The 41780-nt window shown below is 43.3% G+C and carries 36 protein-coding genes and 1 other annotated feature; of the genes, 28 read left to right on the top strand and 8 right to left on the bottom strand.

Translation table 11 applies throughout. From position 1 onward, the window contains the following. Positions 1-368: 368 nt before the first annotated feature. A complete protein-coding gene (locus IQ209_RS09065; RefSeq protein WP_193850995.1) occupies positions 369-1097 on the top strand; it encodes an ATP-binding cassette domain-containing protein in 729 nt (242 codons plus the stop codon). A gap of 65 nt (positions 1098-1162) precedes the next feature. On the opposite strand, the gene ettA is transcribed toward IQ209_RS09065, so the two are convergent. Beyond that, entirely contained in the window at positions 1163-2830 is a 1668-nt protein-coding gene (gene ettA / locus IQ209_RS09060; RefSeq protein ID WP_193850994.1) for an energy-dependent translational throttle protein EttA, read from the bottom strand. A 180-nt stretch (positions 2831-3010) separates the two neighbouring features. Here ettA and IQ209_RS09055 point away from each other — a divergent pair, with 180 nt between their 5' ends. From IQ209_RS09055 to trpR, 4 genes are all read left to right on the top strand, one after another. Next, positions 3011-3256 (top strand): AbrB/MazE/SpoVT family DNA-binding domain-containing protein, encoded by a 246-nt coding sequence (locus tag IQ209_RS09055; protein ID WP_193850993.1) that lies wholly within the window; start codon positions 3011-3013, stop codon positions 3254-3256. After that, positions 3256-3606 carry a type II toxin-antitoxin system PemK/MazF family toxin gene (locus IQ209_RS09050; protein WP_193850992.1) on the top strand — a complete coding sequence of 117 codons (351 nt, stop codon included), beginning with the start codon at positions 3256-3258 and terminating at the stop codon, positions 3604-3606. The genes IQ209_RS09055 and IQ209_RS09050 overlap by 1 nt, the downstream gene beginning before the upstream one ends. Before the next feature lie 365 nt (positions 3607-3971). After that, the gene (gene sltY, locus IQ209_RS09045; RefSeq protein WP_193850991.1) at positions 3972-5891 is read left to right on the top strand and encodes a murein transglycosylase; all 1920 of its coding nucleotides are present in this window, start codon (positions 3972-3974) and stop codon (positions 5889-5891) included. A gap of 54 nt (positions 5892-5945) precedes the next feature. Beyond that, entirely contained in the window at positions 5946-6269 is a 324-nt protein-coding gene (gene trpR / locus IQ209_RS09040; RefSeq protein ID WP_193850990.1) for a trp operon repressor, read from the top strand. Between the two features lie 83 nt (positions 6270-6352). On the opposite strand, the gene yjjX is transcribed toward trpR, so the two are convergent. Further along, positions 6353-6880 carry an inosine/xanthosine triphosphatase gene (yjjX, locus tag IQ209_RS09035; RefSeq protein ID WP_193850989.1) on the bottom strand — a complete coding sequence of 176 codons (528 nt, stop codon included), beginning with the start codon at positions 6878-6880 and terminating at the stop codon, positions 6353-6355. Positions 6881-6934: 54 nt separating this feature from the next. Here yjjX and gpmB point away from each other — a divergent pair, with 54 nt between their 5' ends. After that, on the top strand, positions 6935-7582 hold the full coding sequence (gene gpmB / locus IQ209_RS09030) for a 2,3-diphosphoglycerate-dependent phosphoglycerate mutase GpmB (RefSeq protein ID WP_193850988.1): 648 nt from the start codon (positions 6935-6937) through the stop codon (positions 7580-7582). Here the strand turns inward: gpmB and robA are convergent. Next, positions 7579-8460 carry an MDR efflux pump AcrAB transcriptional activator RobA gene (robA, locus tag IQ209_RS09025; RefSeq protein ID WP_193850987.1) on the bottom strand — a complete coding sequence of 294 codons (882 nt, stop codon included), beginning with the start codon at positions 8458-8460 and terminating at the stop codon, positions 7579-7581. The genes gpmB and robA overlap by 4 nt on opposite strands. A gap of 630 nt (positions 8461-9090) precedes the next feature. On the opposite strand from robA, the gene creA reads away from it, so the two are divergent. After that, positions 9091-9567, top strand: a complete 477-nt coding sequence (gene creA / locus IQ209_RS09020; RefSeq protein WP_193850986.1) for a protein CreA — start codon at positions 9091-9093, stop codon at positions 9565-9567. A gap of 112 nt (positions 9568-9679) precedes the next feature. On the opposite strand, the gene arcA is transcribed toward creA, so the two are convergent. Then, a complete protein-coding gene (gene arcA, locus IQ209_RS09015) occupies positions 9680-10396 on the bottom strand; it encodes a two-component system response regulator ArcA (protein WP_047766739.1) in 717 nt (238 codons plus the stop codon). Between the two features lie 690 nt (positions 10397-11086). Next, positions 11087-11206: a sequence feature (Thr leader region), on the top strand. A 25-nt stretch (positions 11207-11231) separates the two neighbouring features. Here arcA and thrA point away from each other — a divergent pair. The 3 genes from thrA to thrC are packed head-to-tail and all read left to right on the top strand — an operon-like array spanning position 11232 to position 15933. Further along, on the top strand, positions 11232-13706 hold the full coding sequence (gene thrA / locus IQ209_RS09010) for a bifunctional aspartate kinase/homoserine dehydrogenase I (RefSeq protein WP_193850985.1): 2475 nt from the start codon (positions 11232-11234) through the stop codon (positions 13704-13706). Beyond that, positions 13688-14638, top strand: a complete 951-nt coding sequence (thrB, locus tag IQ209_RS09005; RefSeq protein ID WP_193850984.1) for a homoserine kinase — start codon at positions 13688-13690, stop codon at positions 14636-14638. Before thrA ends, thrB begins: the two co-directional genes overlap by 19 nt. 2 nt (positions 14639-14640) lie before the next feature. Further along, complete coding sequence (thrC, locus tag IQ209_RS09000) at positions 14641-15933, top strand: threonine synthase (protein ID WP_193850983.1); 1293 nt, start codon at positions 14641-14643, stop codon at positions 15931-15933. 167 nt (positions 15934-16100) lie between these two features. Here the strand turns inward: thrC and yaaA are convergent, their stop codons facing one another. Further along, on the bottom strand, positions 16101-16877 hold the full coding sequence (yaaA, locus tag IQ209_RS08995) for a peroxide stress protein YaaA (protein WP_193850982.1): 777 nt from the start codon (positions 16875-16877) through the stop codon (positions 16101-16103). A gap of 170 nt (positions 16878-17047) precedes the next feature. Between yaaA and tal the strand changes: the two genes are divergently transcribed. Further along, positions 17048-18001, top strand: coding sequence for a transaldolase (gene tal, locus IQ209_RS08990; protein ID WP_193850981.1), 954 nt, complete (start codon positions 17048-17050; stop codon positions 17999-18001). A 122-nt stretch (positions 18002-18123) separates the two neighbouring features. Next, positions 18124-18699 (top strand): molybdopterin adenylyltransferase, encoded by a 576-nt coding sequence (mog, locus tag IQ209_RS08985; RefSeq protein WP_193850980.1) that lies wholly within the window; start codon positions 18124-18126, stop codon positions 18697-18699. Between the two features lie 300 nt (positions 18700-18999). Here the strand turns inward: mog and IQ209_RS08980 are convergent, their stop codons facing one another. Next, positions 19000-19641, bottom strand: a complete 642-nt coding sequence (locus tag IQ209_RS08980; RefSeq protein ID WP_193850979.1) for a metalloregulator ArsR/SmtB family transcription factor — start codon at positions 19639-19641, stop codon at positions 19000-19002. A gap of 135 nt (positions 19642-19776) precedes the next feature. Between IQ209_RS08980 and IQ209_RS08975 the strand changes: the two genes are divergently transcribed. Beyond that, positions 19777-20274, top strand: coding sequence for a DUF2938 domain-containing protein (locus IQ209_RS08975; RefSeq protein WP_193850978.1), 498 nt, complete (start codon positions 19777-19779; stop codon positions 20272-20274). Positions 20275-20703: 429 nt separating this feature from the next. Continuing rightward, positions 20704-21390 (top strand): IS982 family transposase, encoded by a 687-nt coding sequence (locus tag IQ209_RS08970; RefSeq protein WP_228005795.1) that lies wholly within the window; start codon positions 20704-20706, stop codon positions 21388-21390. A 93-nt stretch (positions 21391-21483) separates the two neighbouring features. Here the strand turns inward: IQ209_RS08970 and trxA are convergent, their stop codons facing one another. Further along, on the bottom strand, positions 21484-21804 hold the full coding sequence (trxA, locus tag IQ209_RS08965; protein ID WP_193850977.1) for a thioredoxin: 321 nt from the start codon (positions 21802-21804) through the stop codon (positions 21484-21486). A 733-nt stretch (positions 21805-22537) separates the two neighbouring features. On the opposite strand from trxA, the gene IQ209_RS08960 reads away from it, so the two are divergent. The 12 genes from IQ209_RS08960 (at position 22538) to IQ209_RS08905 (ending at position 37375) form a co-directional block, all read left to right on the top strand. Continuing rightward, complete coding sequence (locus IQ209_RS08960; protein ID WP_193850976.1) at positions 22538-25957, top strand: non-ribosomal peptide synthetase; 3420 nt, start codon at positions 22538-22540, stop codon at positions 25955-25957. After that, the gene (locus IQ209_RS08955; RefSeq protein ID WP_193850975.1) at positions 25954-27603 is read left to right on the top strand and encodes a GMC family oxidoreductase; all 1650 of its coding nucleotides are present in this window, start codon (positions 25954-25956) and stop codon (positions 27601-27603) included. Before IQ209_RS08960 ends, IQ209_RS08955 begins: the two co-directional genes overlap by 4 nt. Further along, positions 27593-28321, top strand: coding sequence for a thioesterase II family protein (locus IQ209_RS08950; RefSeq protein ID WP_193850974.1), 729 nt, complete (start codon positions 27593-27595; stop codon positions 28319-28321). The genes IQ209_RS08955 and IQ209_RS08950 overlap by 11 nt, the downstream gene beginning before the upstream one ends. Positions 28322-28357: 36 nt before the next feature. Next, entirely contained in the window at positions 28358-29494 is a 1137-nt protein-coding gene (locus IQ209_RS08945; RefSeq protein ID WP_193850973.1) for an acyl-CoA dehydrogenase family protein, read from the top strand. 37 nt (positions 29495-29531) lie between these two features. Continuing rightward, positions 29532-30401 carry a GNAT family N-acetyltransferase gene (locus IQ209_RS08940; protein ID WP_193850972.1) on the top strand — a complete coding sequence of 290 codons (870 nt, stop codon included), beginning with the start codon at positions 29532-29534 and terminating at the stop codon, positions 30399-30401. Positions 30402-30469: 68 nt separating this feature from the next. Next, the gene (locus IQ209_RS08935; protein ID WP_193850971.1) at positions 30470-30934 is read left to right on the top strand and encodes a group II truncated hemoglobin; all 465 of its coding nucleotides are present in this window, start codon (positions 30470-30472) and stop codon (positions 30932-30934) included. Positions 30935-30975: 41 nt separating this feature from the next. Beyond that, positions 30976-31821, top strand: a complete 846-nt coding sequence (locus IQ209_RS08930) for a metallophosphoesterase (RefSeq protein ID WP_193850970.1) — start codon at positions 30976-30978, stop codon at positions 31819-31821. Between the two features lie 34 nt (positions 31822-31855). After that, the gene (locus IQ209_RS08925; protein ID WP_193850969.1) at positions 31856-32431 is read left to right on the top strand and encodes a flavoprotein; all 576 of its coding nucleotides are present in this window, start codon (positions 31856-31858) and stop codon (positions 32429-32431) included. 306 nt (positions 32432-32737) lie between these two features. Then, positions 32738-34009, top strand: a complete 1272-nt coding sequence (locus IQ209_RS08920) for an MFS transporter (protein ID WP_193850968.1) — start codon at positions 32738-32740, stop codon at positions 34007-34009. A 334-nt stretch (positions 34010-34343) separates the two neighbouring features. Then, entirely contained in the window at positions 34344-34700 is a 357-nt protein-coding gene (locus IQ209_RS08915) for a type VI secretion system baseplate subunit TssF (RefSeq protein WP_193850967.1), read from the top strand. A 21-nt stretch (positions 34701-34721) separates the two neighbouring features. Further along, on the top strand, positions 34722-36668 hold the full coding sequence (locus IQ209_RS08910) for a DUF2235 domain-containing protein (protein ID WP_193850966.1): 1947 nt from the start codon (positions 34722-34724) through the stop codon (positions 36666-36668). Continuing rightward, positions 36668-37375, top strand: a complete 708-nt coding sequence (locus IQ209_RS08905; protein WP_228005794.1) for a DUF2931 family protein — start codon at positions 36668-36670, stop codon at positions 37373-37375. Before IQ209_RS08910 ends, IQ209_RS08905 begins: the two co-directional genes overlap by 1 nt. A gap of 94 nt (positions 37376-37469) precedes the next feature. Here IQ209_RS08905 and satP read toward each other — a convergent pair whose 3' ends face one another. Further along, on the bottom strand, positions 37470-38042 hold the full coding sequence (gene satP / locus IQ209_RS08900) for an acetate uptake transporter (protein ID WP_193850965.1): 573 nt from the start codon (positions 38040-38042) through the stop codon (positions 37470-37472). A 349-nt stretch (positions 38043-38391) separates the two neighbouring features. On the opposite strand from satP, the gene dnaK reads away from it, so the two are divergent. Further along, on the top strand, positions 38392-40302 hold the full coding sequence (gene dnaK / locus IQ209_RS08895) for a molecular chaperone DnaK (protein WP_193850964.1): 1911 nt from the start codon (positions 38392-38394) through the stop codon (positions 40300-40302). A 104-nt stretch (positions 40303-40406) separates the two neighbouring features. Continuing rightward, a complete protein-coding gene (gene dnaJ, locus IQ209_RS08890; RefSeq protein WP_193850963.1) occupies positions 40407-41543 on the top strand; it encodes a molecular chaperone DnaJ in 1137 nt (378 codons plus the stop codon). Positions 41544-41780 lie beyond the last annotated feature (237 nt).

The following is a 41780-nucleotide window of genomic DNA, read 5'->3' as shown; positions in this document are numbered from 1 at the left end:
CAATAACGGAGGTAATAATAAGTAACATTAAAATATTAACAAAATATAAAATGACTTTTCCCTTATTATAAAAGTGGAATAAAAATAGAAGAATTTATGCTATTTTTATTTTTTCATTGTTGCCTTAAGCATAATTCATTAATATTTTTGATTTTTTATTCCAAGACTAAGAAACATCTCATTTATTAGATAGTCATTGTAAATAATAATTGACATAAGATGAGTATATCCTTGGTGAAGATGTTTCGCATATAGACTATTTTTATTCGCATAATACCATAAGGATATCAAGTGTTATTACGAATGAATTTAGACAGCATATGTTTAAGGAAAAAGCTTTAATCTTTTAACCTAATTGTGTTGAGAATATGAACTTGAATCAATTTAAATCGATTGAGGTTATCAATATTTCATATGGTTTAACTGATGCTACAGTTAATCATGAAATGATTTCAAATATCACATTTTCTATTATACCAGGTGAAATTACTTTGATAACAGGGCCGAAGGCATCGACTAACTGTACAGTATTGTCGATTGCATCGGGTATGTTACAACCAGATCAAGGAGATGTATTAATTAATAATAACAAGTTGAAACTAATGAATGATGTGGAATTAGGAAAGTTTCATCATGAAAATAGTGGGTTTATTTTCCAAGATTTCAATTTATTTAGTGAACTCACTCTCTTAGATAACTTGTTATTATCAACGTCTTATGGATTGTCACTTGCTCGCGAGCAAGCCGAAAAAATCGCGCAAAAATCGCTGGAGATTGTGAAATTAGGCGATAAAAGCCGTTATTATCCAGGGGAACTGTCTGAAAACGAAAAACAATTGGCAGCAATGGCGAAAGCCATAGTCAGAAGACCTGAATATTTATTTGCAGATGACCCAACACGCAATTTAGATCATCAGGCATTTCAGACGTTCATTAATATCTTTAAATTTATTGCCCATGAGCAGAAAGGTACGGTTGTCATTGCCTCCCAGGATAGACGCCTGATGCAACATGTAGATAGCGTTATCACTTTAGCAAGTGGAAAGGCAACTAAGACTTATGAATCCATACTGGAACAACGAGTTTTAGTGTCGTAATAACAACAAGTTAGTTACTATCAACAAAAAAACGGCCTGATATCAGGCCGTTTTTTCTGCCAGACTTACTTGCTTATCTTTTTATATTTAATGCGGTGAGGCTCCAGTGCTTCCGCCCCCATAGTCCGCTTCTTGAACTCTTCGTATTCGCTGAAGTTTCCTTCAAAGAAGGTGACTTTACCTTCATCCTGATAATCAATGATGTGTGTTGCGATACGATCAAGGAACCAACGGTCATGGGAAATAACCATCGCACAGCCTGGGAATTCCAGCAGGGCGTTTTCCAATGCACGCAAAGTTTCGACGTCTAAATCGTTGGTTGGTTCGTCAAGCAGTAACATGTTGCCGCCAACTTGCAGCAGTTTAGCTAAATGCAGACGACCACGTTCACCACCAGACAATTCACCAACACGCTTGCCTTGATCTACGCCTTTAAAGTTAAAACGCCCAACATAGGCACGGCTCGGAATTTCAAAGTTGCCGATACGCATAATATCTTGACCACCAGAAACTTCTTCCCAAACGGTTTTGCTATCATCCATGCTATCGCGGAACTGCTCAACAGAAGCTAATTTAACCGTTTCACCCAGTGTAATTGAACCAGAATCTGGCTGCTCCTGACCGGACAACATACGGAACAGCGTTGATTTACCTGCACCGTTCGGGCCGATGATCCCAACAATAGCCCCTTTTGGCAAAGAGAAATTCAAGTTGTCGATCAGTACGCGATCACCATAAGACTTGGTTAGATTAGTGACTTCCAGCACCTTGTCCCCCAAACGTGGGCCAGGCGGAATAAACAATTCGCTGGTTTCATTACGTTTCTGGTAATCAACACTATTCAGTTCTTCAAAGCGCGCTAAACGTGCTTTGCCTTTTGCCTGACGTCCTTTCGGATTTTGGCGGATCCACTCAAGTTCTTTCTCAATGGATTTACGACGAGCCGCTTCTGACGCCGCTTCCTGTGCCAGACGTGCATCTTTTTGTTCCAGCCATGAAGAGTAGTTACCTTCCCACGGAATACCTTCACCACGGTCAAGCTCCAAGATCCAACCAGCAACGTTATCAAGGAAGTAACGGTCGTGGGTGATCGCAACCACTGTGCCTTCATAATCGTGCAGGAAGCGCTCCAGCCATGCGACAGATTCAGCATCAAGGTGGTTAGTGGGTTCGTCAAGCAGCAGCATGTCTGGTTTTTCCAACAACAGCTGGCAAATTGCTACACGACGGCGTTCACCACCAGACAGCTGTTCAATCTTCGCCTCCCATGCAGGCAGACGCAGAGCATCAGCCGCTCGCTCAAGCTGATTATCCAAATTGTGGCCGTCATGGGATTGGATAATCGCTTCCAGCTCACCTTGCTCTTTTGCCAGCTTATCGAAATCCGCATCTGGATCAGCATAAGCAGCATAAACTTCATCCAGGCGAGTCAGTGCATTTTTAACTTCGCTAACAGCTTCTTCCACAGCTTCACGAACCGTATGTTCAGGATTAAGCTTAGGTTCTTGCGGCAGATAGCCGATTTTAATACCCGGTTGTGGGCGTGCTTCTCCCTCAATTTCTTTATCAATACCCGCCATGATGCGCAGTAAAGTAGATTTACCAGCACCATTGAGGCCGAGAACACCAATTTTTGCTCCAGGGAAAAAACTCAGAGAAATATTTTTCAGAATATGCTTTTTAGGAGGAACAACTTTTCCCACACGATGCATACTATAAACAAATTGAGCCAATGTCGTTTACCTTTTGATTATCTGCTTAATGGATCTGGTATTGTACGACTTCTTTTTAACTTGCCAACTGAGGAAGTTGGATCTTTCTCACTGTAATCGCTGTTCTGCCTTTTTTATCACCTTGTCATTCTCACAGATAGAAGTATATACTATGTATAAACATTCACTATGGAGGTTTGTATGTCTACTGCCATTAAAAAATGGGGGAATAGTCAAGGAATTATTATACCTACCCATATCCTCAATCAGGTTGGTCTGAAAACCGGTGAAGCGCTGGATATGCAGGTTGATTCTGGAAAAATTATTTTAACTCCAAAGAGAAAAAGGAAAATCTTCTCTGAGAGTGCGTTGCTTGCAGATATTAATGAGCATAATTCTCATGTGGATGAATTAGCAATCACGACCAGCACGGAGTTAGGTTCATAATGTCACCTTACTTACCTAAAAGAAATGATATAATTTTCCTTGATTTTGAACCCGTTAAAGGAAAAGAGATCGGTAAGTACCGACCGGCACTTGTTCTTTCAAGTGAGGAATACAATAAAAAAACTGGGTTAGTCATTATATGTCCAATTAGTACAAGTATCCGTGGCGGAATGACTGAAGTGCCAGTAAATAATCTGGAAAAAGCAAGCGTTGTTGCTGCAAGCTTGATTCAAACATTGTCATGGAAAGACAGAAAATCTCAGTTTGTCACTGAAGCTGAATCCGATGTGATGGACGAGGTTTTGGCTCGATTGATTTCATTGATTGGCGCAAATCATTTTTTCGAATAACCCAACCCACCTCGTACGGATTTCTCTTTTCTAGTGCCGCTTAACTGCGGCTTTATTACGTCTCAATTTTAATATGCCGCAGTTCCTGCTGAGATTCCGCACGCCTGGAGCAAATAAATGTTGCCTTTTGATTCAAAAATCATTTGTGTTTATCGAGCTTGGATGGCGTATTTTACCTATCCTATTATCAAATAACACTTTTTCAGTGTTTTCCATTTGGTATGACAATTGTAATAACTCATATCAATAATATGATTATAATTACATAACATCTTAACAATTCACTTGGACAACGCACCTGAGCAAAGCATTTAGACACAGGGTAATTGGACACTGATAGTAGTCTTCCGAAGGGGTATGTGGCAATGAGTAAGTGGCAGCATTTCATAATGGCTGTGAGTATGGTTTCTGTTGTTGCTGGAGCGGCACATGCCGATTCTCTGGATGCCCAACGTCAACGATATCAAGCAATAAAGCAGGCATGGGATGCAAAAAATAGCGCGGAAGTGGCACGTCTGATGCCAACGCTGAAAAATTATCCCCTGTATCCCTATCTCGAATATCGTCAATTATCCCAGGATCTGGCAACGTCCACGCCTCAGCAAGTTCAGCACTTTATTAATATTCACCCTACCTTGCCACCAGCACGTTCGCTGGCATCACGATTTATCCATGTACTGGCAAACAATGGTGATTGGAGCAGCATCCTGGTATTCAGTCCTAATCCGCCAAATACAGTTGCAGAACGCTGTGATTATTACTTTTCGCAATGGGCTACGGGACACCAACAAGTCGCCTGGCAAGGTGCTCAAGAAATTTGGCTCAATGGCAACTCATTACCTGATAGTTGTGATAAACTACTTGCTGCTTGGGATCAGGCTGGATACCTGTCTACAAATTTAATTTTGCAACGTATCGAATTGGCGATGAAAGCCAATAACACCCCTCTTGTTACCTATCTTGCCAAACGCTTGCCATTGCGTCATCAAAGCTTGAGTACGAATTTACTGAAGCTGCAACATGATCCAGTATTCATTGAACAATTTGCCACAACTGCCACACCAACCGACTTCACCCGCTCAGTTATCATAACGAACTTTTCCCGATTTGCCCGCACAAATGCTGAACTTGCCAGAGTAAGCATCCCTACACTTGTTCGCGCACAAAAGATGAATGACGCCGAACGACAGCAATTAAAAGATATTGTCGCATGGCAATTGATGGGAGACATTACACCAGAGCAGGCAAAATGGCGGGATGATACTATTCGTGATTCACACTCTATAAAATTAATTGAGAGACGTGCTCGCTTAGCATTGAGGGATGGCGATCATTCTGGGCTTGAAAGATGGATTTCGTTGTTGCCGCAAAAAACGTTGCAACGAGATGAGTGGCGATATTGGCGTGCTATTATTCTGCTCAATCAAAGGAAAAGCGCAGAAGGTAACGCGATATTACGTAAACTGACCGAACATCGTGGTTTTTATCCCATGGTGGCAGCCCAGAAATTACATATTTCTTATCCTCTGACCATCAATAAATCAGAGAGACCCGATCGTTCCATTGCCAATATGCCAGCAATTAAACGCATCCGGGAGCTGCTGTATTGGAATATGGATAATTTGGCACGATCAGAATGGCTCCTCCTGGTTGCTTCGCAAGATCGCGTGAAACAAGAACAGTTGGCTCGTTATGCATTTGAGCAGCACTGGCCCGCATTCAGTGTACAAGCTACCATTGCGGGAAAAATGTGGGATCACCTTGAAGAGCGTTTCCCGATGGCGTGGCAAAACGAATTTGCAAACTTCACGTCAGATAAAAATATTTCACAAAGTTATGCTATGGCAATTGCCCGTCAGGAAAGTGCCTGGGATCCACAGGCCCGTTCTTCCAAAGGAGCCAGTGGATTAATGCAGATCATGCCCAAAACCGCCGAACATACCGTGAAGAGTGGGAAAATTCAGGGTTATGTCAGCAGCAATCAATTAATGAACCCGATTACGAATATTAAAATTGGCACCGCTTATCTGGAATCAGTCTACCAGCGTTTTGACAGTAACCGTATTCTTGCCAGTGCCGCTTATAATGCCGGCCCTGCAAATGTTGAGCGTTGGTTAGCTAACACCGCTGGGAACATCGATCCCATCGCCTTTATTGAGAGCATTCCTTTTGCGGAAACGCGCTCTTATGTCAAAAATGTTCTTGCCTACGACATGTTCTACCATAATTTTATGGGGAAAATGCCAAATGTGCTGACAAATGCGGAATGGCAAAGACGTTATTAATTTAAAATAAATATGGTATGCTACCGTACTAGTTCAATAGTATGGTAGTGAATTATGGCACAAAATCATTTGATTGATCCGGCGCTTTCTCCGGAAGATAGTGATGACTGGCTCACTTTTGTTGAGTTGTTAAAAATAGCATTTGAACAAAATTTGCAACATTCTATTTTGCAGCTATTATTGACTCCCGATGAACGTACCGCTTTATCAACTCGGGTTCGGATTATTCAGGAATTGATGCGTGGGCAAATGAACCAGCGCGAACTGAAAAATGGGCTAGGCGTTGGCATTGCGACAATTACACGTGGTTCTAATAGCTTAAAGAACGCACCGGCTCATGTTAAAAAATGGCTGGAAAATCAGTTGCTAACTGATTGACAATAACCACGATAAAATAACAAATTAAATAATGCAGCGGGGGCCGTCTAATCGCGCCCCCAAACAACGACATACCGTTAAGATTAATTATTCGACTCTTTGTAAATTTCATGATGGATAGGCACCAGAGCCAGTATCAGAGCTTGATGATAAACGCTGGTACGCGTCAGAATACCATGGGTAAAAAAGCCAATCGCACCACCTTTCTGCTTAATATTATCGACGCCAGTAACATCCGCCATTTCATGGCCAAGTTCGCGTCCTTGACGAATGCCTTCCAGGACTTTTTCTGGCAACATCAAACTAGCAGAACGCGATTCTCCCCGAATTTGTTTATGCTCAACAACCATCCAGGCAAACGTCATATCATCTTCAATTCCTGCTTCAACGCCAACCCAAAAATCAGCCTCTGGCCGGACCTGGCGAGCAGCCATAACCCGATGACGGGCACCTGTGCGGGTTTCAGTATTACCCATGGGTTGTTGAGGTACACTACTGTCTACATTAACATCTTCGATATGGTAAGTGCCTGGGCCAAAAACATCATCGAATGCAAGGCTAATCGCTTTTATCTTCGCAGGGTTAGTTGTTGCTGCAATAACGTGGTACATATAAATAAATTATCCTTTGAATTATTTCATGATGCAGTATAACGGAAAATAACTATGTTACAGGTCTATCTTGTTCGTCATGGCGAAACCGAATGGAATGTGGCTCGTCGTATTCAGGGGCAATCTGACAGTCCTTTGACTGAAACTGGTCGGCGCCAAGCTCACTTGGTCGCGCAGAGAGTTAAATCAGAAAACATTACCCATGTTATCACCAGTGACCTTGGTCGGACACGCCAAACAGCAGAAATCATCGCGAAAGCCTGTGGCTGCGACGTCATACTGGAACCACGCCTGCGAGAGTTAAATATGGGCGTTCTGGAAAATCGAGAACTAACGTCTCTCACATCAGAAGAAGAATCCTGGCGTAAAAGTCTTGTTGATGGTACACCAAATGGACGGATCCCAGAAGGTGAATCGATGCATGAAGTGTCTACCCGTATGCGGGCCGCACTGGAAAATTGCCTTAACCTGCCTGCGGGTAGTCGTCCACTGTTGGTCAGTCATGGAATAGCACTCGTCGGTTTGATCTGCTCTATTCTGGGCCTTCCCGCTAACTCAGAACGCCGTCTACGGTTGAGAAACTGTTCCATCTCACGGGTGGATTATCAGGATAGCCCGTGGCTGGCCCCAGGTTGGATAGTTGAAACAACGGGCGATATCACTCATCTGGATATGCCCGCCTTGGATGAATTACAAGGTTAACGTTCAATTGGGATGAGATACTCAAATTCCACAATATGATTTTGTGTCTCATCCCCAAGATTTTTCCATTCAAGGTTGGTGAGGTAATATCGCTCGACATCGTATCCCTTTCTGCGAGTTATGTTTAGTGTAGGCAGACAGACGCCATAAACTGTAAAGAGAAACTCTTGTAACTGCTCTTTATCACCAAAATAACTGAATGAAATATAATCTCCACTCGGCAAGACGACGGGACGGCTATCTTTGGTATCAAAGGTAGCATATTCTGGTTCTATAGCTGTGGTATAGAACACTGTCTGTTCATCTTCACTCTCCGTACAAAGGGTCGTATGGTGTAATCCATAAAGTCTCGGTGGTAATACTTCTGCATCCTGTAGATAGTTAATCCAAAACTCATGACGCATATTCTTGCAATCTTCTGACCACTGCTCAAGCGTGTAACTGCACGTGTGCTCAGTGCCGATAAGTGACTTCTCTTCCAATGTGACAAATTTGTGTTCTGGCAGAGGTTTGTTATCCAGCAAGATAGGAGGATGTATTCCTTTTGCGCACCACTCTTCGCTACGACGATAGGCTGCTGGTGTTCGGTCAAACTGTTTTTTAAAAGCTCTTGTGAAAGTTTGTTGAGAATCGAAGCGATATTGCAAGGCAATGTCCAAGATAGGACGGCTGGTTAAACGTAATGCGACGGCGGCTCTGGATAATCTTCTCGCACGGATATAAGAACCTATTGCTTGGCCTGTTACCTCCTTGAACATGCGCTGCAAGTGCCATTTGGAGTAACCTGCTTTTGCTGCAACGTTATCAAGAGATAATGGCCGATCCAGATTATTATCCACCCAATGCAGCAAGTCTCGAATGATGTTGGTTTGATCCATACATCTCCCTCAGTCATTAAGACAAAAAGAAAATCATATAAATGTAAAACAACTTATTAGTTTGAAAACTAAAAGTTTTTTCCTAAAAACAGATATTGTGTAGTTTGATCAATAATCAACACCTATACTTTTCCCAAAATAAACCTAGATTATAATTTCCCTGAGTGTTGTTGCCGTATACCTATTCCAGCAATTGATTGTTAATGTTTACTATAACTATTGGTTAGTTATTCTTTAGGTACAATATGCCAAGATAATTCTATTAGGCATATTGATTGTTGCATTAATGTTATCAACAAACCCTCAATGAATTAAACAAGCTTTTGCTTGGAATAAATTAATAGCAGAATCGGTAATATGTCAAGCCTTGTCTTGATAAATAAGCCAATAATATGAATTATAAGAGTAAATATATTTACTACTGACGTGCGGGATGTTGACCTAACGCCAATGGCATAACTTTTTAAAGACCATTACTTACTCGTCTTGGGTGTATATTCAGCTATAATGCCCTGATTTTCCATCACAGATACATTCACATTGGAAATGATTTAATTAAATTTATTGCGTTACATTATATGTGAATGAGAGATCTTTTCACTGTATTTATTTAATTCAATTGGACTATATATGGTAACAATGAAGAAATTGGTGATAGCGGCTACCTTACTCTTTTCTCCTGCGGCTTTGCATGCTGAAGAGATCGGCTCTGTTGACACAGTGTTCAAACTTTTTGGCCCTGATAACAAGATAGTGATAGAAGCCTTTGATGATCCTGACGTTAAAAATGTCACCTGTTATCTGAGCAGAGCCAAAACTGGAGGACTTAAGGGAGGATTGGGATTGGCAGAAGATACCTCTGATGCAGCCATATCTTGCCAGCAAATTGGCCCGATTGAATTGGCAGATAAGATAAAGAAATCGCCTAAGAAAGGGCAAGTTGTCTTCCAGAAACGCACTTCTTTGGTATTTAAAAAATTGCAGGTTGTACGCTTCTACGATCCAAATCGTAATTCGCTAATTTATTTAACTTATTCTGACAAAGTGATCGATGGTTCCCCTAAAAATGCAATCAGTGCTGTACCGATTATGCCGTGGAAAGAGTGAATAACTCACCACTGAGGCAAGCACCGACTAAAAGAAAAGCCCTGATGCCATAAGACATTCGGGGCTTTTTAAGATACGCCATTTAGAAGATATACCTATAAAAAGGTATCAATCATTCTTCTAAATCACCACAGAAACGGTAACCTTCACCGTGGATGGTCGCAATAATTTCTGGAGTATCTGGTGTCGATTCGAAGTGTTTACGAATACGGCGAATAGTCACATCAACAGTACGATCGTGAGGTTTCAATTCGCGGCCCGTCATTTTTTTCAACAATTCTGCACGGGTTTGGATTTTTCCTGGATTCTCACAGAAATGAAGCATCGCACGGAATTCGCTACGCGGCAGTTTGTAATGATCTCCCATCGGGCTAACCAAAGAGCGGCTATTGATATCCAGCTCCCATCCATTGAATTTATAACTTTCAACTTGGCGACGCTCTTCTCCTGGAGGACTCAGGTTCATTGTCCGCGAAAGTAAATTACGTGCACGGATGGTTAATTCGCGTGGGTTAAATGGCTTAGTTATATAATCATCAGCACCGATTTCGAGACCAAGAATTTTGTCCACTTCATTATCACGGCCGGTTAAGAACATCAACGCAACATTTGCCTGCTCACGTAATTCACGGGCAAGCAGTAAGCCATTTTTACCTGGCAGATTGATATCCATAATGACTAAATTGATATCGTTATCTGACAGAATGTTGTGCATTTCTGAACCATCATTGGCTTCATAAACAACATACCCTTCAGCCTCAAAAATACTCTTAAGGGTATTGCGTGTGACAATTTCGTCTTCAACAATCAAAATGTGCGGGGTTTGCATGGTTGCTACCTAAAATCGCTAAAAAACAGAATCTGTATGACACAAGCTGTTATTATTAAAAGAAAATATGCTGATCTTGTTCTGAATGACAGAAAACCAGCTTATGCCCGAAATAAACGTTTTGATATGTTTTACGCTAAAGCTTGCGTCGCTTTCCTAGAGGGTACATACCCGATTTAAACGAGGCTTCTATATTAGTCTATTAACAGCAATATAACAGCTAGTAATGCATTTGCCTTCTAAAAAAACTAACTTTTGTTGATACATATCAAAATCAATTGTAGCACGTTAACATTAATTGTAATTGTTAATTTTAATTTGGGTCATTTGTTATTAATTTGAATAAATTATGTTAATGGATGTTGAAATGTCGTGAATACTTGAAGAGATTCGCTCGACACTGAAATATCCAGATGACACGTTTTTATCATAAAGACAAAATAATTACAAAATATGTTTTTTGTAAAATTAAATGCTATTAAATAAGCTGACTAACCAAATAATGATTTGTCATTTGGGTTATATTTTGAATAATTTCGATACGGAAAATGACGTTTTTTCCTTCTTTCACTACAAAAAATATTTGACATTGACCACAATTTAATTTAACCAATAGGGGGTCAAGCGAATTAAAAAGACAGACAGGAAACTATGCACCACATCAGCTCGAAAAAAATGGTTCTTGCAAACACCATGACAACCATTACTACAACCACGATTACCACCGGAACCACGAGTTGCGGTGCGGGCTGACGCATACACATAAAACAACAATAAGCCCGTATCCTACAAGATACGGGCTTTTTTTTGGACAGAAATCAGGAGAAGAACATTAATGCGAGTATTGAAATTTGGCGGAACCTCAGTTGCGAATCACCAGCGTGTACTGAGTGTTGCAGATATCGCCGAGAATGCGTTATCCCTTGGGCAAGTTGCTTTAGTACTCTCTGCACCGGCAAAAATCACAAACCATCTGGTGGCGATGATCGAAAAAACGGTTGCAGGGCAAGATATTGTTTCTAATATGAGCGATGCTACCCAAATCTTTGCGGATTTGCTGTCAGGATTGAAAGAGCAACAACCCAGGTTTGATCATGAACGTCTGAAAGGGCTAGTAGAACGTGAGCTCGCCAGCCTTAAACAGACGCTGCACGGCATTTCCTTGTTAAAACAATGCCCAGATAGCATTAATGCCTCCCTGATCTGTCGTGGCGAAAAACTGTCGATTGCCATCATGGGATCCGTGCTACAGGCTCGTGGTCATAAAGTAACTGTTATTGATCCGGTCAAGAACCTTTTGGCACATGGACATTGTCTCGAATCCACCGTTGATATCCCTGAATCTTCCAAACGCATTGCGGCACTTAACATTCCTGCTGACCACATCATCCTGATGGCGGGTTTCACTGCGGGCAATGAAAATGGTGAATTGGTCGTGTTGGGACGCAACGGCTCTGACTATTCAGCCGCAGTATTGGCGGCATGCCTGCGGGCAAATTGTTGTGAAATCTGGACGGATGTAGATGGTGTTTACACGTGTGATCCAAGGGCGGTGAAAGATGCGCGCTTGCTGAAAAGCCTGTCATATCAAGAAGCGATGGAATTGTCTTATTTCGGTGCGAAAGTCCTTCATCCTCGTACTATCGCCCCGATTGCCCAGTTTCAAATTCCTTGCCTGATAAAAAACACGTCCAATCCCGATGCACCAGGTACTTTTATTGGCGATGCGCTCATTGATGATGGACAAAAAGACCAGAACATGCCGATTAAGGGCATTACCAATCTGGATCATATGGCAATGTTCAACGTTTCCGGCCCTGGCATGAAAGGTATGGTCGGGATGGCGGCACGGATCTTTTCCGTCATGTCACGCAAAGGTATTTCCGTTGTGCTAATCACGCAGTCCTCGTCAGAATACAGCATCAGCTTCTGTGTACCACAAAAAGAATTGGTAAAAGCACAAAAGGCACTGACAGAAGAATTTTATCTGGAGCTGAAAGATGGTGTGCTTGATCCCATCGACGTGATCGACAATCTTGCCATTATTTCTGTCGTTGGCGATGGTATGCGTACTCAACCAGGAACTTCTGCCCGCTTTTTCTCCGCATTAACACGCGCCAATATCAACATCATTGCCATCGCGCAAGGCTCTTCTGAACGTTCTATTTCCGCCGTCATTGAAAATGATGCCGCGACTACGGCTGTTCGTCTCTGCCATCAAATGCTATTTAACACTGCTCAGGTTGTTGAAGTCTTTGTTGTCGGTGTGGGTGGTGTAGGCAGTGCATTGATCGAGCAAATACGTCGCCAGCAAACCTGGCTCAAACAGAAACATATCGATTTGCGCGTCTGTGGTATTGCCAATTCCCGCGCTTTATTGACTGATGTGCAAGGCATCTGCCTGAATAACTGGCAGCAGGCACTGTCAGAAGCCACTGAACCTTTTAGCTTGAGTCGTCTGATCCGCCTTGAAAAAGAGTACCATCTCCTGAATCCAGTCATTGTGGACTGTACTTCCAATCAGTCGATTGCGGAACAATATGCGAGCTTCCTCAGCGATGGCTTTAACGTTGTCACGCCCAATAAAAAAGCTAATACCTTATCAATGGCTTATTATCGCCAAATCCGTCAGGCCGCAGAAAAATCGAAACGTAAGTTCCTGTATGACACCAACGTAGGGGCTGGATTGCCGGTTATCGAAAACTTACAAAATCTGCTTAATGCCGGTGATGAATTAGTGCAGTTCAGTGGCATCCTGTCAGGTTCTCTATCCTATATTTTCGGTATGCTGGATGAAGGTATGACGCTGTCACAAGCGACCCTACTGGCCAAAGAGAAAGGCTTTACTGAACCCGATCCACGCGATGACCTCTCCGGCATGGATGTTGCGCGAAAGCTGCTGATTCTGGCACGTGAGGCAGGTTATGAACTGGAACTGGAAGATATTCATGTTGACCCCGTTTTACCCATATCGTTCGACGCCAGTGGCGAGGTTGACAGTTTCCTGCAACGTTTGCCACAACTGGATCAGGAATTTAGCCAACGTGCGGAACAAGCCGCAGAACAAGGAAAAGTCTTACGTTATGTTGGCTTAATTGAGCAAGGCCGTTGTACAGTGAAAATTGTTTCCGTTGATGGCAACGATCCACTTTATAAAGTCAAAAATGGCGAAAACGCGCTGGCTTTCTACACCCGTTATTATCAACCCATTCCGCTGGTATTACGTGGTTATGGCGCAGGAAATGATGTCACGGCAGCCGGCGTTTTTGCTGATATATTACGCACTCTGTCATGGAAATTGGGGGTTTAATGGTTATCAGGGTTTATGCGCCTGCCTCTATCGGGAACGTTGGCGTCGGATTTGATGTGCTTGGCGCAGCAGTTTCTCCCATTGATGGTTCGTTACTTGGAGATTGTGTCTCCGTAAGTGAAGCTGATAGTTTCAGTTTGAATAATAAAGGACGATTTGTTAGTAAATTACCTGCCGATCCCAAACAAAATATTGTCTACCAATGCTGGCAGCTTTTTTGTCAACGACTGGGAAAAGACCTGCCCGTTACCATGACATTAGAGAAAAATATGCCGATCGGTTCGGGATTAGGCTCCAGTGCCTGCTCTGTCGTCGCCGGTTTAGTGGCATTGAATGAATATGCTGGCCGCCCATTTAACCCACACCAGTTGCTGGAGATGATGGGAGAATTAGAAGGACGCATTTCCGGTGGTGTTCATTATGATAATGTCGCTCCCTGCTATTTAGGCGGATTGCAATTGATATTATCTCAGGAAGATACTACCTGTCTGCCTGTTCCCTCGTTTGATGATTGGCTGTGGGTTATGGCTTACCCTGGCATCAAAGTATCGACAGCAGAAGCCCGTGCAATCCTGCCTAATCACTATGCCCGTAAGGACATCATTGAGCATGGACGTTATTTTGCTGGTTTTATCCATGCCTGCCATACCCAGCAATCAGCATTGGCTGCCAAATTAATGCAAGATGTTGTGGCAGAACCTTATCGCACACAACTTTTACCCGGCTTTGCTAATGCACGTAATGCAGTCAAAACATTGGGGGCGCTGGCATGCGGCATTTCCGGCTCCGGCCCGACACTTTTTGCAATTTGTCATGAAATGGCTGTAGCAGAAGAGGTTGCACACTGGCTGCAACAACATTACGTACAGAATGACGAAGGCTTTGTACACATTTGCCGTCTGGATCTCGCAGGCGCACGACAGGTAAAGTAACCATGAAATTATATAACTTAAAAGACAACAGTGAGCAGGTCAGTTTTTCACAGGCGGTAAAACAAGGGTTAGGTAAACAGCAGGGCCTCTTTTTTCCGCAGGATTTGCCAGAATTCAGCCGTAATGAAATTGACGATTTATTGAAATTGGATTTTGTCAGCCGCAGCCAACGCATTCTCTCTGCTTTTATTGGCGATGAAATTCCCACAGAACAATTGGCAGGCCGCGTAAAAAACGCGTTTGCCTTCCCTGCCCCTGTAGCGGCTGTCGAAGATGACATCGCTTCACTGGAGCTTTATCACGGCCCGACACTGGCTTTCAAAGACTTTGGCGGCCGTTTTATGGCGCAAGTTCTTGCCCAGATTGCAGGAGAACAGCCCGTCACGATTCTAACTGCAACATCCGGTGATACCGGCGCCGCAGTGGCCCATGCTTTCTATGGTTTGAATAACGTACAGGTTGTGATCCTTTATCCCGAAGGCAAGATCAGTCCGTTGCAGGAAAAACTCTTCTGCACTCTGGGTGGTAATATCCATACGGTTGCTATTAAGGGGGATTTCGATGCTTGCCAGGCATTGGTCAAACAGGCTTTTGATGACGAAGGACTGAAACAGGCTTTACATCTCAACTCAGCTAATTCAATTAACATCAGCCGCCTACTGGCACAAATCTGTTATTACTTTGAAGCCGTTGCGCAGATCCCCGCAGAAAAACGTGAGCAATTGGTCATTTCCGTCCCAAGCGGCAATTTTGGTAATTTAACCGCCGGGCTGCTGGCAAAATCATTAGGACTACCGGTAAAACGTTTTATCGCGGCAACCAATGTCAATGACACCGTTCCTCGTTATTTAGCGGCAGGTCAGTGGCTGCCATATCAGACCATTCCGACGCTGTCCAATGCTATGGATGTCAGCCAGCCCAATAACTGGCCGCGCATTGAAGAACTGTTCAAACGCAAAGGTTGGGCACTGCATGAACTGGCAAACGGGGTTGTGGATGACGCGACCACTCAAAGCACCATGCGCGAACTGGCGGCAAAAGGCTATATTTCCGAACCACATGCTGCCATCGCTTATCGTATTTTGCGGGATCAATTACAAGAAGGGGAATATGGCTTGTTCCTGGGGACTGCCCATCCAGCCAAATTTAAGGAAAGCGTCGAAGCCACTCTCAGCCAGCAATTACTCTTACCCCAAGCGTTAGCTGAGCGCGCAGATCTGGACTTGTTATCCCACTTTATGCCCGCTGATTTCTCAACATTGCGTGAATTTTTGATGGAAAAAACATCGAAATAACATGGCACTTATCACTCCACCGATAAATAGGTGGAGTGATATCATGCTGAGTTCTATACGCATTAAACTTCAATTTACAACACTATGAAACCTGATTTCTCCCCCGCTTCGCGGGGAGAAATCTCACGCATCTTGAAGTTAGATGGGTATATATATTGAAAACTAAATTAATTCTGCTCAGAACGCTTAAATACCAACTCATCTCTCTTGGAGAGAGATTCATCAAAAGTGTATCCTTCCAGATTGAACGCCACCAGCTGCGCGGGATCAGTCAATTGGTTCTGAATAATAAAACGGCTCATTAGGCCACGGGCTTTTTTAGCATAGAAACTAATGACCTTGTATTTGCCATTTTTTTCATCCAGAAAAACAGGTTTGATAACTCTGGCTGCCAGCTTTTTGCTATTTACTGATTTAAAATACTCATCTGATGCCAGATTGACCAGAACATCATCACCTTGCTGTTCCAGTGCTGCATGTAAATTTTCAGTGATGCAATCACTCCAAAACTGATACAGATCTTTACCACGTGGATTTTCTAACTTAATACCCATTTCCAAACGATAAGGTTGCATCAAGTCGAGAGGACGCAAAACGCCATACAAGCCAGATAGAATTCTTAAATGTGTTTGAGCAAAATCAAAATCATCATCAGAGAAAGTTTCAGCCTGCATACCGGTATAAACATCGCCTTTAAATGCCAAAATCGCCTGACGGGCATTTTTTGGTGTGAAATGGGGCTGCCATTCACCAAAACGAGCAGTATTCAATCCCGCCAACTTATCACTAATACTCATCAAACTGCCGATTTGCGCAGGCGTTAAAATCCGGCAAATCTCGATCAGTTGTTGGGACTCTTCCAATAACAGCGGTTGGCTGAACTTTTCTGTTACGAGCGGACTTTCATAATCGAGTGTTTTTGCCGGTGAAATGGTAATAAGCATTATTTTTTCCTAATAATCCAGATTTTCCTCACTTTAGCAAAAAAGAACAAAAAGAGGCGAATCTCACAATAGAATTTTCCTACCTTACAGCCGTGCCTGACCATGTTATTATCACAAGATGGCGAGGCAACGTTGCCAAAGATTTTACGTATAACGATGAGATATTAAACATGACCGATAAACTGACTTCCCTGCGTAAACTGACAACAGTAGTAGCAGATACCGGGGATATTGAGGCGATGAAACTGTATCAGCCGCAAGATGCGACCACCAATCCTTCCCTGATTTTGAATGCAGCTCAAATTCCAGAATACCGCCAACTGATCGATGAAGCTGTTGAATGGGCGCGTGGTCAAAGCGATTCCCGTGAACAACAAGTTATTGATGCCAGCGATAAATTGGCCGTCAACATTGGTCTGGAAATTCTGAAACTGATCCCTGGCCGTATCTCCACTGAAGTTGATGCACGCCTGTCTTATGACACCGAAGCGAGCGTAGCGAAAGCAAAACGTCTGATCAAACTGTACAACGAAGCAGGTATTAGCAACGATCGCATTCTGATCAAACTGGCTTCCACCTGGCAAGGTATCCGTGCTGCGGAGCAACTGGAAAAAGAAGGCATCAACTGTAACCTGACTCTGTTGTTCTCCTTTGCTCAGGCACGTGCTTGTGCAGAAGCGGGTGTCTACCTGATTTCTCCATTTGTTGGCCGTATCCTTGACTGGTACAAAGCAAATAGCGGCCAGAAAGAATTCGCACCGCATGAAGATCCAGGCGTGATTTCTGTTACTGAAATTTATCAGTACTACAAAGAGCACGGTTACAACACGGTTGTTATGGGTGCCAGTTTCCGTAACGCGGGTGAAATTCTGGAACTGGCAGGCTGTGACCGCCTGACAATCTCTCCAGCACTGCTGAAAGAGCTGTCAGAAACAGCGGGTGAAGTTGAGCGTAAATTGGGTTATGAAGGCGAAATCAAAGAGCGCCCAGCACCAATGACTGAAGCTGAGTTCTACTGGAACCACCACCAGGATGCAATGGCAACCGAAAAACTGGCAGAAGGTATCCGCAAGTTTGCAGTAGATCAAGGCAAACTTGAAGGTATGATCGCTGATTTGCTGTAATCTCAAGCGATACGCTATTTTTTCTTGCATAAAGGCGACGTAATAGGTCGCCTTTTGTTTACTTCAAGTTGCAGCCAACAAATTTTATTATTTTCCTATTATTATAATTAATTGAGGTTTGTATGAATGTATTGCGCATTGGCCTCGTGTCTGTTTCTGATCGTGCTTCAAACGGTGTTTATCAGGATAAAGGGCTGCCCGCACTGGAAACATGGCTGGAAAAAGCGATTACCACACCTTTTAGCGTAGAAACCCGCCTGATCCCTGATGAGCAAATCCTGATTGAACAAACATTGTGTGAATTGGTCGATGAACTGGGATGCCATTTGGTACTCACCACTGGAGGAACAGGGCCTGCTCGTCGCGATGTCACGCCAGATGCAACGCTGGCAATTGCTGATCGTGAAATGCCAGGATTTGGGGAACAGATGCGTCAAATCAGCCTTCAATTTGTGCCAACAGCAATCCTGTCCCGACAAGTCGGCGTGATCCGCAATCAAGCGCTGATTCTCAACCTTCCCGGACAACCGAAAGCCATCGCAGAAACACTAGAAGGATTAAAAGATGAAAATGGTAAGGTGTTGGTAGCGGGAATTTTTGCCAGTGTTCCCTATTGCATCCAACTGCTGGATGGTCCTTATGTGGAAACGGATGAAAACGTTGTCGCCGCGTTCAGGCCGAAAAGTGCACGTCGTTAAAAGTCCACATGTTGCTATTAGTCATTGAATACCATAAAGGTTCTGAACAGACCAGAACCTTATGGATAAAAAATAGAATTATTCACCCAAACTACGGCCATTGGTTTCAATCACCTGCTTATACCAATAAAATATAGCCAAGTAATAAAGGAAAAAATAAAACAGCGAGTCACTGGCTGCATACCCGATACGATAAGTACTGCTGCCAGGTGTTAGCCAATGAAATACAATAGTAACGGCAAGCAAGCCTTTTAAGAAGCCATTACCCCTAAAAATGGAGTACTGCCTGTGCTTTAAAAATCAAGACTTCGTTTCGATTCGCATTCCGGCCTCTTTCCAACCCGAAAATCCTTTTTTAAACCGACGAGCTTGAATTCCCTTAGCACGAAGCAATGCGAGGGCATTGGCAGAAAGTACGCAATAAGGGCCACGGCAATAGGCGATCAATTTCTGATGAGTTGCCAATTCATCCAGTCTGTTCTCCAGCTCATCAACAGGAATATTAATGGCATCAGGTAAGTGACCTCGTTCAAACTCTTCTTTTGGTCTGACATCCAGTAATATCGTGCTGTTTTCCTTAATTCGGTCCAACAACTCATCCCATGAAATTATTTCCTGATTGTTTGAATCATCAATCAATCTGCGCATTTCTTCGCGGTTAAATTCGGCATATTGCTGGAGTATCGAAATAACTTCCATAATGGGCCCTTCGCTCTGACGATAAAGCACATGTTTGCCTGATTTACGGGACTGAAGTAACCCTGCACGTTTGAGTTGCTGAAGATGCTGAGAAGTATTAGCAATTGACAAACCGGAAAGCTCTGATAGCTTTTCCACGGAGTGTTCAGTGTTAACCAAACATTCAAGCAGTACCAACCGATGAAGATTTCCTAGTACCTTAGCAATTTCCGCAATCTCGACAATAAGTTGTTTATCAAACATTGACTTTACACTTCCACCATTATTACACTCAATGCATAAATTGAATGTAATGGTATCAGAGTTTCTATGCCATTTCGAGTGCTCGCTGATTGATTGACCATTAATAGATAGCCACAATTTGGAGGATCGCAACAAATGAATGAAGGATTGGAGTTTATTGTTTATTCTGTACTGATTGGCGCTGGTGCAACAGTTGTTATGGATCTTTGGGCGGTTTTCATAAAACGGTGTTTCGGCATTCCTTCACTGAACTATAGCATGGTAGGACGCTGGATTGGCCATATTCCCAAAGGGAGATTGACCCATACAAGCATTCTACAGGCTGAACCGGTGAAAGGTGAAACCGGAATTGGTTGGTTTGCTCACTATTTGATTGGCATCATTTTTGCCGGCCTCCTGCTATTCATTTATGGTTTAGATTGGGCAAAAAACCCAACTTTTCTGCCAGCTTTAATTATCGGTATCGTTACCTTAGTTGCCCCTTTCTTCGTTATGCAACCTGGTATGGGAATGGGGATGGCTGCATCTAAGACTCCTGCACCTAATACACTAAGGCTGAGAAGTTTAATGGCGCATACTTCTTATGGTATTGGCCTGTATTTAGCCGCGTTATTATTAACATTATTTTCTTGATTTCATTTTTTAAATAACCGTCGATAAATTTGTATTATTTTTATCGACGGAATATACATTTTTACTTTCATTTATTTTTTCTTATTATTATCCAATTTGAATCTTATCCACCGTTTTTTGCTGTTTCATCAGGTATGGAATTCATCGTAAGTTTTAGACTGCTTACGCATAACCCGAATTCTGGATAAGAAATTGACGTGAGGCCTGTTCCGGGAAGGAACAGGCCATGAACAAATTAGTTGAAATTTTCTGCGATATCGACGATTTTTATCGTCTTTTCATCCCTCAATGGGAGCAGTTTTGCCTCGATAACGGATACCGCCTGCGCCGTAGGCAAGGCCATATGTCTCCCAGTGAAATCATGACGATTTTGATCCTCTTTCAGCAGTCACATTACCGTGATTTTAAAAACTTTTATCTGGCGCATATTTGGCAATACCACCACCGCGACTTCCCCACGTTGCTCAGTTATCCCCGTTTTATCAGCGTTGCCCCTTCCGTTTTAGTCCCATTATCGAGTTATCTGACTCAATTAAAAGGAAAACCAACAGGTATTGCTTTTATCGATTCAACGAGTTTGCGAGTTTGCGCGTTTGCCACAACATCCGTATTCCTCGCCATAAGGTCTTCCAGAGCATCGCGCAACGCGGAAAAACCTCGATGGGGGGCTATGGTTTCAAATTACACTTGGTTGTTAACCATCTGGGCGAAATTTTAGCCCTTAAAGTGACTCCCGGTAATGTGAGTGATCGGGAGCCTGCTCGTGAATTATCAAAAGATCTAACGGGTTCTCTTTATGGCGATAAAGGCTATCTGAGTCAGGAATTGGCGGATGATTTAGCCAAAATGGATCTCACCTTTATCACGAAAAAGCGCCGTAACATGAAAGCCCTTGTACTGGATGAGTGGGATAAGATTATGCTTAAAAAGCGTTTTATTATTGAAACGATTAATGGGCAATTAAAAACGCTTTCTCAAATAGAGCATTCCCGTCACCGAAGTATAACCGGGTTTTTGTTGACTGTTTTAAGTGGATTGATTGCTTACTGCCTTAAAGAGAAAAAGCCATCACTGAAAATTTTCTACTCAGAAGAAAATATTTCAGCAATGGCTTAAACGGAATTCGGGTTAATTAAGCAAATGATGATATTGGTTTGGACTGTTAGGTAAGGCAGGCTCCTCAAACCCTCAAATTTAACTCAACCTGAACTACAAATTTTGAGAAACCATATTCTTAAATTGTGATAATGAAGCAACGCCAACAAGAGAATCTATAGGTTGCCCATCTTTATATACTATTGTCGTTGGTATGCTGCGAATGCCATATTTCATAGCGATATTATGGGCATCATCAATATTGATTTCCCCAAAAGTGGCACTATCTTTCATATCGATTGATAATTGATTAAACGTTGGTGCTACCGCACGGCATGGCCCACACCATGGCGCCCAGAATCTAACAACACAGATCCCTTTGGTATTGACTACACTATCAAAATTATCTTCGGTTAATTCAATTAATGTACTCATATTGAATCCTCAGTAAAAATTTTTAAGTTACTAAAATGCAGCTCATCAATGAAATGTGGGGGAGAATACTCGACACCCTTAATTCAATTATTATATTGAACATTATGATTAGTTCAATAGATCTTTTCCTATCAGCAAGATAGGCACAGGCTATCAATTAATAACGGTCAGTTATTAAAACCCTTAAAATAAATCACACAAAATTTATCCAATTAGAGTCAGACAAACATAATAATCAAAAAATCAATTACATAAATTCAGATTGATAAGTTTAACCAGAGAAAAAACCAATGCAGTATCTGTCAATCATAAACACTATGATTTCATATGATAACTATTTAAAATTAAAAAATAACTTAATGATATATATCCGTAATGTTATTAATTTACCTACAAGAGATAACAATAATCGTTAATAAAATATTATTATTTGATATTACATTTAGTTATAAACATGTTATTTTTGCATAAAAGCAAACCAACAAATAAAACTAAACACCTTACTAAGATTAATGAGGCGTCTGAATATGCACTGCTTTTATTTTAAACTCATGAATCAATATATTAATCTGATAATAAATGATGTTTATTTTCACCAAAATAAATTGGTGAACTGTAAAAAGATTATTTGTTAAGAAATTCAACCGTATTCCCAACACTATTTTATTTCAAAGATAAAAAATAACCTCAAAAAATATAAATTAACTTATCAATCAAATACAAGGGATAATGCATGCAAAATTTTCTCCAGGCATTACAAGAATCCGGATTAGAAATCTCTAACCCCCCTGAATTATATAAACCAGAAAATAAAACATTAGAAGTAGAGCTATCAAAATTGAAAGAGCAGGTTAATGGGATACTTCAAAACAGATTACCATTAATAAATATTATCACCCCTGTAACCCTACAAGAAAATACGATTGAGACAGAAAATTTTCCATTAACAGATATTCAATATGCCTATTTAATTGGGCGTAATCCCGGGCTGGAACTAGGAGGATTAACCAGTTGCCTATATACTGAATTAGATGTTAATTCATTAGATATCAATTTATTAAATAACGCATTAAACAAAATCATTGAATATCACCCTATGTTAAGGGCGACTTTATCCTTAGATGGACAACAGCGGGTTTTACCCTCACCATTAAATTACATCATTCCTATTCAGGATGGTAGAAAGTGGTCAGAGTCAGAAAAAGATAATAGGCTGGAAAAGCTTCGTCAGGAAATGGAAACGCAATTATTACCTGTCGATAAAACACCTACATTCGATATACGGGCAACAATACTGAATGATGATATTACCCGTCTGCATATTTATTTCGATCTGATGTTTGTCGATATTCATAGTGTCCATTTGGTATTACGTGACTGGTGGCAAGTTTATCAAGGCCATGAACTGCCTGCCCTACCTGACAATATAAATTTCCCCAGTTATATCAAATTAGAACGTTATCTACAGGGGCAACCGCAAGGATTACGCGATAAAACTTATTGGGAGCAACAACTAGAGCATTTACCTCAACCGCCTGAATTACCGTTAAAAAATGCGCCGGAGATAATTTCTCCGCCTGTATTCAAACGTTACAGCCGAACAATTTCTTCTGAAACATTATTTGCTCTTAGAAAAAAAGCGGAATTACGCAAGTTGACGTTAGAAACTGTACTTCTCGGTATGTACACAGAAGTGCTTCGTCAATGGTCGAAACGTCAAACTTTTACACTGACGGTTACGCAATTTGGGCGCCGTCCCTATTTTGATAGCATTGAAAATGTGGTCGGTAATTTCCTGCAACCCATGTTACTGGGAATTGGAGGAACGGGAGAAGAAAGCCTCAATGATCGTTTGGTACAGATCCAGACTGATTTGATGATGAATCGCTGGCACAGTTCCTACAATGGGGTTCAAGTTCTAAGAGAACTGACCCGCCGAAGTCATGGCAATCGGGCAGCAACCGCCCCCGTTGTATTTAGCAATACTCTGACGGCCAATTTGGATAATGTCGTGACAGATATTGGCTGGACGGAAGCAGCCCAAGTTTATAGCAGTAATCAAACCCCACAAGTCTGGTTAGAGAACCAGATTGTTCGGGTTGATGATCGTGTACAAATTAACTGGAATACAGTTAATGAACTATTCCCTGATGGCATGGTGGAAGCCATGTTGGATGCCTATATAGCGCTGATAACGACTTATGCAGAAGACGATTCAATCTGGGATCAAAACGTACCACTGGTGAAATTACCTGCCTCAGATTTAGTGGAAAGAACAAAAGCCAATGCAACAGATACCGAATTTGATCTCAAACTGCTACATGAAATGGTTTTGCAGGCTGCTGGCAAATTTCCCAATGCAATTGCACTTATTCAGGGCGAAAAACAAGTTACCTATGCAGAAATGGCTAATAGAGCCTATGCAATAGCACAACAACTACGAACTTCTGTCCCCATTCATCCCAATGATATTGTCGCTGTTTCCCTGCCACAAAGCCCAGAGTTAGTCATTGGTTTACTGGGTGTTCTTATGTCAGGTGCGGCCTATGTCGCCATTGATCCCCAACTGCCTGCGGAACGCCGCATGAGTTTACTCAATCGCTGTTCAGCCAAAGGGATTATCACTGACAGCACGGTTTTTGCGCATGATGAATTTACGGATTTACTTCGCATCAATCTGGATGAGTGTTCTATGCATCAGGCAATGGATACAGAGAAAATGGCTACGGCACATTGGTCTGCCATGCCTTCAATGCAAGGATTAGATGATCTGGCCTATGTCATCTTTACCTCCGGTTCAACGGGAGAACCGAAAGGGGTAATGGCTTCCCACCGTAATGCGGCCAATACCGTGCTTGATATTAATCATAAATTCCAGGTAACAGAAAAAGATGTTGTGTTGTCTGTCGCGCCTGCCGGGTTTGATTTGTCCGTCTATGACTATTTCGGGCTATTAGGTGCAGGAGGAAAAGTTATTTTTTCCATGCCAGAAACAGCCAATGATCCCAAAAGCTGGCTAGACATGCTAATTAAACATCAAATTACGATCTGGAACAGTGTCCCCGCTCCCGTGAAAATATTGGTAGACAGAAATGGTTCCACACTGTCCGCGACCCAATTGAGGCTAATCCTCATGAGCGGAGACTGGATACCTGTCGATCTGCCTGAACGTATTCGGGAAAGTTTGCCAAATACTGCAATCATCAGTCTCGGTGGGGCAACTGAAGGCTCTATCTGGTCGATACATTATCCGATTGAGAAAATTGATAAAAACTGGAAAAGCATTCCTTATGGCAAGCCGTTAGCAAATCAAACTTTCCATGTTTTGAATAACTGGCTCCTTCCCTGCCCCAAATGGGTAACCGGAGAACTCTATATTGGTGGAGACGGAGTGACTCAAGGTTATTTGGGAGATACAGAAAAAACGGCCCTACGCTTTATTACTCATCCCGTTACCGGTGAACGGCTGTACAGAACAGGAGATTTGGGGCGATATATTGCCGATGGCTTGATAGAAATTTTAGGGCGCGAAGATAATCAGGTAAAAATCAATGGCTACCGCATTGAATTAGGTGAAATTGAAGCCTGCCTTCTGACCCACGACAATGCCAGCCATGTCGTCATTGATGCCCCTGTTCATGCCAAAACCGGACAACGGCATATCGTCTCCTATGTTGTGCCTGAGACGCCAGAAACGTTGGATAACCCGGCTTATTTTCAGGATCAATTGAGGGAAATTGCCCGCAAAACGTTGCCCTCATATATGGTACCCAGTTATTACCTCTTATTGCCCCATATGCCGTTAACCAGTAATGGAAAAATTGATCGTAAAGCGCTACCTGTTCCCTGGTCTGATAGCGAGGAACACGCTGATGCTCCGGTTGCACCGGCTAATGAGATAGAAGCGAAGATCCTGAAACTCTGGCAAGCACAACTTCAGCATGATGATTTTGATGTCACCGATGGCTTTTTTGATATTGGCGGTGATTCACTCCATGCCGTTGGTTTACTGAGTGCACTGCGACAGGAATTTAATATTACGCCAGTTGGTGAACAGGACATTATCGAAGGGTTGTTCATGAATTCTAATATTCAGTCTTTCTCTCGCATCATCGAAACAATCGTCCAATCTCAAGCGGTGAATGAGCTATGACCAAAACATATGATTATATCGTGGTAGGCGGTGGTTCAGCTGGATGTGTGGCAGCCTCTCGCCTGTCTGAAAATAGCACAAAATCCGTACTGCTGATCGAAGCGGGCCACGAATCTGATGTACACAATCCTGCCAGTCCACTCAGAGATGCGTCAAGGCTGGTGCTGGAAGGATATAACTGGGATTACGAGGCCAATGTGCGCAATGACGATGATCGGTTCGCCGCTCTCATCGCTTCTCCTGCTCATAGACCAGATAACAAACAAACTCGTAAGCACAAGGAGCGCAAGTCGTTCAATTATCGTGTGGGGAAAGTCCTTGGGGGTTCCTCCGCCGTTAACGGTGCCATTGCCCTGCGAGGCTTTCCGAGCGATTTCGATAAATGGACCCAAATGGGTTGCCCTAATTGGTCTTGGGAACAGGTTCTGCCGTGGTTTAAGCATTTGGAGAATGACACTGATTATATCGGTGATGATAACCACGGCTCACAGGGGCCGATGTGTCTGCGCAGACCAGCAAATAGTGAGATCCACCCTCTTGATATGGCTTTTGCCCATGCCTGTGAACAGTTTGGTGTACCTTACGCCGATGATCTCAATATCGGTGAAGATCCTGCTGTCGGCCCTGTGCCCGCCAATGTCGTTAACGGCGCAGAAAGAGTCGATGTGTATCGTTCATACCTTGAACCGATCCTGAATAGAGAAAATCTGCATGTGCTAACGGATGCCTTAGCCACGCAGATCATTTTCAATGGCACTGTCGCCTCAGGGGTAAAAATAATTCAGGCGGGAGAAGAGCAGGTTTATCAGGCTAAACAAATTGTCCTTTGCGCTGGCGCAATTGGTTCGGCAACATTATTACAGCGCTCAGGTGTGGGTGATCCAGAACATCTGAGCAGATTAGGTATCCCTGTGGTTGCGCAAGTGCCCGCCGTTGGCAGAAATTTAACTGACCATGCTTCCGTGGTGCTTTGGGCACTGCCTAAAGCCGGTGTCTGTACCACGGGCCTGCCGTGGCGACAAATTGCTGCCCGCATTAGAAGCGGTTATGACGCAAAAGTCGATGTGCAAATTGGCTTGCTGAACAATGTTGCCAGTGACACCGTACCGGGGTTCAGAGATCGCGTGACTTATCCCATGCTGGTTGGTGCTTCCGTCATGTTAATGCGCCCAGAGATTCGAGGACGGGTTTTCATCAATTCCGCTACGCCCACGGTATTACCCCACATTGATCTGCCATTGACTCACTCCCCATCAGATATCGCACGCCTTGTCGGGGGAGTACGTAAAATTTGGCAGGTTTTACGCCACCCGGAAGTGGATGTTTTCCTTGATGGCATCCAATTTTGGTCCGACTCCATGATTCATAACGATGAAATCATGAACAGTGCAATCAAAAACCTGGTTAATCCAGGCTGGCATGCGTCTGGAACGCTCAGAATGGGCACTCATGATGATCCTGATAGCGCCACGCAAGAAGATGGCCGAGTCCAGGGCGTTACGGGTGTGACAGTTGCTGACGCTTCTCTATTCCCCACTATTCCCTCTATGCCAACGAATCTGACAACCATTATGACTGCTGAACGCATTGTCAGTTTTTTAATAGAGAGAGACACCACCAGCGAGTGGAGGACAAATGGCAATTAATTGCAGACGGGTGATTTATGCCTTTCCCCATGCAGGGGCAACAACAGCGATTTATCATCCCTGGCTAAATGATCTCATGACTACCCAATCTGCGATCTTACAACCCGTTGCGATCCCAGGTCGCGGTCATCTGGCTAAAGAGCCTGAAATTCACGATCTCGATACCCTGATTGAACGACTGGCATCAGATATCTGGGCCGATTTCCAGCAGAAACAGGCACAGGGTATCACGGAGTGGATCACCTTTGGTCATAGCTTTGGTGGCGTGCTGAGTATCGCGGTAGGTCAGGCGATAATGAAAAACGATGGTGCTTCTCCTTCATTTGGCGTGGTATCCAGCTCTGTCCCTCCTCATCGTCAACCCAAAGATGAGCGGCATGAATGGACAGATGACCAATTGATTCAGAAAACCAAAGCGGATCAAGGGACGCCCGAAGCAATCTTGAACGAACCTGCGCTGATAAAACCCATTATCCGGCAACTACGCAATGATTACCTGATACGCAGCCAATTTCCCCGGCTTGGCAATATACAAGTGAGTTATCCACTGGTGCTGGTTTCCGCCACTCATGACAGTTATGTCACTTTGGCAGACATGGAAGCCTGGAAAAATTACACCTCTGACGATATTTCACTCACCCATATTGCAGGGGATCACTTTGCTGTGTACCGCCACTGGGATGTTATTAAACAAATATTGCTGAATAAAACCATTTAACTAAAACAATGGGCTGACAAATAACCTGGAGTGAATATGCGTATTGAGATTGATAATTTTGATAATTACCGGAAATCCTGTCGTGAATTCCTTGAGCGTGAAATCGTCCCTGAGCATCAAAGGTGGGAGGATAATGGGCTGGTTGAGCGTACCTTTTGGGAGAAAATAGGCCAGTCAGGGTTATTAGGTATGAGTGTCAGCCCTGAGTTTGGGGGACTGGGAAAAAACGATTATCGGTTCGCGGTCATTCTGACAGAAGAACTCATCAAAGCAGGCGTAACTGTACCAGGGATCGTTGCTCATAACGATATTGTTGCCAGCTACATTTTTGCCCTCGGTAATCAGGAACAGAAAAAAAGGTGGCTGCCAGAATTGTGTAGCGGAAAACGGGTTGCCGCCATTGCCATGACGGAACCGACTGGCGGTTCCAATACAGCAGACATCAAAACCGTGGCTAAACGTCAAGGCAATGACTATCTGGTGAATGGCGGCAAAGCTTACATCACCAATGGCATCAATGCGGATCTGATCGTGGTAGCGGTAAAAACAGACGAGGGGCAACAAGGCCAGGGTATCAGTTTACTGGCAATAGAACGGGATATGCCCGGATTCACCAGAGGAGAACCATTAAAGAAAATTGGCTGGCATGGCAGCGACACAGCTGAACTTTTTTTCCATGACTGTAAAGTTCCTGTCACTAACCTGATTGGCCGTGAAAACCTCGGCAACTATTACTTTATGTCAGCCATGCCCCGCGAACGCCTCAGCATCTCAACCGTAGCGGTTGCCAGTGCAGAACATATCTTGCAGAGCACATTGGAATATGTAAAAGAGAGAACAGCCTTCAATCAACCGATCGGCTCCTTTCAATACAACCGTTTTATTCTTGCGCAATTAGATACCGAAGTAAAAATTGCCCGAATCTACCTGGATAACGCTGTTGATCTCTTTAATCAGGGGCTTTTCAGTTTAGTGGATGCCGCCCGCATCAAGTGGTGGACGACCGAACTACAAATGAAAGTAGCAGATCGTTGCCTGCAATTGCACGGCGGCCTGGGTTACATGCGTGATTCCATTGCTGGCAAGAATTGGCTAAATAGCCGCGCTCAGACTATTTACGGTGGAACCAGCGAGGTGCTGCAAGAAATCATCAGTAAATCAATTGGACTTTAAGGCACAGTAATACGCGGTTGGAGAGGATATATCGGTTATGAATCAGATGAACAGCAAATCGTGTCTCATTCGATCAGTCAATGTTAGTCAATGGAACTCGATCATTCTTAATTGGGCAAAGGCCGAAAACTGGGATATGAATGTGGATGATGCCGACTGTTTCTTTAGGGTAGATCCAGAAGCGTTTTTTATTGCCTATCGGGATACTCAGCCCATCGCCTCAATATCGATGGTGAATTATTCAGATTTTTATTCGTTCGGGGGCAATTTCATCATACAACCAGAATTCCGCAATCATGTTTGTGCAGGAAAAATATGGAAATGGTCTATGGACTATGCAGAACATCGCACAATTGGTTGTGATGGTAACTGGGATAGAACGCAACTCTACGAAAAAAGAGGATTTGCCATCCATTATCGTAATGTCCGGCTTTCCGGGTTCATCAAGCCAAAAATCACGCCACCAGCGGGCGCTATTATGATTACGCCAGCCAATATTGAGGAAGTTATTAAATATGATGCTAAATGCATTGGTGTTCATCGAGGGGCATTACTTGCTAATTGGTTCTGGGGAAAAGAACGTTATGGATTTTGTACTTATTCCAGAACGGGAATTTCCGGCGTCATTGGCATAAGACGATCACAAAATGGCTACCGAATAGGCCCTTTCTTTGCCGATAACGCTGAAGCTGTTGAAACATTAGCTCTTACCGCATTCGCCCAGATCCCTGATGGCTTACCTGTATCGGTCGATGTTCCCGAAACTGATAACAACGAGTTTCTCCAATTGGCTAACGAATATGGGCTAAAGGGACTGTTTAACACATACAGAATGTACAAAGGCAATCTTATACCAAAGGGGCGGCTGGATAAGGTCAAGGCCATTGCGTCTTTGGAGTTAGGGTAATGGATATCAACAAGTAGCCATTACCTGAGTCGCAACATCATTAATATATTCATACGAGAGGTTATGTTATGGCAAATGAAACACCGACCTTATTTGAATGGATGGGCGGTCGTGAGGTGCTCATGAAACTCATGGACACTTTTTATGCCAAGGTTGAAAAAGATGAACTGCTTGCTCCGCTGTTCAAAAACATGAAATCCGATCATCCGGGCCATGTCGCCATGTGGTTGGAAGAAGTACTCGGCGGAGAAAATCGCTACACCAAAGATCGTGGTGGCTTCAAAGTCATGCTAAGCCGTCACAGAGGCAGAAGCATTCAACCTGAACAAAGAAAGAGATGGGTAGAACTGTTGATGGAGTCTGCTGATGAAATCGGCTTACCTTCTGATCCTGAATTTCGTTCAGCATTTGCAGGTTATATCGAATGGGGTTCACGCAGAGCTGAGGCCAATTCTCAACCCAATGCCGCCCCTTCACGTCGCGAAACCGTACCCAAGTGGGGTTGGGGAGAAGCCCCTCCAGGAACACCCTGATTTTTAAAGAAACTTACAGGTAAAGTTAGAGAGGTGAGCTTATGCTGTTGGCCGTCAGTGACTTACATGTATCTCATGCAACAAATAGGGCTATAGTCGAATCATTCAGGCCATCAACACCTGACGATTGGCTGCTACTGGCAGGCGATATTGCAGAACAGGAGTCAGATTTTGCATGGGTCATCAGTATGCTTTCACAACGGTTTGCTCAAGTCGTCTGGACGCCAGGAAATCATGAACTTTGGTGCACACCAAAAGATCAATTAAAATTACCTGGCGTACTGCGTTATGAACATCTGGTCAATATCTGCCGACAGCATAACGTACTCACCCCCGAAGATGCGTTTCACTATTACCGCATGGGGAATGGAACAACGGTGACCATTGCCCCTATTTTTACCCTATACGATTATTCATTTAGAAATACCGATGACTATACGGCGGAACAGGCCATCGAGCGCGCTCGTCGTTGTGGTGTCATTAGCTCTGACGAGTTCTTCCTGAAAACCTATCCTCATAGAAATATTATCGATTGGTGTCGGGAACGTATCCAATATACCGAAAAACGCTTGAATGCCATTCCAGATGGCGAAGACATCGTACTGATAAGCCATTTCCCCATCATCCGTAAACCACTCGAATCCTTACGCAATAGCGAATTTTCCATTTGGTGTGGCAGTGAAAAAACTCACCCATGGGCATCAAAAAAAGGGGTTCGTATGGTGATATATGGACACTTACACATTCCTAATCTCGAATATATTCAAGATGTTGCTCATTTGGAAGTCTCTTTGGGATATCCGCGGGAATGGCAAGAGCGTCGTGGTAAGGGTTCTTACTTAGTACCACTAGACGGGTTACTGGAACACGCTAACGCATATAGCTAATCATTTATTTTTAGAACAAGAGGCTAATTTACCGATGAAAAATGATGAAATAATTCCACAGATAAAACCTCGGATCTTAATTGGGGCAACCGGGTCAGTGGATATCACTCTCCTCCCCCAATATCTTTCAGCAATTAAGGCGACAATTGACTGTACATTAACAGTATTGATGACAAACAATGCCACCACCTTTTTACCCGCCTCAACCGTAGCACTCTATGCCGATCGGGTCATTAGTGGAGAGATGCCACACGATTGGCCAACAGACAAACCTTCACGTATTGTCGCGGATCATGACATTCTGGCAGTCTTACCTGCAACCGCTAACACACTTGCAACCGTTGCTTGTGGTGGCGCAACCAATCGATTAACCACGGTTATTCTGGCCTCCACATTTCCCGTGCTGTTTTTTCCTGTCATGGGACACGTGATGTGGGAAAAAAAAGCGACTCGCCGCAATATCACGCAATTACGTGATGATGGCTATCATGTTATTGAACCTGTTTGGCACGAAAATTTTGATGTTTCACTACAACGAAGGGTTGGACACCCTTCGTTACCGGATATTGGAACCGTTATTTCATTATTGAAACAACATCTGCCAAAATAAGTTCTGAGATCCATCGCGTTGTGGAAGAGTATTTCGCCCCTTAATTGACAAAAAATATTCGACATGAAAGTGATATAACATGTGGGTTGGGTACTCTTCTATTTCACATTTTCCCTGATATATAGCTGTAAATTCTTCCTCTGTTCAAATCTAAGTGACATATCACCACAACGGGTTCTTTTTAAAAATTGCAGTATAAATATCTTTTAATATAGCATAAGTTTTATTTTCATCTATTTTGAGTCTAGCCAGAACATTGAAAATAAACACCTCAGAACTCATTTTATAACTATAAATCGGTAACTTATGTCACAATATCATAATCGTCCATTAAATAAACAAGATTATAAAACGCTGTCCTTAGCGGCTTTAGGGGGCGCTCTGGAATTTTACGACTTTATTATCTTTATCTTTTTTGCTGTTGCACTTGGAGAACTCTTTTTCCCCGCGGATATCCCTGAATGGCTCAGACAACTACAGACATTCGGTATTTTTGCGGCGGGTTATCTGGTTCGGCCTGTAGGTGGGATCGTCATGGCCCATTTTGGCGATCTCATTGGGCGTAAGAAAATGTTTTCACTCAGCATATTGTTAATGGCTGTACCAACACTGGCCATCGGCATGTTGCCCACCTATAACGCCATAGGCATTGCTGCCCCTATCCTGCTGCTACTGATGCGGATTATGCAGGGAGCCGCAATTGGTGGAGAAGTGCCCGGAGCCTGGGTTTTTGTGGCAGAGCATGTTCCCCATAAACGCATCGGATTTGCCTGTGGTGTTTTAACGGCAGGATTGAGTTTGGGGATTTTATTTGGCTCTCTCGTCGCAACCATTATTACTTCGATTTATTCCAGGCAAGAAGTCCTGGATTGGGCATGGCGTCTGCCATTTTTCTTAGGCGGTATTTTCGGCTTATGCGCCATGTATCTGCGCCGTTGGCTGCATGAAACCCCTGTCTTCAAGGAAATGCAGGAACGCAAGGCGTTGGCAGAAGAGCTGCCACTAAAAACTGTCGTTTTTAATCACAAGCGCGCCATCTTTATTTCTATGCTGCTTACCTGGCTCCTTTCTGCTGGCATTGTCGTTGTCATCTTGATGACGCCAACTTATTTGCAGACAGAATTTCATCTGGAACAATCACTGACTTTGAAAGCAAACAGTCTGGCGATCATCTCATTGGTGATCGGCTGTATCTCTGTCGGGTACTTATGCGATAAATGGGGAGCCGGTATCGTGCTGATTGTCGGTTGTCTGCTATTGGCTGCCACAACATGGTTTTTCTACCACCATATCAGCCATGAACCGCTCAAACTATTTAGTGCTTATTCCCTCGCGGGTCTGACTGTCGGTGTGATTAGTGCCACTCCTTTTGTTATGGTGAAAAGCTATCCGCCAGAAGTCAGATTTAGTGGCATCTCATTTGCGTATAATTTGGCTTATGCCATTTTTGGTGGGCTGACACCGATCTTCGTCACCTTACTGCTGACATATACCACACTGGCACCCGCTTACTATATGATGACCTTATCAGCTGTTGGCCTGTTATTGGGGGTTTACTTGCGGAAAAAATCTATCTGAACACAGTGATTAACCGCCTATTCAATTCTGAAACACTGAATGTAATCAGATCCGGCGCATTTTTTCTATTCTCCCTTCGATCAACCAAAAGCCGTTCGGTTAGATAGGAGGGAGTCAAACGGTAGTTGCCCCTATTTTTATCTAAGTTCCTGTTCAAAAACGGCTAACATCCCCATATTTCGCTAAAATCAAGCAAAAATCCATCTTATTAGTTAATTAATTTTATCAATAAGTATGTACAATAACCGTGCCTTGCTGATAGAGCATCGCATTGTATCTCTCCGTTATTCAGCATAATACCGAAACCCTATTGATAACATATAAGTTAAATTCAATGAAAAACAACAAGGGATTGCTTTATCTAAAAGAGCGCGCTTACTTGCGAGATCTGGCTGAGCACATCGCGAAAGAGTCGCCGCATCTGGCTGAATTTCTACTTTCCTCCCATGACCCCGATATTGTCCGGGTTTTCGAGGCCTTTGCGTTTTTGGTTGCCAACCTGCGGGACAAGCTGGAGGATAATCCCGAATTGGCACTGAAACTGGATGAACCAGAAGGGCAATTGCGGAACAGTATTGTAGCGTGGCTGAAACAGTCGAAAGATGAAAAACGTAACCTGGGTAAGTTAACCGCTGAACACTTTATTGCCGATACTCAAGATGCTGCTCTCAAAGAGAGCATTCACGGATAAATAAAATATAAGGAAGCAATAATGAAGCCATTAGATCCGACGAATTGTATTGATTGCCAGAAAATACTGAAAAACTGGATTGAATTTCAGCTTGTGGATGAAGAGGGGAAACCATTAGCAGGGATACCTTATAAACTGAAAAGCCGGGGGAATAAACTCATTGTGCGAACGGGCACGACAGATGGAAAGGGAATATTGCGTGAAGAAGATCTCCCGCCTATGCCTGTGACGTTTTCTGTTTCAGCACAGCCTCTTGCTGATAGAGTGGTTCAATGCCCTGCTCGTCCAGATACCGGAAAAATAGGCAATCTTCAGGTAAGAGAAAATAGCTACAATGGCAAGCATGACTATCGTTATATCACATTAGGTGCCATCAGTGATGCCTACCCCAAAATCAAAGGCTGGCAAGACGAGGAATTAAAAGCGTCTGAACATTTTAAAGATTCGACCTTAAAGGGATTTAGCGCCCATCCACTTAATCGACGATATGTATTGGAAGTGCAGGCGATAGAAAGTGGGATTACCTTAACGATTGGTGTCTTTTTTGATGGAACGGGAAACAATACCGAGAATATTAATGAGCGGCTTCTATGTGTTCCAGAAGCAACTAATACCAGTCAACAGTCGATGAGTTGTTCCTTTAACCAATTCGGCTTGCCCGGTGATACTTCACGGATCAGTTATGATAGTTACTATACTAATGTACATCTTCTGTATCAAATACATAAGCAGGGAAGAATTGACGATAACTCACATCAAATTAAAGTGTATATCGAGGGAATTGGTACACAAGCAGGGAAATCAGACAGTGTGGTGGGCTATGGTTTAGGGATAGGAGAAACCGGTGTTCATGCTAAAACCGAAATGGCTATCCAAAAAATAAAGACTGAGCTAACAGAATCACTGAAAAGTATTCAGGGTAATATCAAATGCCTCCAATTCGATCTTATTGGTTTTAGTCGGGGAGCAGCGGCCGCACGTCATTTTGCCAATCGGGTTTTTAATCGTGATCCAGTTCTGGCACAGGCCTTATCCGATGGTTTTAATCAACGAAATTATCTGAATAAATCCACTTATCCCACGGGGAAAAACCGTTTTCTCGGTATCTTTGATACGGTTGCGGCAATTGGCACATTAAGCAATGGACTTAACCCTCATACCGCTGATACAGGGGATGTTGATATTCGTTTACCCGCAGGCATTGCTGAGCATATTTTTCACATTACGGCTGCAAATGAATGTCGTTATAACTTTTCGTTAAATAGCATTAAACCTGATTACCCTGAATTGATATTTCCAGGAGCGCATTCAGATATTGGCGGCGGCTATAACCCGATGGAAACAGAAAAGTTATTTATCACCCGGCCACGCAGTCTTACGATAGATGAAAGTACCCCCAATAACACCACTTGGATATATAAAAAAGCACAGAATGAATTATCTCAGATGAGAAGCTACCCGGCCATTGCCCCGTTACTTCACAACAACGAGGTGAAAGTAGAAATGTGGCAGAATAATCAGTTTTACCCTCGTAACGACCTAGAGCGCTTTCAAAAACAAGTGGCAGCGGCAGCAGTGCTATATAGAGAAATTACCAATGACTGGTCAAAAGTAGTGATGCTGGTGATGCAGGATGCGGCACAAGAAGCTGGTGTTATCTTTGGCAAACCTAATACTGATGATAAAGATTACCAACTCTGTCCAGAACTTGCACCACTGGTGGAAAAAGCAATTAATCAAGGACGAGCTGTTCTACAAGGCCAATCATTAATTCCTTTTAACGAAAAAGAGTTAGACTTGATCCAGACTAAATACGTCCATTGCTCATCACACTGGAATAGTGTGGTAATAAAAGATGAACAGATTCAAGGTGGCGTGAATGCGGTAGAGTTAGTCAGTTTTGTGAACCGTCCTTGTGAAAAATGGCATCGAGCCATCTTTGATATTACCGGTAAGGAAATTTCATAATGAGAAATAAAAAACCATTAGTCTTATTATTGAGTCTAGGTATGATATTGGGATTAACCGCCTGCCAGTCCTATCCACCCGGAAAACGGGTGGTGACTTACAAGCCCATTGTGCGCCACAGTGAACCGTTGCCTTATGTTAAATGGAGATTTCAATTTATCACTCCGGAATATTTCCCTGTCAGTATTAGTTTCGTTCAGTTTCAGGATGAAGATAATTATATTGTGCAAAAATTTATGCCTGACGGAGCCGATTCAGATTATCGTAGTGTAACCACATGGAATAAAAAATTAGGTGGAAGCGCTAGTGGGATTAACAATCATGGTGAAGCCCTGCCTCAATCATTGATTGTTTGTTGGGACTCTGTAATTGATAAAAAATCCTATCAGACTCTGTTTGAATTTACACCAGATGTAAGACAATTAATGAGAAAACCAGCTACTTATCCAGGTTATGAAGATTATCCACCAGACTATCGAGAAAGAATTTTTATTGGATTAGCCCCCGGTGGTACAGCCCGCGCTTGGTTACGAGGTATTGATCAAAACAACGGTGATAATATCTTGATTGCTACCGGTGAATCAGTTTCCGGCGATAAGATGACAGTATGCCAGGGAAAAACAAAAGTTCTGAATGGTTATAGCGAATATCCCAAATATATCAAAGAGTTCATCAAAGGAAAAAAATACCCCTACGGTGAGTGGTAATAATGAAAGTGCCGATGACTTTATCGTACCTTTCTGGTGGCTTAAAGTAACAAAGCACAGGATGAGCATAACTCACCCATCCTGTTAAAAATGGTTAAGCGTGTTTTACTTCACCAATGGGCAAAACGGTACGGCCATATTGTTCATTCAGAACTTCAGCCATTGCCAGATAGAAAGCACTCGCACCACAAATAACGCCTTCAAAACCCGCGAAGGTCAAAATGCTGGCATTGTCGGTGATGTTGCCAATTGCCAGCAATGCAAACAGCAGCGTCAGGCTGCCAAATACAAATTGCAGGACACGGTTAGCTTTCAACGTACCAAAGAACATAAACAGTGTGAAGATTCCCCACAGGGCGAGATAAACACCAAGGAACTCATGACTGGTTGTTTCAGCCAGCCCCATCTTTGGCAGGAAAAGCAAAGCAATCAGGCTTAACCAGAACAAGCCGTAAGAGGTAAATGCGGTTGCAGCAAACGTATTTCCTTTTTTGTACTCAAAGATGCCGGCCAGCACCTGAGCCAAACCACCGTAAAAAATTCCCATGCTCAAAATTGCTGATGCCAATGGGAAAAAACCTGCATTGTGCAGATTCAACAAAATGGTTGTCATGCCAAAACCCATTAAACCCAATGGGCCTGGGTTCGCCAACTGATTAGAATGCATACTTCCCCTAGAAAATACAAATAAAACAAAATATTAAAAAAGTTATCGTGGCGCTTTCCTGCACCAAGAAATCATAAAAGGCGGCGAATCATAATGTGATGACATCAACTACACAATGGCCTGCGAAAAATTTTTTTATTAAATCTCAATTTTTTTTCAATTCTCCCCTTGATGATGAGATGAATGACCCCATCTAAGTCTCAACTACAGTTACTACTGAATATTTCGGCATTAGCTGGAAAACAAAATGAGGAATTTCTGGCGAACAGAGCCATTGAAAAGCAAACATTCGTCCTCATATAGCTTAGTAACTTGACCGAATATATGAATTCTTTGTGGAGGCGTTTAGATGGGTAAAATCATTGGTATCGACTTGGGAACTACCAACTCTTGTGTAGCAATTATGGACGGCACAACCACTCGTGTGCTTGAAAACAGCGAAGGTGACCGTACCACACCTTCTATCATCGCATATACTCAGGATGGTGAAACTCTGGTTGGTCAACCAGCTAAACGTCAGGCTGTTACTAACCCGCAAAACACGCTGTTCGCCATTAAGCGTTTGATTGGCCGTCGTTTCCAAGACGAAGAAGTACAGCGTGACGTCTCTATCATGCCATATAAAATCATGGCAGCAGATAACGGCGATGCATGGTTGGAAGTGAAAGGCCAAAAAATGGCGCCCCCCCAAGTTTCTGCTGAAGTTCTGAAAAAAATGAAGAAAACAGCGGAAGACTATCTGGGTGAACCAGTAACCGAAGCTGTTATCACCGTTCCTGCATATTTTAACGATGCACAACGTCAGGCAACTAAAGATGCTGGCCGTATCGCAGGTCTGGAAGTTAAGCGTATCATCAACGAACCAACTGCGGCAGCGCTGGCTTACGGCCTGGACAAAGAAGTGGGCAACCGCACCATCGCGGTTTATGACCTGGGTGGTGGTACTTTCGATATCTCTATCATCGAAATCGATGAAGTTGATGGCGAAAAAACGTATGAAGTTCTGGCAACCAATGGTGATACCCACTTGGGTGGTGAAGACTTCGACAGCCGCATGATCAACTATCTGGTTGACGAGTTTAAGAAAGAACAAGGCATCGACCTGCGTAATGACCCACTGGCAATGCAGCGTCTGAAAGAAGCGGCAGAAAAAGCGAAAATCGAACTTTCCTCTGCACAGCAGACTGACGTAAACCTGCCATACATCACAGCAGATGCGACCGGTCCTAAGCACATGAACATTAAAGTGACTCGTGCAAAACTGGAATCTCTGGTTGAAGACCTGGTTAAACGTTCTATCGAGCCTCTGAAAGTCGCTCTGAATGACGCGGGCCTGTCTGTATCTGACGTCCACGATGTGATTCTGGTTGGTGGTCAGACTCGTATGCCAATGGTGCAGAAAGCCGTTGCAGATTTCTTCGGCAAAGAGCCACGTAAAGACGTGAACCCAGACGAAGCAGTGGCAATGGGTGCAGCGGTTCAGGGCGGTGTACTGTCTGGTGACGTGAAAGACGTTCTGCTACTGGACGTCACTCCACTGTCTCTGGGTATTGAAACCATGGGCGGCGTGATGACTTCCCTAATTTCCAAGAACACCACTATTCCAACTAAACATAGCCAGGTGTTCTCTACAGCGGAAGATAACCAGTCTGCGGTAACGATCCACGTACTACAGGGTGAGCGTAAGCGTGCCAGCGATAACAAATCTCTGGGTCAGTTCAACTTGGATGGTATTCAACCAGCAATGCGCGGTACTCCGCAGATCGAAGTAACTTTCGATATCGATGCTGACGGCATTCTGCACGTTTCTGCAAAAGACAAAAACTCAGGTCGTGAACAAAACATCACCATCAAAGCCTCTTCTGGTCTGAACGAAGAAGAAATCCAACAGATGGTACGTGATGCAGAAGCAAACGCAGAAGCTGACCGTAAGTTTGAAGAGCTGGTTCAGATCCGTAACCAAGCTGACCAACTGATCCACGGCACGCGTAAGCAAGTTGAAGAAGCGGGTGATAAACTGGCAGCAGACGATAAAGCGGCAATCGAGAAAGCAACTTCTGAGCTGGAAACTGCGGCGAAAGGCGAAGATAAAGCTGACATTGAAGCGAAGATCCAAGCTCTGGTTGAAGCATCCCAAAAACTACTGGAAATTGCCCAACAGCAAGCCCAGGCTGGTGCTGCCGATGCAGGCGCAAACAACGCGAAGAAAGACGATGACGTTGTAGACGCTGAATTCGAAGAAGTTAAAGACAAAAAATAATAGCCCTTAGCGGGCAAAGTAACAGGGCGCCTGTTACTTATTAACTGGCACGGGCGTTGAGGTAACTCCACGCCCGTGTGTGCGTGTTAAGGGTAAACAATACGATGGCAAAAAAAGATTATTACGAAGTTTTGGGCGTTTCCAAAACCGCAGATGAAAAAGAGATCAAAAAAGCCTATAAACGGCTGGCAATGAAATATCACCCTGACCGTAACCAGGGTGATAAAGAATCAGAAAGTAAATTCAAAGAAATTAAAGAAGCGTATGAGATCCTGACAGATTCTCAGAAACGCGCTGCTTACGACCAATATGGTCATGCTGCCTTTGAACAGGGTGGCATGGGCGGTGGCGCAGGTGGTTTTGGTGGCGGAGCTGACTTTAGCGATATCTTTGGTGACGTTTTCGGCGATATTTTCGGGGGTGGCCGTCGTCAACAGCGTCCTAGCCGTGGCTCAGACCTGCGTTATAGCATGGAATTAACCCTGGAAGAAGCTGTCCGTGGTGTGACCAAAGAGATCCGCATTCCAACTCTGGAATCTTGCGATACCTGCCATGGCAGCGGAGCCAAAGCGGGTACCAGCCCAGAAACGTGTCCAACCTGTCACGGGGCAGGTCAGGTACAAATGCGCCAAGGATTCTTCGCTGTTCAACAACCTTGTCCACAGTGTCATGGGCGCGGAAAAATCATCAAAGATCCTTGCGGTAAATGTCATGGCCATGGTCGCGTTGAAAAATACAAAACGCTGTCCGTTAAAATTCCAGCTGGCGTCGACACCGGCGATCGCATCCGCTTGAGTGGTGAAGGTGAAGCAGGTGAACACGGTGCACCATCCGGCGATTTGTACGTTCAGGTTCAAGTCAAGGCTCACCATATCTTCGAGCGTGATGGCAGCAACCTCTATTGTGAAGTGCCGATCAACTTCGCAACGGCAGCATTGGGTGGCGAAATTGAAGTTCCAACCCTTGATGGTCGTGTCAGCCTGAAAATTCCTGCGGAAACCCAGACTGGCAAGTTGTTCCGCATGAAGGGTAAAGGTGTTAAATCTGTTCGTGGTGGCGTTCAAGGTGATTTGCTCTGCCGTGTTGTAGTAGAAACACCGGTTAAATTGAATGAAGAGCAAAAAGAACTGATGCGCAAATTGGGAGAATCTTTTGGCGGGAAAAGCGGTGAAACCAATAGCCCTCGTTCCAAGAGTTTCCTTGATGGCGTGAAAAAATTTTTTGATGATTTGACAAAGTAATTTAACACTTTGCAAAATATCTAATGATAACTCCTCCTGATCATTTTTTTAATTTATTGATATTCAGGAGGATTTTTTTATTTATCTATTTTTTTGTTTTTAATCAATTAAATTATTTCATTTCTTAAACATTTTTAAATATATTGTTGTGTTATTAACATTGCATTTTAAAAAAAAAGAGTAGAAAGTATCATTTTAAAATACTCATACACAAATAATATGAGTTAAATATAAAAC

This window comes from Xenorhabdus sp. BG5, from assembly GCF_015163665.1.
Classification (GTDB): Bacteria; Pseudomonadota; Gammaproteobacteria; order Enterobacterales; family Enterobacteriaceae; genus Xenorhabdus.
Note: the sequence above shows the minus strand (reverse complement) of the source record. Positions and strands in the feature narration are given on the sequence as shown.

What these genes read in the sequence shown, in the direction of transcription:
- IQ209_RS09065 (WP_193850995.1), top strand. Translation starts at nt 369, where the DNA reads ATGAACTTGAATCAATTTAAATCGATTGAGGTTATCAATATTTCATAT.
- IQ209_RS09055 (WP_193850993.1), top strand. Translation starts at nt 3,011, where the DNA reads ATGTCTACTGCCATTAAAAAATGGGGGAATAGTCAAGGAATTATTATA.
- IQ209_RS09050 (WP_193850992.1), top strand. Translation starts at nt 3,256, where the DNA reads ATGTCACCTTACTTACCTAAAAGAAATGATATAATTTTCCTTGATTTT.
- sltY (WP_193850991.1), top strand. Translation starts at nt 3,972, where the DNA reads ATGAGTAAGTGGCAGCATTTCATAATGGCTGTGAGTATGGTTTCTGTT.
- trpR (WP_193850990.1), top strand. Translation starts at nt 5,946, where the DNA reads ATGGCACAAAATCATTTGATTGATCCGGCGCTTTCTCCGGAAGATAGT.
- yjjX (WP_193850989.1), bottom strand. Translation starts at nt 6,880, where the DNA reads ATGTACCACGTTATTGCAGCAACAACTAACCCTGCGAAGATAAAAGCG.
- gpmB (WP_193850988.1), top strand. Translation starts at nt 6,935, where the DNA reads ATGTTACAGGTCTATCTTGTTCGTCATGGCGAAACCGAATGGAATGTG.
- robA (WP_193850987.1), bottom strand. Translation starts at nt 8,460, where the DNA reads ATGGATCAAACCAACATCATTCGAGACTTGCTGCATTGGGTGGATAAT.
- creA (WP_193850986.1), top strand. Translation starts at nt 9,091, where the DNA reads ATGGTAACAATGAAGAAATTGGTGATAGCGGCTACCTTACTCTTTTCT.
- arcA (WP_047766739.1), bottom strand. Translation starts at nt 10,396, where the DNA reads ATGCAAACCCCGCACATTTTGATTGTTGAAGACGAAATTGTCACACGC.
- thrA (WP_193850985.1), top strand. Translation starts at nt 11,232, where the DNA reads ATGCGAGTATTGAAATTTGGCGGAACCTCAGTTGCGAATCACCAGCGT.
- thrB (WP_193850984.1), top strand. Translation starts at nt 13,688, where the DNA reads ATGGAAATTGGGGGTTTAATGGTTATCAGGGTTTATGCGCCTGCCTCT.
- thrC (WP_193850983.1), top strand. Translation starts at nt 14,641, where the DNA reads ATGAAATTATATAACTTAAAAGACAACAGTGAGCAGGTCAGTTTTTCA.
- yaaA (WP_193850982.1), bottom strand. Translation starts at nt 16,877, where the DNA reads ATGCTTATTACCATTTCACCGGCAAAAACACTCGATTATGAAAGTCCG.
- tal (WP_193850981.1), top strand. Translation starts at nt 17,048, where the DNA reads ATGACCGATAAACTGACTTCCCTGCGTAAACTGACAACAGTAGTAGCA.
- mog (WP_193850980.1), top strand. Translation starts at nt 18,124, where the DNA reads ATGAATGTATTGCGCATTGGCCTCGTGTCTGTTTCTGATCGTGCTTCA.
- IQ209_RS08980 (WP_193850979.1), bottom strand. Translation starts at nt 19,641, where the DNA reads ATGTTTGATAAACAACTTATTGTCGAGATTGCGGAAATTGCTAAGGTA.
- IQ209_RS08975 (WP_193850978.1), top strand. Translation starts at nt 19,777, where the DNA reads ATGAATGAAGGATTGGAGTTTATTGTTTATTCTGTACTGATTGGCGCT.
- trxA (WP_193850977.1), bottom strand. Translation starts at nt 21,804, where the DNA reads ATGAGTACATTAATTGAATTAACCGAAGATAATTTTGATAGTGTAGTC.
- IQ209_RS08960 (WP_193850976.1), top strand. Translation starts at nt 22,538, where the DNA reads ATGCAAAATTTTCTCCAGGCATTACAAGAATCCGGATTAGAAATCTCT.
- IQ209_RS08955 (WP_193850975.1), top strand. Translation starts at nt 25,954, where the DNA reads ATGACCAAAACATATGATTATATCGTGGTAGGCGGTGGTTCAGCTGGA.
- IQ209_RS08950 (WP_193850974.1), top strand. Translation starts at nt 27,593, where the DNA reads ATGGCAATTAATTGCAGACGGGTGATTTATGCCTTTCCCCATGCAGGG.
- IQ209_RS08945 (WP_193850973.1), top strand. Translation starts at nt 28,358, where the DNA reads ATGCGTATTGAGATTGATAATTTTGATAATTACCGGAAATCCTGTCGT.
- IQ209_RS08940 (WP_193850972.1), top strand. Translation starts at nt 29,532, where the DNA reads ATGAATCAGATGAACAGCAAATCGTGTCTCATTCGATCAGTCAATGTT.
- IQ209_RS08935 (WP_193850971.1), top strand. Translation starts at nt 30,470, where the DNA reads ATGGCAAATGAAACACCGACCTTATTTGAATGGATGGGCGGTCGTGAG.
- IQ209_RS08930 (WP_193850970.1), top strand. Translation starts at nt 30,976, where the DNA reads ATGCTGTTGGCCGTCAGTGACTTACATGTATCTCATGCAACAAATAGG.
- IQ209_RS08925 (WP_193850969.1), top strand. Translation starts at nt 31,856, where the DNA reads ATGAAAAATGATGAAATAATTCCACAGATAAAACCTCGGATCTTAATT.
- IQ209_RS08920 (WP_193850968.1), top strand. Translation starts at nt 32,738, where the DNA reads ATGTCACAATATCATAATCGTCCATTAAATAAACAAGATTATAAAACG.
- IQ209_RS08915 (WP_193850967.1), top strand. Translation starts at nt 34,344, where the DNA reads ATGAAAAACAACAAGGGATTGCTTTATCTAAAAGAGCGCGCTTACTTG.
- IQ209_RS08910 (WP_193850966.1), top strand. Translation starts at nt 34,722, where the DNA reads ATGAAGCCATTAGATCCGACGAATTGTATTGATTGCCAGAAAATACTG.
- IQ209_RS08905 (WP_228005794.1), top strand. Translation starts at nt 36,668, where the DNA reads ATGAGAAATAAAAAACCATTAGTCTTATTATTGAGTCTAGGTATGATA.
- satP (WP_193850965.1), bottom strand. Translation starts at nt 38,042, where the DNA reads ATGCATTCTAATCAGTTGGCGAACCCAGGCCCATTGGGTTTAATGGGT.
- dnaK (WP_193850964.1), top strand. Translation starts at nt 38,392, where the DNA reads ATGGGTAAAATCATTGGTATCGACTTGGGAACTACCAACTCTTGTGTA.
- dnaJ (WP_193850963.1), top strand. Translation starts at nt 40,407, where the DNA reads ATGGCAAAAAAAGATTATTACGAAGTTTTGGGCGTTTCCAAAACCGCA.